The 53,583-nt window shown below is 38.9% G+C and carries 58 protein-coding genes (1 of these 58 running past the window's edge); 34 read left to right on the forward strand and 24 right to left on the reverse strand.

Annotated features, from left to right (window positions below):
• Nucleotides 1-1,032, forward strand: the final stretch of a protein-coding gene (locus F994_RS16630; RefSeq protein WP_004651801.1) for an insulinase family protein. The gene continues 1,908 nt to the left of window position 1, outside the view; the window shows 1,032 of its 2,940 coding nt (coding positions 1,909-2,940); its start codon lies off the left edge, out of view; its stop codon occupies nucleotides 1,030-1,032.
• A 20-nt stretch (nucleotides 1,033-1,052) separates the two neighbouring features.
• Nucleotides 1,053-2,207, forward strand: a complete 1,155-nt coding sequence (locus F994_RS16635; RefSeq protein WP_004651802.1) for a phospholipase A — start codon at nucleotides 1,053-1,055, stop codon at nucleotides 2,205-2,207.
• A 378-nt stretch (nucleotides 2,208-2,585) separates the two neighbouring features.
• Here the strand turns inward: F994_RS16635 and F994_RS16640 are convergent, their stop codons facing one another.
• The gene (locus tag F994_RS16640; protein ID WP_004651803.1) at nucleotides 2,586-3,926 is read right to left on the reverse strand and encodes a TrkH family potassium uptake protein; all 1,341 of its coding nucleotides are present in this window, start codon (nucleotides 3,924-3,926) and stop codon (nucleotides 2,586-2,588) included.
• A gap of 3 nt (nucleotides 3,927-3,929) precedes the next feature.
• A complete protein-coding gene (locus tag F994_RS16645; RefSeq protein ID WP_004651804.1) occupies nucleotides 3,930-4,580 on the reverse strand; it encodes a potassium channel family protein in 651 nt (216 codons plus the stop codon).
• Between the two features lie 257 nt (nucleotides 4,581-4,837).
• Here F994_RS16645 and F994_RS16650 point away from each other — a divergent pair, with 257 nt between their 5' ends.
• Nucleotides 4,838-5,419: a hypothetical protein gene (locus F994_RS16650; RefSeq protein ID WP_228128063.1), complete on the forward strand. Its 582-nt coding sequence runs from the start codon at nucleotides 4,838-4,840 to the stop codon at nucleotides 5,417-5,419.
• Between the two features lie 44 nt (nucleotides 5,420-5,463).
• On the opposite strand, the gene ilvA is transcribed toward F994_RS16650, so the two are convergent.
• Nucleotides 5,464-7,002: a threonine ammonia-lyase, biosynthetic gene (gene ilvA / locus F994_RS16655; protein WP_004651806.1), complete on the reverse strand. Its 1,539-nt coding sequence runs from the start codon at nucleotides 7,000-7,002 to the stop codon at nucleotides 5,464-5,466.
• A gap of 107 nt (nucleotides 7,003-7,109) precedes the next feature.
• Between ilvA and rpiA the strand changes: the two genes are divergently transcribed.
• From rpiA to F994_RS16695, 8 genes are all read left to right on the forward strand, one after another.
• Nucleotides 7,110-7,781, forward strand: a complete 672-nt coding sequence (gene rpiA, locus F994_RS16660; protein WP_004651808.1) for a ribose-5-phosphate isomerase RpiA — start codon at nucleotides 7,110-7,112, stop codon at nucleotides 7,779-7,781.
• Nucleotides 7,782-7,922: 141 nt separating this feature from the next.
• Entirely contained in the window at nucleotides 7,923-8,609 is a 687-nt protein-coding gene (locus F994_RS16665) for a M48 family metallopeptidase (protein WP_004651809.1), read from the forward strand.
• Between the two features lie 178 nt (nucleotides 8,610-8,787).
• Nucleotides 8,788-9,951, forward strand: a complete 1,164-nt coding sequence (locus F994_RS16670) for a GGDEF domain-containing protein (RefSeq protein ID WP_004651810.1) — start codon at nucleotides 8,788-8,790, stop codon at nucleotides 9,949-9,951.
• Between the two features lie 50 nt (nucleotides 9,952-10,001).
• Nucleotides 10,002-11,057, forward strand: coding sequence for an N-acetyl-gamma-glutamyl-phosphate reductase (gene argC, locus F994_RS16675; protein ID WP_171065354.1), 1,056 nt, complete (start codon nucleotides 10,002-10,004; stop codon nucleotides 11,055-11,057).
• Between the two features lie 78 nt (nucleotides 11,058-11,135).
• Nucleotides 11,136-11,888 carry a DUF6776 family protein gene (locus tag F994_RS16680; protein WP_004651812.1) on the forward strand — a complete coding sequence of 251 codons (753 nt, stop codon included), beginning with the start codon at nucleotides 11,136-11,138 and terminating at the stop codon, nucleotides 11,886-11,888.
• 18 nt (nucleotides 11,889-11,906) lie between these two features.
• Entirely contained in the window at nucleotides 11,907-12,320 is a 414-nt protein-coding gene (gene clpS, locus F994_RS16685; protein WP_004651813.1) for an ATP-dependent Clp protease adapter ClpS, read from the forward strand.
• A 9-nt stretch (nucleotides 12,321-12,329) separates the two neighbouring features.
• Complete coding sequence (gene clpA, locus F994_RS16690) at nucleotides 12,330-14,606, forward strand: ATP-dependent Clp protease ATP-binding subunit ClpA (RefSeq protein ID WP_004651814.1); 2,277 nt, start codon at nucleotides 12,330-12,332, stop codon at nucleotides 14,604-14,606.
• A gap of 113 nt (nucleotides 14,607-14,719) precedes the next feature.
• Entirely contained in the window at nucleotides 14,720-15,073 is a 354-nt protein-coding gene (locus tag F994_RS16695) for a YnfA family protein (protein ID WP_004651816.1), read from the forward strand.
• A 25-nt stretch (nucleotides 15,074-15,098) separates the two neighbouring features.
• Here F994_RS16695 and F994_RS16700 read toward each other — a convergent pair whose 3' ends face one another.
• The 3 genes from F994_RS16700 to F994_RS16710 all read right to left on the reverse strand — a co-directional run bounded on the left by F994_RS16700 (nucleotide 15,099) and on the right by F994_RS16710 (nucleotide 17,352).
• Nucleotides 15,099-15,569, reverse strand: a complete 471-nt coding sequence (locus tag F994_RS16700; protein WP_004651817.1) for a hypothetical protein — start codon at nucleotides 15,567-15,569, stop codon at nucleotides 15,099-15,101.
• A gap of 99 nt (nucleotides 15,570-15,668) precedes the next feature.
• On the reverse strand, nucleotides 15,669-16,589 hold the full coding sequence (gene argF, locus F994_RS16705; RefSeq protein WP_004651818.1) for an ornithine carbamoyltransferase: 921 nt from the start codon (nucleotides 16,587-16,589) through the stop codon (nucleotides 15,669-15,671).
• Between the two features lie 112 nt (nucleotides 16,590-16,701).
• The gene (locus F994_RS16710; protein ID WP_004651819.1) at nucleotides 16,702-17,352 is read right to left on the reverse strand and encodes a TetR/AcrR family transcriptional regulator; all 651 of its coding nucleotides are present in this window, start codon (nucleotides 17,350-17,352) and stop codon (nucleotides 16,702-16,704) included.
• Nucleotides 17,353-17,598: 246 nt separating this feature from the next.
• Here F994_RS16710 and prpB point away from each other — a divergent pair, with 246 nt between their 5' ends.
• A complete protein-coding gene (gene prpB, locus F994_RS16715; protein WP_004651820.1) occupies nucleotides 17,599-18,474 on the forward strand; it encodes a methylisocitrate lyase in 876 nt (291 codons plus the stop codon).
• A 26-nt stretch (nucleotides 18,475-18,500) separates the two neighbouring features.
• A complete protein-coding gene (gene prpC, locus F994_RS16720) occupies nucleotides 18,501-19,637 on the forward strand; it encodes a bifunctional 2-methylcitrate synthase/citrate synthase (RefSeq protein WP_004651821.1) in 1,137 nt (378 codons plus the stop codon).
• A gap of 35 nt (nucleotides 19,638-19,672) precedes the next feature.
• Here prpC and F994_RS16725 read toward each other — a convergent pair whose 3' ends face one another.
• From F994_RS16725 to F994_RS16735, 3 genes are all read right to left on the reverse strand, one after another.
• The gene (locus F994_RS16725; protein ID WP_004651822.1) at nucleotides 19,673-20,296 is read right to left on the reverse strand and encodes a hypothetical protein; all 624 of its coding nucleotides are present in this window, start codon (nucleotides 20,294-20,296) and stop codon (nucleotides 19,673-19,675) included.
• Between the two features lie 2 nt (nucleotides 20,297-20,298).
• A complete protein-coding gene (locus F994_RS16730) occupies nucleotides 20,299-20,775 on the reverse strand; it encodes a CinA family protein (protein ID WP_004651823.1) in 477 nt (158 codons plus the stop codon).
• A gap of 596 nt (nucleotides 20,776-21,371) precedes the next feature.
• Nucleotides 21,372-21,791 (reverse strand): hypothetical protein, encoded by a 420-nt coding sequence (locus F994_RS16735; protein WP_004651824.1) that lies wholly within the window; start codon nucleotides 21,789-21,791, stop codon nucleotides 21,372-21,374.
• Nucleotides 21,792-22,017: 226 nt separating this feature from the next.
• Here F994_RS16735 and F994_RS16740 point away from each other — a divergent pair, with 226 nt between their 5' ends.
• The 6 genes from F994_RS16740 to rodA all read left to right on the forward strand — a co-directional run bounded on the left by F994_RS16740 (nucleotide 22,018) and on the right by rodA (nucleotide 28,200).
• Nucleotides 22,018-23,658, forward strand: a complete 1,641-nt coding sequence (locus tag F994_RS16740; RefSeq protein ID WP_004651825.1) for a CTP synthase — start codon at nucleotides 22,018-22,020, stop codon at nucleotides 23,656-23,658.
• Between the two features lie 32 nt (nucleotides 23,659-23,690).
• Nucleotides 23,691-24,548: a 3-deoxy-8-phosphooctulonate synthase gene (gene kdsA, locus F994_RS16745; protein WP_004651826.1), complete on the forward strand. Its 858-nt coding sequence runs from the start codon at nucleotides 23,691-23,693 to the stop codon at nucleotides 24,546-24,548.
• A gap of 47 nt (nucleotides 24,549-24,595) precedes the next feature.
• Nucleotides 24,596-25,885 carry a phosphopyruvate hydratase gene (gene eno, locus F994_RS16750; protein ID WP_004651828.1) on the forward strand — a complete coding sequence of 430 codons (1,290 nt, stop codon included), beginning with the start codon at nucleotides 24,596-24,598 and terminating at the stop codon, nucleotides 25,883-25,885.
• A gap of 17 nt (nucleotides 25,886-25,902) precedes the next feature.
• Entirely contained in the window at nucleotides 25,903-26,298 is a 396-nt protein-coding gene (gene ftsB / locus F994_RS16755; RefSeq protein WP_004651829.1) for a cell division protein FtsB, read from the forward strand.
• The gene (gene ispD, locus F994_RS16760; RefSeq protein WP_004651830.1) at nucleotides 26,264-26,980 is read left to right on the forward strand and encodes a 2-C-methyl-D-erythritol 4-phosphate cytidylyltransferase; all 717 of its coding nucleotides are present in this window, start codon (nucleotides 26,264-26,266) and stop codon (nucleotides 26,978-26,980) included. The genes ftsB and ispD overlap by 35 nt, the downstream gene beginning before the upstream one ends.
• A gap of 83 nt (nucleotides 26,981-27,063) precedes the next feature.
• Entirely contained in the window at nucleotides 27,064-28,200 is a 1,137-nt protein-coding gene (rodA, locus tag F994_RS16765) for a rod shape-determining protein RodA (protein ID WP_004651831.1), read from the forward strand.
• A 55-nt stretch (nucleotides 28,201-28,255) separates the two neighbouring features.
• Here rodA and F994_RS16770 read toward each other — a convergent pair whose 3' ends face one another.
• The 10 genes from F994_RS16770 to F994_RS16815 form a co-directional block, all read right to left on the reverse strand.
• The gene (locus F994_RS16770; protein WP_004651832.1) at nucleotides 28,256-28,552 is read right to left on the reverse strand and encodes a cyd operon YbgE family protein; all 297 of its coding nucleotides are present in this window, start codon (nucleotides 28,550-28,552) and stop codon (nucleotides 28,256-28,258) included.
• Nucleotides 28,553-28,555: 3 nt separating this feature from the next.
• Nucleotides 28,556-28,657: a cytochrome bd-I oxidase subunit CydX gene (gene cydX / locus F994_RS17325; protein WP_004651833.1), complete on the reverse strand. Its 102-nt coding sequence runs from the start codon at nucleotides 28,655-28,657 to the stop codon at nucleotides 28,556-28,558.
• Nucleotides 28,658-28,689: 32 nt separating this feature from the next.
• Nucleotides 28,690-29,835, reverse strand: coding sequence for a cytochrome d ubiquinol oxidase subunit II (cydB, locus tag F994_RS16780; protein ID WP_004651834.1), 1,146 nt, complete (start codon nucleotides 29,833-29,835; stop codon nucleotides 28,690-28,692).
• Complete coding sequence (locus F994_RS16785) at nucleotides 29,832-31,430, reverse strand: cytochrome ubiquinol oxidase subunit I (RefSeq protein WP_004651835.1); 1,599 nt, start codon at nucleotides 31,428-31,430, stop codon at nucleotides 29,832-29,834. Before F994_RS16785 ends, cydB begins: the two co-directional genes overlap by 4 nt.
• Nucleotides 31,430-31,621 (reverse strand): cytochrome oxidase putative small subunit CydP, encoded by a 192-nt coding sequence (gene cydP, locus F994_RS16790; RefSeq protein WP_004651836.1) that lies wholly within the window; start codon nucleotides 31,619-31,621, stop codon nucleotides 31,430-31,432. The genes F994_RS16785 and cydP overlap by 1 nt, the downstream gene beginning before the upstream one ends.
• Nucleotides 31,622-32,064: 443 nt before the next feature.
• Entirely contained in the window at nucleotides 32,065-33,147 is a 1,083-nt protein-coding gene (locus F994_RS16795) for a porin (protein WP_004651837.1), read from the reverse strand.
• Between the two features lie 254 nt (nucleotides 33,148-33,401).
• A complete protein-coding gene (locus F994_RS16800) occupies nucleotides 33,402-33,815 on the reverse strand; it encodes an HIT family protein (RefSeq protein ID WP_004651838.1) in 414 nt (137 codons plus the stop codon).
• Between the two features lie 33 nt (nucleotides 33,816-33,848).
• Nucleotides 33,849-34,118 carry a YARHG domain-containing protein gene (locus tag F994_RS16805; RefSeq protein WP_004651839.1) on the reverse strand — a complete coding sequence of 90 codons (270 nt, stop codon included), beginning with the start codon at nucleotides 34,116-34,118 and terminating at the stop codon, nucleotides 33,849-33,851.
• A gap of 81 nt (nucleotides 34,119-34,199) precedes the next feature.
• Nucleotides 34,200-35,072, reverse strand: coding sequence for an NAD(P)-dependent oxidoreductase (locus F994_RS16810; RefSeq protein WP_004651841.1), 873 nt, complete (start codon nucleotides 35,070-35,072; stop codon nucleotides 34,200-34,202).
• A 10-nt stretch (nucleotides 35,073-35,082) separates the two neighbouring features.
• Nucleotides 35,083-36,174, reverse strand: coding sequence for an alpha/beta fold hydrolase (locus tag F994_RS16815; protein WP_034697327.1), 1,092 nt, complete (start codon nucleotides 36,172-36,174; stop codon nucleotides 35,083-35,085).
• 137 nt (nucleotides 36,175-36,311) lie between these two features.
• Between F994_RS16815 and F994_RS16820 the strand changes: the two genes are divergently transcribed.
• From F994_RS16820 to trpB, 9 genes are all read left to right on the forward strand, one after another.
• On the forward strand, nucleotides 36,312-37,499 hold the full coding sequence (locus tag F994_RS16820; protein ID WP_004651843.1) for an O-succinylhomoserine sulfhydrylase: 1,188 nt from the start codon (nucleotides 36,312-36,314) through the stop codon (nucleotides 37,497-37,499).
• Between the two features lie 42 nt (nucleotides 37,500-37,541).
• On the forward strand, nucleotides 37,542-37,871 hold the full coding sequence (locus F994_RS16825) for a YbaB/EbfC family nucleoid-associated protein (protein WP_004651845.1): 330 nt from the start codon (nucleotides 37,542-37,544) through the stop codon (nucleotides 37,869-37,871).
• Nucleotides 37,872-37,883: 12 nt separating this feature from the next.
• A complete protein-coding gene (gene recR / locus F994_RS16830; RefSeq protein ID WP_004651846.1) occupies nucleotides 37,884-38,480 on the forward strand; it encodes a recombination mediator RecR in 597 nt (198 codons plus the stop codon).
• Nucleotides 38,481-38,703: 223 nt separating this feature from the next.
• Nucleotides 38,704-39,846, forward strand: a complete 1,143-nt coding sequence (locus F994_RS16835; RefSeq protein WP_004651847.1) for a ribonuclease D — start codon at nucleotides 38,704-38,706, stop codon at nucleotides 39,844-39,846.
• A 129-nt stretch (nucleotides 39,847-39,975) separates the two neighbouring features.
• Nucleotides 39,976-40,284 carry a YcgL domain-containing protein gene (locus F994_RS16840; RefSeq protein WP_034697329.1) on the forward strand — a complete coding sequence of 103 codons (309 nt, stop codon included), beginning with the start codon at nucleotides 39,976-39,978 and terminating at the stop codon, nucleotides 40,282-40,284.
• Between the two features lie 26 nt (nucleotides 40,285-40,310).
• Entirely contained in the window at nucleotides 40,311-40,694 is a 384-nt protein-coding gene (locus F994_RS16845) for a hypothetical protein (protein ID WP_004651849.1), read from the forward strand.
• A gap of 21 nt (nucleotides 40,695-40,715) precedes the next feature.
• Nucleotides 40,716-41,567: an AAA family ATPase gene (locus tag F994_RS16850; RefSeq protein ID WP_004651850.1), complete on the forward strand. Its 852-nt coding sequence runs from the start codon at nucleotides 40,716-40,718 to the stop codon at nucleotides 41,565-41,567.
• Between the two features lie 13 nt (nucleotides 41,568-41,580).
• Nucleotides 41,581-42,768, forward strand: coding sequence for a vWA domain-containing protein (locus F994_RS16855; protein ID WP_004651851.1), 1,188 nt, complete (start codon nucleotides 41,581-41,583; stop codon nucleotides 42,766-42,768).
• Nucleotides 42,769-42,812: 44 nt separating this feature from the next.
• Nucleotides 42,813-44,021, forward strand: a complete 1,209-nt coding sequence (gene trpB / locus F994_RS16860; RefSeq protein WP_004651853.1) for a tryptophan synthase subunit beta — start codon at nucleotides 42,813-42,815, stop codon at nucleotides 44,019-44,021.
• 153 nt (nucleotides 44,022-44,174) lie between these two features.
• Here trpB and F994_RS16865 read toward each other — a convergent pair whose 3' ends face one another.
• From F994_RS16865 to F994_RS16875, 3 genes are all read right to left on the reverse strand, one after another.
• Nucleotides 44,175-44,606: a CBS domain-containing protein gene (locus tag F994_RS16865; protein ID WP_004651854.1), complete on the reverse strand. Its 432-nt coding sequence runs from the start codon at nucleotides 44,604-44,606 to the stop codon at nucleotides 44,175-44,177.
• 132 nt (nucleotides 44,607-44,738) lie between these two features.
• Nucleotides 44,739-45,113, reverse strand: coding sequence for a DUF2750 domain-containing protein (locus F994_RS16870; RefSeq protein ID WP_004651855.1), 375 nt, complete (start codon nucleotides 45,111-45,113; stop codon nucleotides 44,739-44,741).
• Between the two features lie 138 nt (nucleotides 45,114-45,251).
• Nucleotides 45,252-45,485, reverse strand: a complete 234-nt coding sequence (locus F994_RS16875) for an SEL1-like repeat protein (RefSeq protein WP_004651856.1) — start codon at nucleotides 45,483-45,485, stop codon at nucleotides 45,252-45,254.
• A 221-nt stretch (nucleotides 45,486-45,706) separates the two neighbouring features.
• On the opposite strand from F994_RS16875, the gene F994_RS16880 reads away from it, so the two are divergent.
• Entirely contained in the window at nucleotides 45,707-46,066 is a 360-nt protein-coding gene (locus F994_RS16880) for a hypothetical protein (RefSeq protein WP_004651858.1), read from the forward strand.
• 106 nt (nucleotides 46,067-46,172) lie between these two features.
• Nucleotides 46,173-46,490, forward strand: coding sequence for a hypothetical protein (locus tag F994_RS16885; protein ID WP_004651859.1), 318 nt, complete (start codon nucleotides 46,173-46,175; stop codon nucleotides 46,488-46,490).
• On the opposite strand, the gene F994_RS16890 is transcribed toward F994_RS16885, so the two are convergent.
• Nucleotides 46,420-48,018 carry a M16 family metallopeptidase gene (locus tag F994_RS16890; protein WP_004651860.1) on the reverse strand — a complete coding sequence of 533 codons (1,599 nt, stop codon included), beginning with the start codon at nucleotides 48,016-48,018 and terminating at the stop codon, nucleotides 46,420-46,422. The two genes, F994_RS16885 and F994_RS16890, sit on opposite strands and share 71 nt — an antisense overlap.
• 11 nt (nucleotides 48,019-48,029) lie before the next feature.
• Complete coding sequence (locus F994_RS16895; protein ID WP_228128069.1) at nucleotides 48,030-49,370, reverse strand: M16 family metallopeptidase; 1,341 nt, start codon at nucleotides 49,368-49,370, stop codon at nucleotides 48,030-48,032.
• 232 nt (nucleotides 49,371-49,602) lie between these two features.
• On the opposite strand from F994_RS16895, the gene ftsY reads away from it, so the two are divergent.
• The 4 genes from ftsY to F994_RS16915 all read left to right on the forward strand — a co-directional run bounded on the left by ftsY (nucleotide 49,603) and on the right by F994_RS16915 (nucleotide 53,224).
• The gene (gene ftsY / locus F994_RS16900) at nucleotides 49,603-50,703 is read left to right on the forward strand and encodes a signal recognition particle-docking protein FtsY (protein WP_004651862.1); all 1,101 of its coding nucleotides are present in this window, start codon (nucleotides 49,603-49,605) and stop codon (nucleotides 50,701-50,703) included.
• A 172-nt stretch (nucleotides 50,704-50,875) separates the two neighbouring features.
• Complete coding sequence (locus tag F994_RS16905) at nucleotides 50,876-51,562, forward strand: nitroreductase family protein (protein WP_004651863.1); 687 nt, start codon at nucleotides 50,876-50,878, stop codon at nucleotides 51,560-51,562.
• 195 nt (nucleotides 51,563-51,757) lie between these two features.
• Nucleotides 51,758-52,351, forward strand: coding sequence for a nitroreductase family protein (locus F994_RS16910; protein WP_004651864.1), 594 nt, complete (start codon nucleotides 51,758-51,760; stop codon nucleotides 52,349-52,351).
• A 207-nt stretch (nucleotides 52,352-52,558) separates the two neighbouring features.
• Nucleotides 52,559-53,224 carry a DUF2057 family protein gene (locus tag F994_RS16915; protein ID WP_004651865.1) on the forward strand — a complete coding sequence of 222 codons (666 nt, stop codon included), beginning with the start codon at nucleotides 52,559-52,561 and terminating at the stop codon, nucleotides 53,222-53,224.
• Nucleotides 53,225-53,583 lie beyond the last annotated feature (359 nt).

Raw genomic sequence — 53,583 nt, forward strand, 5'->3', positions numbered from 1 at the left:
TTGGTGAATAATTTTGAAGCGATTCGTTTGTTGAAGTTGGCATTTGAACAACTACGTTTTGATGAAAAAGACCGCATTATTGAATTACTGCAACAACGTAAAACCCGTTGGCAGTCGCGTTTGTCAGGTTCAGGTCATAGTTATGCAATGCAGATTGCATCACGTAACTGTGGTGCTTTAGCGCAACGTGATTATCAAAATACGGGCTTGGGTGCGCTGAATTGGTTGGGTGACTTGGTTGCTAAAGTTGAAAATGATGAAGTGGCTTATAACGCTTTAATTGTAGAGCTAAAAGCCATTCATCGTCTACTTTTGCAAGCACCAAAACAATTTTTATTGGTGTGTGAAGAACATCAATCTGATGCTCTAGTCGAGGAAGTGCAAAACGTTTGGGATAAGTTGGCAGTAGATAAAACCCCTGTGGAGTTGTCAGTAATTAGCACGGAAAATAGTGCGAAAGATGAGGCTTGGCTGATTCAAGCCAATGTTCAATTCTGTGCTTTAGCTTATCCTGCTGTTGAAGTTTCTCATCCTGATGCAGCACCTTTAATGGTGTTGGCTGCTTATTTACGCAATGGTTTCTTGCATAGTGCGATTCGTGAAAAAGGTGGCGCTTACGGTGGTGGTGCAAGTTATGATGGCAATGCTTGTTCATTCCGTTTTTATAGTTATCGTGATCCGCGTTTAGCAGAAACATTTAAAGACTTCGAAGCAAGTATTGTTTGGTTGTTGAATACCGAACATCAACCGCATCAACTTGAAGAAGCAATTTTAGGCTTAATTGCCAGCATGGATAAACCCGGTTCTCCTGCCGGTGAAGCGATTAGTGCTTGTTATGCTTTATTGCATGCACGTACACCAGCGGTCAGAAAGCAATTGCGTGCACGTTTGCTTGCAGTCAGTTTGGATGATTTGAAACGCGTGGCGCAACACTATCTTGTTGAGCAAACACCGGTGAGAGCAGTTGTTGCACCCGTGGCTAAACGTGATACCTTGTTAGAATTAGGTTTTGATATTAAACAAGTCAATTAAAAATAATAGGGCGGATTAATATGGCGTTCAAAAGAATTGAACGCACTACTTTGCAACTGAGCATGATCATGCTCAGTTCATTGTATGTGGCGAATGTACATGCTGTGAATCCAGATTCTTTGATTGCGCCAGCAAGCCCAGAAGCCTGTGTGGCGTTAGAATCGAATGCTGATCGTTTGGTTTGTTACGACACTTTGTTTAAAGTGCCTGAGGCAGAAAAACCAGCACTTCTTTCTGAACGTCAAGCTGCAAATGAACTGACGCCTGAACCGACTCAACCAGAAACGCTGAAAGAAAAAATTAGTCATGGTGTAAGTAATATCTTCGCTGCTGAAGGTCCAGCAATTAACCCGAATACGTCTTTGTTGGATAAGCGTTGGGAATTATCGACAGCCAGTAAACTTGGAACATGGAATATTCGTGCACATCAGCCCGTTTATCTGATGCCGGGATTTTGGACTTCTGATAAAAATGAACGTCCATTTAGTCCGAACGAAAACAATACTGTGCCAGCTGGTGAGGAACTTAACCTCACTTCTATGGAAGCCAAGTTTCAGTTGTCGTTAAAAACCAAAGCACTGGAAAATTTATTTGGTGATAATGGTGATATTTGGCTGGGCTATACGCAATCATCCCGTTGGCAAGTTTATAATGGTGATGAATCACGTCCTTTTCGTGAAACCAACTATGAACCTGAAGCAAGCTTGGTGTTTCGGACCAATTATGAAATATTGGGTTTAAATGCGCGTTTATTGGGTGTAACCCTCAATCATCAATCGAATGGTCGAGCAGATCCGCTATCACGTAGTTGGAACCGCATCATGTTTAATGTTGGTTTTGAACGTGATAACTTTGCCTTGATGTTGCGTCCTTGGTATCGCATTGAAGAAGATGCGAAAGATGATAACAATCCCGATATTAAAAATTATATTGGCCGCGGTGATTTAACTGCATTTTATCGTTGGAATGATCATGATTTTTCATTGATGCTGCGTCACTCATTAAAAGGTGGTGATGATGCACATGGAGCAGCTCAATTTGATTGGGCATTTCCAATTAGTGGTAAATTGCGTGGCTATGTTCAATTGTTTGATGGTTATGGGGAAAGTCTGATTGATTATAATCATCGTGCAACCTATGTCGGTCTAGGTGTATCGCTGATGAATTGGTTCTAAAATTTATTAATACCTTAAAAAGCACCTTTATTAAAGTAATGCCAGTCAGTTAAGAAATTGACTGGTTTTTTTATTTTAAATTCATGATGTTATTTGATACGCGGAAACGTCATTCGCAACTGTTCGAGGCAAGACTACTGTAAAAAGTAAAGTTTCTGCGATGAATTGATCAATAAAAAGTATTTGACGAGTTTTGCGAATGACAAATGTTTTTGGTTCTTTTGGCAAAACAAAAGAACAAACGAGCTCCAAGGATTTGATTTAAAGAGATAAGACTCCGTCGTGAATAACTAAAAAGTTAAGGAGTTAATTGTAAAACTCCTTAACTGATCAGTATTAACTCCATTGAGTGGTTTTTTTACTTAAAGTAAAAGTGATTTAACCAATTTGAATATCGGTGGGTGGGTGTTTTAAACGGCTCTTTTTAGGCGTGGCAATAAGATAAGCCAAAGTCAGCGGGCCTAAACGACCGGCAAACATGAGTAAGATTAATGCGATTAAACTCGCAGGTTGAAGTTCACTGGTGATGCCACGCGATAAACCCACGGTACAAGCAGCGGAAACGGCTTCAAACAATAAATCTAAGAATTCTTTATTTGGCTCTAAAATAAGGAGGGTAAATAGCCCTAAAAATATGAGTATTCCTGTGATTGAAACAACGGCGAAGGCTTTAAATGAGGTCACTTTTGACACCGAATGGTTAAACACACGAAGTTCTTCAGAGCGACGTAAAAAAGTAATCACACTCAGAATGACAATAATAAAAGTGCCTACTTTAATTCCGCCAGCAGTACTGAGTGAACCACCACCAATAAACATCAATACCATGGTCACTAAGGTTGAAGCATCGCTCATACTCGCCATATCTAAGCTGTTAAAACCAGAGGAGCGCGGAACAGTGGCATGGAACCAAGCATTCACCGCTTGATCGCCCAGACTCAGGCCTGCAAGCGTTAGCGGATTACTCGCTTCTAAAGCCCAAATGACAATAAATGCTACAAGGTTTAATCCAGCAATCGTTGAAAGTATTAATTTACTGTTTGGACTCATCTTTTTCCAACGACGCGCACGCTTAATATCCATGAGGACAACAAAGCCGATTCCACCAATAATGTAGAGCATGCTAATGGTGAACGTAATGAAATAATGCTCTGAAAAGCTCATTAGACTATTGGGAAAAAGGGAAAAACCGCCGTTATTAAATGCTGAAACACTATAAAAAGCGGCATAGAAAACAGCATGAGCAAAATCGTATTCCTGCATCCAAGCAATGGTTAAAATGACAGTCCCAAGTGCTTCAAAGAATAAAGAGTATAAAAGAACACCTTTAATGGTAAAAGATACTTTCGATAGGCTGGTTTGACCAATGGTCTCTTGTGCCATCACTTGCTGTTTTAAGCCAATATTGGATGACAGGCTCAGTGCTGCAAGAATGGCAAAGGTCATAAAGCCCAAACCACCACATTGTAGCAACAGCATAATAATCACCTTACCAAAAGTGGTATAGGCTTCACCGACATTCACCACCGAAAGCCCAGTAATAGTGACAGCAGAGGTGGAGGTAAATAGGGCATTAATCCAAGATAATTCACCATAATGTGCAATCGGTAGTTTGAGTAATAAAGTACCAATCAAAATAAAGCTTAAAAAACCCAGTGCCAGTAAACTGGGAGGGCTGAGGTTAATGGTATTTTGTTTTTTATTGTGTAATCGATTCATATTTTATTTAAACCGTGCATAAAGTTTTCGGAGTGGTTCAAGTTCTCCTTCAACCACCAAAATATCCCCAACTTGTAAAACTAAATTTGGATCTATATTAAATAGAATTTCCTTACCACGTTTATGTAAAAGGGTTTTAATTTCGGGTGCATGCTCCATCAGGTGATGGAAGCGTTCACCTTTGATGCTGTCTTTAATTTCAATTTTGACAATGAAATGATTATCCTCTAAACCCATATATCGACTGACCATGGGGTAGCTGAGGGATTGTGCAACGCGAACGCCCATATCTTCTTCGGGATGAATGATTTTGTTCACTCCAAGGTGAGTCAAAATCATGTGATGGGCTTTGGATTTGGCTTTGACCCAAATTTTTTGAATGCCTAAATTTTTAAGATGCAGTACGCATAATATACTGGCTTCAATGTCTTCACCAATGGCAACGACAACGGCTTCACAATTTTGAATGTTAAGTTCATTGAGTACATGTTCATCGGTTGCATCGGCAATGACGGCATGTGTAATTTGATCTGAAATACTTTCTACAAATTTTTTATTGCTGTCGATCCCAATCACATCATGATTTAAACTGACCAGTTGCGTGGCTATAGTGGCTCCAAAACTTCCTAATCCAATTACTGCAAATTGAGCCATTCAAGCATTCCTTATCCATTTTATGTGATTTTGATTCATAACGTGTATCTGCACATCTGTGTTCATTTTATAAGGTAATGATTTATTCATCTATCAGGCTTACAAAATTATATATAACAAAAGCTTATTTTTAAGATTGAACCTTGTAGAAAAACAAAATGAATAGATAGCATAGAAGTCTTAGTGAGTTGAATGACGTCATAAAACATTCAAAAACTTTCGCTATAATTCTGCATATATAATTTTCTATTTTTATAGTGAATTTAATAAAACTAAGTATAGAAGAATTAAAAATGGATGATAAAAAGATTTTTAAGATATTACAGCAATGGTTTTCGGTGTTGGAACTTCGGGAAATTCCCAAGAAGAAAGATCGATGTAATTTTGAGCAATTTTTAGCATGGATTTCGGCTGAAAAATTAGCTCAGGATTTTCATGCTTATTTAATGTCTGTAGATACTAAAAACCCCTATGAAAATGGGCTGGAAAAATGCGTTACTTTGCAGCACAAAAACATTGATATTGGTTTAATACAGCAGGGGATTCGTAAAAAAACCACGCCTTTATATGCGCACTATGAGCAGCATAAAGAGGTTATTGGCAAATATTACAATGTAAATGATCAGGTTTTTGATCTGATTTTTGAAGAAATTTTTACACTTTTAAAGTCGCAGAATTTGGAATTGTTATTGATTTATGCAGACATAACTTACTGGATGGCTGTTCCGAATGATGATGTTAAAATCCATAAATTTTGTAAATCTTTCACCAAGCAATTTAAGGATGAGGGTGTTTGTATTGAGCACTATACACAGCTAGATTGTTTAAGATCGACTTGAAAATTTGAAAAAGAGCCAGCTGATTACTGGCTCTTTTTTATGTGTTATTTCAGGAAGCGTTGATAACCTAAGTTGTTGGTGATTTCAGCATATGGATAAGTAATCTTTTCCAATGTTTCAATTAAACCATCTGGGTTTTGTTTGGCATCGGTTGCTTCAAGACCCACCAGTACGCGACCTTCAGCAGCACCATGATTACGATAGTGGAATAGAGTGATATTATGCGTTGGTCCAAGACGTTCTAAGAAGGTTAATAACGCACCCGGACGTTCTGGGAATTCTACGCGGAATAAACGCTCATTTTCGATATCCGCATGTCCACCAACCAAGTAACGAATATGCAGTTTGGCTACTTCGTCATCCGATAAATCATCGACATCATAGTGGGCTTGTAACAGTTCATGGATGTCATGACGTTCTTTTTCGCCACCTTTTAGACTAATGCCGACAAAGACTTGAGCGGCACTTGAAGTGCTGGCACGGTAGTTAAACTCAGTGATATTACGACCTTGTAAAGCACGGCAGAAGTTCAGGAAAGAACCTTTTTCTTCAGGAATGGTCACAGCAAAAATGGCTTCTTTACGTTCACCGAGTTCTGTTCGTTCTGCGATATAACGTAGGCGGTCAAAATTCATGTTGGCACCGCATACAATCGAAACCATGTTTTTGTTTTCTAGACCATGTTGTTCAACATATTTTTTAATGCCTGCCAGTGCCATTGCACCAGAAGGCTCAACAATACTACGGCACTCATCATAAGTGTCTTTAATGGCAGCACAGATTTCATCTGTATTGACCAAAACGACATCACGTTCAACAATTGGCCCTGAATTATCCGATTTTTGTAGTTGGATCACTTGAAATGGTTTTTCACCAATTTGTGCTACCGCCGTACCATCGGCAAATAAGCCGACTTGTGGCAGAATCACACGTTCATTGGCTTCAAATGCTGCTTTAAGGCATGCCGATTCATCGTATTCCACAGGAATGACTTTTACATGGGGCGCAACATCGCCCAAATATGCGGCAACGCCCGCAATTAAACCGCCACCGCCCACAGCAACAAAAACATAGTCGACATCACGCCATTGACGCAAAATTTCATTGGCAATGGTGCCTTGACCCGCCATGACCAATTCATCATCGTACGGTGGAATAAAGGTCATACCTTCTTCCGTTGCACGTTGAATGGCATATTTATTGGCAACATCAAATGAATCACCATGTAAAACCACATCACCACCTAAGCGTTTTACCGCTTGTACCTTAATGTCAGGTGTGGTTTTTGGCATCACAATAATGGCACGAATTCCCAGTTTTTGACCAGATAGGGCCACACCTTGCGCATGGTTGCCTGCTGAAGCTGTAATAACGCCACGTTCTAACTGAGATTTCGGCAATTGACTAATACGGTTATAAGCACCGCGTAGTTTGAAAGAAAAGACAGGTTGTAAGTCTTCGCGTTTGAAGCGAATATTATTGTTTAGTTTCTCACTAATTCGTGGCGCTGCTTCGAGTGGAGTTTCGATTGCAACGTCGTACACAGTTGCTTGTAATATTTGTCGAACCAAACGAGACAGCATGTTAATTTTCCATCTAACAGTTTAAAATAGATTTTTATTGTAACAAACCCCTGTACATTTGGGCTGTAAAATCAGCAACAAATGTCAAAAAATAGTTGAGCCAAGTTATGAGTCTGTATGCGACCCAAGATGAAAAGAAACAAGCTGCCGCGAAAGCTGCTTTAAAGCATTTGCCAAAGGGCGGTATTTTGGGTGTAGGTACAGGAAGTACTGTGAACTTCCTCATTGAATTATTACCAGAACTGCAATTAGAAGCAGCTGTTGCAAGTTCTGAAGCGACTGCCGAGCGCCTTAAAAAATTAGGTATTGAAGTGGTTGATATGAATCACGTTGGTGGTTTAGATGCCTATGTCGATGGTGCGGATGAAATTGACCGCCATATGCACATGATTAAAGGTGGTGGTGCTGCACTGACCCGTGAAAAAATTGTCGCGTCGATTGCGAAGAAATTTGTCTGTATTGTCGATGACTCTAAATGGGTTGAACAGTTAGGTCATGATTTCCCACTGCCTGTAGAAGTGATTCCAATGGCACGTTCTGCTGTGGCACGTAAAATCGTGAGTCTAGGTGGTGACCCCGTTTATCGTGAAGGTGTCGTCACCGATAATGGTAATGTGATCTTAGACGTGCATAACTTCAACATCTTAAATGCACTTGAGCTTGAAAAAACCTTGAATAATATTCCGGGTGTTGTGACCAATGGTATTTTTGCAATTCAGAAAGCGGATATTGCCATTGTGGCAACCAATAACGGTATTGAAGAACGTACTGCGGTTTAAGAAATCCTCCCTGACCCTCCTTTTTCAAAGGAGGGGAAAGTCTGTAATTTAATAAGGCTCCTCGAAACTTTTAAAAGTTTGAACTTCCCCCTTTATCAAAGGGGGATCGAGGGGGGATTAAAATAACGATTAAATATAAAAATGAATCTAACAGATCTGCCTGAAATTAAAATTGTCCGTCATGCACGAGCGATACGACTTCGCTTGCGGGTAGAGCCAACACAAATTCGTTTAACTGCACCATTATTTTGTAGCAAAAAACAGATTCAAAATTTCATTGATCAATCAGAAGCGTGGTTAGTCAAAACTTGGCAAGAGCAGCAGCAGAAACAAGAAATACAGCTACAAAATAGGGTATTTCCGACAGAACTTAAACTGTTTAATTTAGAACAAGCTATACAGATTACTTATCAAGCGCAGCAGAGAAATTTTGTGTTTGATCATGACGGTTTGAGACTCAGTGTCAGTGATCGTCAGCCTGAGCAATACTTAAAAGCCTTTGTCATCGCCTATGCAAAACAGCATCTGCCTATTTATTTGGCACAAGTGAGTACTGAAACGGGTTTGAGTTTTGCTGAATGTGCAATTCGACAGCCAAAAACACGCTGGGGAAGTTGTACATCTAAACACGACATTATGTTGAATAGTGCTTTGGTACTGTTTCCTCAAGAGGTCGTTAGATATGTATGTGTACATGAATTAGCACATACCCGCTATTTTGATCATAGCCCACAGTTTTGGAGGCAAGTACAGTTACATGACCCTAACTTTCAGCAGCATCAGAAAATATTAAAAACAAAGCAGTTACATTGTTGGTGGTTTTTTTAGTAACCATTAAGCGGATTGATGTTTTAATTTTTTATTTTTAAGTGTAGATTGAACTGGATAAAAATGATTTAAAATTCATGCGTTGAACCCTTCTCCCATATCGCAATAAAAGAACTCAGATGTGAATTTTACAGATATTCATTATTTCGTATTAATCGTCCCGAGCTGTCTCATCTTGATGGGTAGTCTGTTCTTAATTTGTCATTTTTTCTTCAAAGCACCACATTATTTGTTGTGGTTGGGCATCGGATATATTGTTCCGGCATGTGCTTTGGCAGCACAAAGTTTAATGTCGAATCAACAAATGACGATGTCTTCCCCCATACTGGGGATCATGTATTTGTTTGGTGCTTGGGCCAGTACTTATGCGATGGCTTTAAGGAAAAATGCACAGGCACATTCTAAACTTGCGTGGGCATTGATTGTGATGCTTACCGCCTTGCTTGGCTATTATGCCTTTATAGATGAGCAACTGTGGATACGCATGCTGATTTTGAATTTAGGCGTCGCGACTATTCAGTCTTTGGTTCTCATTTCAATGTTTGTCCATTTTAAACACAGTGATCGGTTAAATAAAATTGTTGATCTTTCCTATCTGTTTATTGTGTTTTATACCTTTGTGCGTAGCTTGATTATTTTCCTGTTCTTAAAAAATATTGATGCCAGCATGCTTTCGACTTCGGTTTGGTGGTTAATGATGTTGGCTGCCAGTGTTTTATTGAGCTTGTGGTTTGCTATGGTGCTATTGGGCACTATGGTGCGAGATATAGTCTTTAAACTTAATGAAGAGCGTTCACGAGACTCATTAACCTATTTGCTCAATCGGCGTGGTTTTTACGACGCTGCAAAAGTAAATTTAGCGCAACGATCGGTAAAAAAATATTTTTTGCTGATGTGTGATATTGATCATTTTAAAAAAATTAATGATAGCTATGGGCATTTAGTTGGCGATCAGATTTTGCAACAAGTAGGACGGATTATTAGCCAAAACGTGCGTGAAAATGATTTGGTTGGACGTTTTGGTGGCGAAGAGTTTATTATTTTATTGCAAATTGAACAGGCTGCTGTTGCATATGAAATTGCTGAGCGTATTCGTATTGCCATTGAAACTGAATTATTTTCAGAGAAGCAAATATCGGTAACGGCAAGTTTTGGTCTTGCGCGTGTGAAAAACAAGAACCTAACCAATACAATTGATATTGCAGATAAATTGTTATATCGCGCAAAACGAGCAGGGCGGAATTGCGTTTTTTTGGAAAGCTATGAAAGTGTGAATAATAAAGCGGTCAGCAATGCTGAGAAAATATCACTAAAACCAAGCAAAATAGTTCAGAAAACTTAAACTTCCTGTCATACTGTCTCGCTAAGAAATAGATACTTTGATTTGAGGTCGTGATCGTGATTAGTGTTGGTATTGTCGGCGGTACAGGTTATACAGGCGTTGAATTGTTGCGTCTTTTACTACGACACCCAAATGTACAGGTTAGTGTACTGACGTCACGTACTGAAAACGGTCGCCGTGTCGATGACATGTTCCCAAGCTTGCGTGGTCATACCGATCTTTGCTATTCAGATTTAAATATCGACGAACTTAAACAATGTGATGTTGTTTTCTTTGCAACCCCGCATGGTGTAGCAATGAAGCATGCAGCGGAACTGGTTGCAGCGAATACTAAAATTGTCGATTTAGCGGCAGATTTTCGCTTGCAAGATTTAGAACAGTTTGAAAAATGGTATGGTCTGGAACATGCTTGTCCAGATCTTTTAAAAGATTCGGTTTATGGTTTGTCAGAGCTGAACCGTGACAAAATTAAACAAGCCAATGTGGTTGGTAATCCGGGTTGTTATCCAACAACCGTGCAACTGGGTTTAGCGCCATTATTTAAACATAGCGACACATTGGTGAAACCTGAAAGTATTATTATTGATGCAAAATCAGGTGTTTCAGGTGCCGGACGTAAAGCAAGCTTAGGCATGATTTATTCGGAAAATGCCGATAACTTCAAAGCTTATGCGGTTGGCGGTCACCGTCACCATCCTGAGATTGTGGAAGCATTGGAAAATATTTCAGGTCAAAAAGGTGTGTTCAATCACATCGTCTTTGTACCCCATTTAGTCCCAATGATCCGTGGCATGCTCAGCACGATTTATATTGATTTAACAGATGCAGGCGATGCTGTAGATTTGCAAAGCTTATATGAACAATTCTATGCGAATGAGCAGTTTGTTGATGTAATGCCGGTAAATAGTTCACCTGAGACACGTTCTGTTCGTGGTGCAAACCAACTTCGTATTGCTTTGTATAAACCACAGCCGAAAAAACTGGTTATTTTATCTGTGCAAGATAATTTGGTGAAAGGTGCTGCTGGGCAAGCGGTACAAAATATGAACCTGATGTTCGGTTTTGCTGAAAATGCAGGTTTAGAAGGAATTGGTTTATTACCATAAAAAACGTTTTTCAACTTCACACACATTTAGATTTGGATTTAAATGTGTGTTTTGAATGAATCAAAATAAGAGATGACGATGCTGGATACTGAATTAAATACTCCATCACAACAGGCTCCATTAAGTAAAAAGCCTTTTTTAAAGGGCAATTTACCTTTGGCGATGGGTGCTGCAATTTTGGTTGTGGGTAGTGGTTTTCTTGGCTATTCAATTGGGCATCGGCAAGGTCTAACAGTTGTAGGTTTTGAAGCTGATGCAGAACAACTGGTTGAAGTTGTACAAAAGCAAAAGAGTAGCTTGGAAACGCTGAATAAAGGCTTGAATTTAGCCGTACAAGAACGTGATGTTGCGGTGAGTAATTCAAATGATTTATTTGCTGCGCTGAATCAAGCACGGGTAGATAAAACTCAGTCTGAAGGTCTGGGTGCAATTTATCGTGAAGTATTGCGTCAACGTGGTGGTCTAAGCCTAACCATACAAAATATTGGGATTAAACCCTTACCTGATAATGCTTATGAATATGAGCTGGATTTGGTACAAGTGAGTCCCAATAAACGCAGTGCATCGGGTAGTGTTGAATTACATTTAATTCAAGGTACGGAAGTTTTAGCCGTGCCTATGGAAGACAAAAATTTCAATTTTCAAGATTCTGAGCGTTTAACTGGACGTTGGACAATGCCTAAAGGCTTTACGCCAGAGTTTATTGAAGTTCGTTTAACTGGAACCAGTACGCCTGTCATTAAGCGGTTCAGTTGGGGCCGTGGAAAACCTATAGAAAGTCAATCAGCATTTATCTCTGATATTCCTCAAGCAGAAGCAAATGCACAATAAATGTGAATTTTAAATCCTATGCGAATGAATAAACGTCAAAATTGTTTAAATGACATCAAAAATTCTTTTCATCAATCTGGATATGTCGATTGGCATATTAGTCCACGCTTAAGCAATGAAACGCATGAGGAAGCAGAGGGTGATATTGCAGTACAAGCCGCGAAACCTGAATTAAAGCGTCCGCCCATGTATTGTGTTGTTTTAATGAACGACGATTACACACCAATGGACTTTGTAATTGAAATTTTACAACAATACTTCGCTTTGAATCTTGACCAAGCCACTCAAGTAATGCTAACTGTACATTATGAAGGGAAAGGTATCGCAGGCGTTTATCCAAGAGACATTGCGGAAACAAAAGCGAACCAAGTAAATAATTATGCTCGGTCACAAGGTTATCCATTGCTTTGTCAGATTGAGCCAAAAGATTAAGGGGATTACATGCTCAGTCGTCAATTGGAAGTATCTTTACGTTTGGCTGTTAGCATGGCTCGTCAAAAGAGACATGAGTTTCTGACGGTTGAACATTTATTGTTGGCGTTACTTGATAATGACTCTGCTGTAAATGCGCTTAAAGCGTGTGGTGCGGACATTATTGTTCTTCGCAAAGAATTAGAAGAATACGTTGAACAACATACCCCTAAATTAAGCGAACATAGCGATCAGGCACCACATCCGACTGAAAGTTTTGATCGTATTTTGCAACGTGCAATTTTCCATGTGCAATCGAGCGGTGGTGATCGTACAGTTGAAGGTGCGGACATTCTGGTTGCGATGTATTCTGAACGTGATTCATTTGCTGTTTATTTACTTAAACGCCATCAAATTAATCGTTTAACTTTAACTCAATATTTATCTCATGGTACGCGCAAAGAAGAAGTGCAAGCCGAAGAGGAAGTTGAAGAGTTGGATGGTGAAACATCTGCTTCTGCAAATGCAGGACCACTCGATTTATATACCACTAATTTGAATGTGGAAGCGCAAAAAGGCAAAACAGATCCTTTAATCGGTCGTGAAAAAGAAATTGAACGTGCAGCACAAATTTTATGCCGCCGCCGTAAAAACAATCCATTGTTGGTGGGTGATCCCGGTGTTGGTAAAACATCGATTGCTGAAGGTTTAGCTTGGCTGATTGTTAATGGTAAAGCACCAAAACCACTTGAAAATGCTGAAGTCTTCAGTTTGGATATTGGGGCATTGGTTGCAGGTACAAAATACCGTGGTGATTTTGAAAAACGTTTAAAACAACTTTTAAATGCTTTGAAAAAGAAACCAGAAGCCATTTTGTTTATTGATGAAATTCACATGATTATTGGTGCAGGCTCAAGTATGGGCAGCACCATGGATGCATCCAATTTAATTAAGCCAGCGCTGTCGAATGGTTCACTACGTTGCATTGGTTCAACGACTTTCCAAGAATATCGTCAGGTCTTTGAAAAAGATCATGCTTTATCACGCCGTTTCCAAAAAATTGATGTCAATGAGCCATCTATTTCTGAAACAGTTGATATTTTACGTGGTTTAAAATCTAAATTTGAAGATTTTCATCATGTTCAATATGACGATAGAGCATTGGTTGCTGCTGTGGAATTGTCTGCGAAATTTATTAATGATCGCTTTTTACCAGACAAAGCCATTGACGTAATTGATGAAGCAGGCGCACAACGTCGTTTGAAAGCAGAGCAAGATGATAGTTTAATTACGGTAGAAAATATCGAAGATATCATTTCTAAAATTGCGCGTATTCCACCAAAAACCGTATCGAAAGATGACAAGACAGTATTAATTAATCTTGAACGTGATTTGAAGCGTGTGGTTTTTGGTCAAGATACAGCAATTGAAGCACTGGGTTCTGCCATTAAATTATCACGTGCAGGTCTAAAATCACCAGATAAACCTGTCGGTAGCTTTGTATTTGCTGGTCCTACTGGTGTGGGTAAAACTGAGGTCACCAAGCAGTTAGCTAAATTGTTAGGTGTGGAATTGGTTCGTTTCGATATGTCTGAATATATGGAGCGTCATGCAGTTTCACGTTTAATTGGTGCGCCTCCGGGTTATGTTGGTTTTGACCAAGGTGGTTTGTTGACCGATGCCATTCATAAAAGCCCACATTGCGTCTTGCTACTGGACGAAATTGAAAAAGCGCATCCAGATGTGTTTAATTTATTACTGCAAATTATGGATCATGGTTCATTGACTGATAACAATGGTCGAAAGTCTGATTTCCGTAATGTGATTCTTGTTTTAACCACCAATATTGGGGCGGACAGTATTTCTCGCGCCAGCATTGGTTTTATGGAGCAAGACAATAGTAATGACAATAAAGATGCAATGAAGAAGGCATTTTCACCAGAATTCCGAAATCGTTTGGATGGCATTATTCAGTTTAATGCATTGCCGACGACGGTCATCGAAAATGTGGTGGATAAATTCTTAACCGAATTACAAGCACAACTTGATGATAAAAAAGTCGTTCTCGATGTCGATCAAAGTGCCCGTGAATGGATGGCTGAAAATGGTTATGACCGTTTAATGGGTGCTCGTCCAATGCAACGTTTGATTCAAGAACATTTGAAAAAACCACTTGCTGAAATGATTTTGTTCGGTGAGCTTGCTGAACATGGTGGTAATGTTGCTGTTTCTGTGAAACAAGAAAATGGTAAGGCGGTAGGATTGAAACTCGAAGTATTTGAAGATCAAACTGCTGAACCTGCATAATCAGATCCATGCTTAAAATAACCCGTGTTCGCACGGGTTATTTTGTTTCTACTCACCCTCATTCCAACCTTCTCCCAAAGGGAGAAAGACAAAACTGGCCTATATAGAAAGTTATGGATATTCAAATTACTAAGGTAATGACGACCTTTTGCCTTTTTTTTGTCACAGCGATTGCGGAAATTTTAGGTTGTTATTTTCCCTATTTAATTTTAAATCAAGGTAAGTCGCATTGGTTTTGGTTGCCGACAGTATTCAGTTTGGCCGTATTTGTGTGGTTATTGACCTTGCATCCTGCTGCATCAGGTAGAATTTATGCCGCTTATGGTGGGATTTATATATTTACCGCTTTAATGTGGTTACGTTATGTCGATCAGGTGGTGTTAACCCGTTGGGATATGTTGGGTGGTCTGGTGGTCATATCGGGTGCGATGATGATTATTCTGCAACCTCAAGGTTTGATACGTTAGATGGCTAACGTATCAAGTTATAATTTTAAAATTGACACTCGCTGTTTTTAATTTTTAGATCATAAGTCTTGTGAGGCGCGCTTAGTTTGACTTTAACATAGTAGGGGTTTACGCGTTGGAATTCATGCTCAAAAAATAAATGGCAACTGTTGATTAAGTTTTGTGTAATGAAGTGTTTTACTTCTTTATCGCCAATATCTTCAGCAAATTGTGTGAAATCTGGAGTGGTAATAATTCCTTGGACCTCAATGTGATCTGCATATAATCGTAATTGTTCAATCACTGTATTTTGATCAGCTTGATAGGGCATAGTGCGTGAGTCTTCATCACTCATGACATTTAAAAGTTCATTGAGTTTTTTGCTATCTTGGATTTTATACGATGAATCTATGATCTTATTTTTGACAAAATATTGATCCAGTTCTGTGCCTTTGGCTTGTGCTGTATTGATTAAAATGAAAGTACTTAAAGATAAAACGATTTTTTTTAAAGACATGGTTAAAATCACTTATAAAAATTATGGATTTAATTATAGCGATTTGAATATAAAAAAAGCACCCGAAGGTGCTCAATTTTTTAAGAATTTATCACTGAATTAGTCTTTCTTTAAATTTTCATTGAGTAAAAATTCAACCAAAGCCTTTTGAGCGTGTAAACGGTTTTCTGCTTCATCCCAAACCACTGCATTTTTGTGGTCGAGTAAATTTTCAGAAATTTCTTCACCACGGTGCGCAGGTAAGCAGTGCATAAATAAACAATTTGAATGTGCTAAATCCATGAGTTTTTCATTGACTTGGAAATCAGCAAATGCTTTCTCGCGAATTTTTTGCTCTTCCTCTTGTCCCATGCTGGCCCAAACATCAGTCACAATTAGGTCTGCATTGACTGCTGCATCTTCTGCTGAATCGACAAGTTCTACACAGTGGGCAAATTCTGACAAGAATTTTGCTTGTGGCTCATAACCTTTAGGTGTGGCAATTTTTAATTTAAAGCCCCACATGTGTGCTGCTTCAATATATGAATTACACATATTGTTGCCATCCCCAATCCATGCCACGGTTTTACCTTCAATAGAACCACGATGTTCAAGGAAAGTTTGCATATCCGCAAGAAGTTGGCAAGGGTGATGATCATCAGTTAAGGCATTGATGATGGGTACTTTTGAATAAGAAGCAAAGCATTCTACGATGTCATGACCAAAAGTACGGATCATAATAATATCAAGCATGCTTGAGATCACACGTGCAGAATCTTCAATCGGTTCGCCGCGACCAAGCTGTGTATCACGAGAAGATAAGAAAATCGCACTACCACCGAATTGACTCATACCTGCTTCAAACGAAACACGTGTTCGGGTACTCGATTTTTCAAAAATCATGCCCATAACTTTACCGACAAAAGGTTGGAACACCTCATTACTATGTTGCTTGCGTTTAAGTTCAATCGCGCGCTGCAAAATTTGGTTAAGTTCTAAAGTCGATAAATCACGTAAGGTCAGAAAATGACGTAGAGCCATGGTTACTCCACAATAATTGCTGAATAAAAAAACAAAACAACAATTAGTTGTTGGTTGGTTGAGTGAAAGAGAATCGATTAATATACTATACGTAGACAGAATTGCAAAAAAACTAGACTTTTTGATGGCCTTCTAAGAAGCGATCTACACAATAATTGATGTATTCGATGGTTTCTTGATCATTTTCTTGAACTGGGATACCCATAAGTACGCGCCATTCAATATCACGGATAATTCCAAAATACAGTTGAGCGGAATAAATAGGCTGCTGACATTTAATTAGGCCTTGTTCATCGGCTTTGGTTAAAGCACAGGCGATTGCCATTTGAATATGTTTTGGGCCTTGTTCATGAATATACAGCGCCAGTTCTGGACTGCGCTGAGTCCGTTCAAGAATTAAACGAAGGAATGCCGCATTTTCTGGAAGCACGAGATGGTGCTTAAAATTCATCAGGGTTTGAACTAAATAGGAGTGTAGATCATCTTTACCTTGTTCAAAAGGGACACAGATATCTTTAAAAAATTGTTCACGGCGATAATCACAAATAGCCGTAAATAAGCCTTCTTTATTGCCAAAAAATTTATAAATTGAGGCTTTAGAACCACCTGCATGGTGAACGATGTCATCTAGAGAGACTGCATCATAACCACGTTCTAGAAATAGCTCATTTGCGCTAAGTAAAAGCGATAGGCATCGTTCATGACCACGTTTGGTTTGTGGTGTGTCGCGGCCTATGGGTTCTGGTTGAGCTAATTCGTGCATATGGCGTATAGAGTCAATAATCAAAAAATGAAAACATTTGCAATTATAGCAAAAATATGCGCACATTTCTTAAAATAAAGATGTTGTCTTGTTCTGGTCACAATCATGCAAAATGGAAATAACACTATAGGTTTGGTGAATATTTGACTAAAGTTTTAGAGTAGATGTTCTAAAAAGTCATAGATATGAATATGTTTATGGATATACTCGAAATTCAATAAATAAAGTGAAACTGTGGAAAGGAATATGACACAACAAATGTCTGCAGGTTTAAGATTTAGACAAGCACTAGAAGTGGAAAAACCATTACAAATCATTGGTACAGTGAATGCCTATGCAGCCATGATGGCTAAAGAAGTGGGTTATAAAGCCATTTATGTATCGGGTGCAGGTGTTGCCAATTATTCTTATGGTTTACCTGATTTGGGCATGACCAGTTTAGACAATGTGCTTGAAGATGTACGTCGTATTACTGAACGGGTCGATACACCACTATTGGTCGATATTGATACAGGCTGGGGCGGTGCTTTTAATATTGCACGTACTGTCAAGCAAATGATTGCTGCGGGCGCTGCTGCGGTTCATATTGAAGACCAAGTGGCACAAAAACGCTGTGGTCACCGTCCAAATAAGGAAATTGTGACGCAACAAGAAATGGTGGATCGTATTAAAGCCGCTGTGGATGCTAAAACCGATTCTAACTTTGTGGTCATGGCACGTACCGATGCCTTACAAAAAGAAGGTTTGCAAGCTGTCATTGATCGCGCTTGTGCATGTGTGGAAGCGGGTGCAGATGCCATTTTTGCAGAAGCCATGACCGACATTACTATGTATAAAACCGTCTGTGATGCAGTGGGTGTGCCAGTTTTGGCCAATATCACTGAATTTGGTGATACACCGTATTACACCACTGAAGAATTGGGTGAGCAAGGTATTTCAATGGTACTTTATCCTTTGTCTGCAACGCGTGCAATGCAAAAAGCAGCATTAGAAGTGATGCGCTCTATTCGTGAAACGGGTACGCAAGTGAATGTATTGGATATCATGCAACAGCGTAAAGAACTGTACGAATTCCTTGATTATCATACTTTTGAAAATACCTTAGATAAATTGTTTAAATAAAATATTCAACATGGAGAATTAAAAAAATGGCTGAAGGAAAAGTACTCACAGGCGCAGGATTGCGCGGACAAGTGGCAGGAAAAACAGCACTTTCAACCGTTGGCAAGAGTGGTGCAGGCTTAACCTATCGTGGTTATGATGTGCAGGATTTGGCAGAAAACTGTCAATTTGAAGAAGTCGCTTACCTGATCTTCTTTGGTGAGTTGCCGACTGCGGAACAGCTTGCAAGCTATAAAGCGAAATTAAAATCGCTGCGTCAATTGCCACAGGCTTTGAAAGAAGTATTAGAACGTATTCCAGCGGATTCGCATCCCATGGATGTGATGCGTACTGGTGTTTCGATGCTGGGTAACTTAGAAACAGAACAATCATTTGCTGAACAGCAAGATGTAGCCGATCGTATTTTGGCAACGCTTCCAGCCATCATTTGCTACTGGTATCGTTTTAGCCATGATGGCGTACGCATTGAAGAAAATACCGATGATGATTCGATTGGCGCTCAATTTCTGCATTTACTGCGCGGCGAAAAACCAAATGAATTGCATGAACAAGTGATGAATGTGTCCCTCATTTTGTATGCAGAGCATGAGTTTAATGCATCAACATTTACAGCACGTGTATGCGCATCAACCTTATCTGATATGCATTCATGTATTACTGGTGCAATTGGTTCACTGCGTGGCCCATTACACGGTGGAGCAAATGAAGCTGCGATGGAAATGATTGAAAACTGGACCTCTGCCGACGAAGCTGAACGTGAAATGTTGGGTAAACTTGAGCGTAAAGAAAAGATCATGGGCTTTGGTCATGCTATTTATAAAGACAATGATCCACGTAATGGCATCATTAAAATCTGGGCTGAACGCTTGGCAAAAGATGTCGGTGATACGGTACTTTATCCAGTGTCAGTCCGCTGTGAAGAAGTGATGTGGCGTGAGAAGAAATTGTTCTGTAACGCAGACTTTTTCCATGCTTCGGCTTATCACTTTATGGATATTGCGACCAAATTATTCACGCCAATCTTCGTGATGAGCCGTGTCACAGGTTGGGCGGCGCATGTGATGGAACAACGTGCAGACAACCGTATTATTCGCCCAAGTGCGGACTATACTGGGCCTGAACTGCGTAAAGTTGTGCCTATTGAAGCACGTTCAGCTGCTTAAATTGAAAAATTTGTAATAAAGCCTCTTCGGAGGCTTTATTTTTTAGGTATCAATAAAACCGGATCCTCTATGGTATAACCCGTTTCAAAAGGAAGACCTAAATATTTTACAGTAGCAATAATTTTCTGTTGATTGGGGATTTTATACGCTTGAGAGATACTCAAGCCTTGGCGATAATCTATCGCCTGATGTATTTGGCTTTTAAAATTTTTGCTTGTTAGCTGATAGGTATACTTATATTTAGGTATAAATTCATTTGGGTCATACCATGACTTTTCTTTCGACGTGGTTTTATTCAATATTTGAACTTTGATTGTGCTTTTAGAAATGGTTATAAGTAGTTGAAGTCGGTTTTTAATTTTACGAATTTCTTGATTAAATAAACGGCTGTCTTGATCATAATCAATTTTTTTGGTTTTGGGATTGATGTAGAGTGAGTTGACTTGAATGAGCTTTTCAGGATGTTGATTGTTCTTAAACTGATAATAATAGAGCTGTGGTAGGCGACCACGACCATCTTCATAATGTTTGAGTAAGTAGACTTTTTGGTCTTGATGATCATAGCCTAATATTTCTATATTTTGTGGTCCACCTACAGTTGCAAAACTGGTGCAGGGTAGGAATATTAAACTGAGCAAACTGGTTTTGAGTTTCAACATGGCTAGATTTCCTCAATCATTTTTATGATTTCTGTTGCAACATATTGGGTTAAGACGGCAAGTTTTTCTGATGGTGTTCCATCAATAAAATAATGAAAATTATGAGTCTTATTTAAATATAAAATTGAGATAAAAAATGTGCCTTCAGGTTTTATTTCTGTTGCACTACCACCGGGTTTGAGTAATCCAGTACAAGCTACAATAATATCTGCTTGTGTAAATAGCTTTTTCCCGTGAACAGCCATTGCTTCGGTTACTTCAGCAGATTCAGCCGTATATTTTTCAATGAAAGTTGGCTCAATTTTGAGAATATTGACTTTTGTGGAAGGGTCATAACTCACTAAACCACCGAGTAATATTTCTGCACCACTATTTTTATAAATTGAAAATTGGCTTGAAAGGTAGCCTGAGCTTGCACTTTCAATAAAGGCAATCTTTAAATGATGAAGCTCTAATAAATCACAACATTTTTTTATCATCTGCTAAACGGCATGAGTGAAAAGAGTACATATTTTAGCGTAAAAGCGATCATCTGATTGTTTTGTAATGATACGGCTCATGTTCAGCATGTGTTGGCTCACAATATTATATAGACAAGTATTTTATTTATTTCGTCTTTAAATATGCTGAGTAGAATTCATCGCAAGATAATGAAAGGCTTGAAATGAATCAGTTTTAATTTATATAAATATATGTAATCATATATTAATAAAATGGCATGTATGACCTTAACAGTAGATTTGGATTGATATAGTGGAAATTGTGAAATTTATTAAAAGCTTTAATACCGTAAATACGTATTTATCGCTATCAATGTTTATTTTGGCTGTTATTGTGGTGTATTTTTATTTTATTAATCCTGTTTAATAAATTAATGTAATTGTTAATTTTTTGATGGTGATGTGAGTTAACATTTTTATCGTATAAATTGACATGTGTTTTTGGCTGTATTTATTCGTGAATGAGTTTAAATTTTATTAAAAAATTCAATCATGATTCACTCGGGTGAAATATAAATCCAGTATTAAATAAAAACCCAGTGATTACACTGGGTTTTTGCATTTTAAAAACTAAATTAGTTTTCAAGTGCAGGCGTAGCAGCAGCAATGGCAGCAGCAACAGCATCATCTTCTGACTGAGGCGTATTACTTGGTTTTTGCTGAGCAACTTGCGTTGGTTTGTCTTCTGCTTTTGGCGCTTCAGCTTTTACAGCAGGCTTGCTTTCAACAGGTTTAGGTTCACTCACTTCACGACGAATCTCTGTCGTTGTATGTGCTGTTTCGTGACGTTCAACTTCTACATGTGTAGGAATTTCTACTTGCTCGCTTTCAACTGGCGTTAACGGCTCTGCTTGTACAGGTTCAGTCACTTGCTCAGTTTGCTGAGTCGTTGCAGCTTGTTCCGATTCATCTTCTTTCGGCGCTTCTTTTTTTACACACGCTGTTAATAATAAACCTGCTGCGATAGCGCCACAAATTAAAAGTTTTTTATTCATAATTGCACAAAATAAAGCATTAATAGGATGTCGGCATTATAACAGCAAATACGAATATAAAAATCCTCTGCAACCCCTCTAATTTTTTATCGGAAATGCTGATAGAATAACCAATTGTTTGTTGTTCTATGAATTGATGCGGATTGACTTTGCTTTATTGGTACAAGGTAAAGTAAAATTGCGCAACATTGTAGGCCGATTTAGGCTCGATTGTACGAGAAACCCAATGACCCATTTTATTTTCGTGACTGGTGGTGTAGTTTCATCACTAGGTAAAGGTATTTCAGCTGCTTCAGTTGCTGCACTTTTAGAAGCCCGTGGTTTAAAAGTAACCATGGTCAAAATGGATCCATACATTAATGTCGATCCAGGGACAATGAGCCCATTCCAGCATGGTGAAGTCTTTGTCACAGAGGATGGTGCTGAAACTGACCTAGATTTGGGTTATTACGAACGTTTCTTACGTCGTGCGAAAATGACCAAATTGAATAACTTTACTTCTGGCCGTGTATACCAAGACGTTTTAAATAAAGAACGTCGTGGTGATTATCTTGGCGGTACAGTTCAAGTTATTCCACATATTACGGATAATATTAAAGAACGTGTTCTTCGCGCAGGTGAAGGCTACGACGTTGCAATTGTAGAAATTGGCGGCACAGTAGGTGATATTGAATCTCTCCCATTCATGGAATCTGTACGTCAATTAATGGTTGAGCTTGGTCATAAACGTACCATGCTCATGCATTTAACGTTGCTTCCATACATTAAATCTGCGGCTGAATTAAAAACCAAACCAACGCAACACTCTGTTAAAGAGCTTTTGTCGATTGGTATTCAGCCAGACATCTTAATCTGTCGTACAGAATATGATGTTGATGCTGATACCACCCGTAAAATTGCGCTATTTACGAACGTAGAAGCACGTGCCGTTGTGGTATGTAAGGATGCGCGTTCTATTTATCAAATCCCACGTACGTTCTATGAACAAAATGTGGATGATTTGATTTGTGAGCGTTTTGGTTATAACGACCTTCCTGAAGCTGATTTAACCGATTGGGATAATGTGGTAGATGCTTTACTGAACCCTGAATACACAGTACGTGTTGCAATGGTGGGTAAATATGTTGAACTTCCAGATGCCTATAAATCTGTAAATGAAGCACTTCTACATGCAGGCATTAAAAACCGCGTTAAAGTTCAAATTGACTATGTCAACGCTGAAGAACTTGAAAGCCAAGATGTAAGCGACGTATTGAAAGATGCTGATGCAATCCTTGTTCCAGGTGGTTTTGGTGAGCGCGGTACTGAAGGCAAAATGAAAGCAATTCAATTTGCCCGTGAAAATGGCGTTCCATTCCTTGGAATCTGTTTGGGTATGCAGCTTGCTGTTATTGAGTATGCGCGTCATGTTGCTGGTATTACGGATGCAACATCTACTGAATTTAATCGTTCAACGAAATCACCACTCATTGGTTTAATTACTGAATGGCTGGATGAGCGCGGTGAAGTTCAGCAGCGTAGTGTTGAATCTGACCTTGGTGGAACCATGCGTCTGGGTGCTCAAAAATCTGAATTGGTTGCAGGTACAAAGACTTGTGAAGTGTATGGTAGTGCGGAAATTATTGAACGCCACCGCCATCGTTACGAAATGAACAACCGTTTCATTCCAGTGCTTGAAGAAGCAGGGATGAAAATTTCAGGTTATTCACCAGTACAACATTTAGTAGAAACTGTTGAAATTCCTCAACATCCTTGGTTTATTGCTGTACAATTCCATCCAGAATTTACAAGTTCACCACGTGATGGACATCCATTATTTGCTAGCTTTATTGACGCTGCTAAAAAACAGTATCAAAAAACCAAGTAACAATGGTCTGGGAATAAACTAGGAAAGTTTAAATGTCACAATTAAAACCACAAGAAATTGTACGTTTAGGCGATATACAAATGGCAAACCACTTGCCATTTGTACTATTCGGCGGCATGAACGTACTTGAATCTAAAGATCTTGCTTTTGAAATTGCTGAAACCTATGTGGATATCTGTACACGTTTAGATATTCCCTATGTGTTTAAAGCAAGCTTTGATAAAGCCAATCGCTCCAGCTTGAACTCTTTCCGTGGCCCAGGTCTGGAAAAAGGTCTTGAGTGGTTAGCAGACATTAAAAAACACTTCAATGTACCGATCATTACTGATGTACATGAGCCATACCAAGCCGCACCTGTGGCTGAAGTTGCTGATATTATTCAGCTTCCTGCTTTTTTAAGTCGTCAGACTGACCTTGTTGAAGCAATGGCAAAAACCGATGCCATTATTAACATTAAAAAAGCACAGTTCCTAGCGCCGCACGAAATGCGTCATATTCTAAATAAATGTTTAGAAGCTGGAAATGACAAGCTCATTCTATGTGAACGTGGTTCAGCATTTGGCTATAACAACCTTGTTGTAGACATGCTGGGCTTCGACCACATGAAAGAAATGAATGTCCCTGTGTTCTTTGATGTGACCCATGCGCTGCAAACGCCTGGTGGTCGTGCTGATTCAGCGGGCGGTCGTCGTGCACAAATCACGACACTTGCACGTGCAGGTATGGCAACAGGTTTGGCTGGTTTGTTCCTAGAGGCACATCCAGATCCAGAACATGCAAAATGTGACGGCCCATGCGCACTTCGTATGTCACAGCTTGAGCCGTTCTTGGCGCAATTAAAAGAATTGGATACCTTGGTTAAAGGTTTCAAAAAGTTAGATACTCATTGATGCTCTAATAAGAGCATCTAGTTATTCAATCAACTGAGGAATTGTTCATGAGTCAAATCGTTGACATTCGTGCACGTGAAATTTTGGACTCTCGTGGTAACCCAACCATCGAAGCAGACGTTATCTTAGCATCTGGCATAGTTGGCCGTGCATGTGCACCATCTGGTGCTTCAACTGGTTCTCGTGAAGCTTTAGAACTTCGTGACGGTGATAAATCACGTTATTTAGGTAAAGGTGTTCGCACTGCAGTAAACAACGTAAATACGTTGATTCGTGATCTTTTAATCGGTACTTCTGTATTTGAACAAAAAGAAATCGACCAAAAGATGATTGATCTTGATGGTACTGAAAACAAAGAAAAATTGGGTGCAAACGCAACTTTAGCCGTATCGCTAGCTGTTGCGCGTGCTGCTGCTGATGAAAAGAAAATTCCTTTGTTCCAATATATCGCAGACTTACGTGGTCAAACGATTTTGACTATGCCTGTGCCAATGATGAACATCATCAATGGTGGTTCGCATGCAGATAATAATGTTGATATTCAAGAGTTTATGATTGAGCCAGTAGGCTTTACTTCATTCTCTGAAGCATTACGTGCGGGTGCTGAAATCTTCCATTCTCTAAAATCAGTTTTAAACAAAAAAGGTTTAAACACTGCTGTAGGTGATGAAGGTGGTTTTGCACCGAACTTACGTTCGAACGAAGAAGCAATCACGGTTATTCTTGAAGCAATTGGTCAAACAGGTTACAAAGCTGGTTCTGACATTATGCTTGCGCTTGACTGTGCATCTTCAGAATTCTACAAAAATGGTCAATACATCCTTGCAGGTGAAGGCAATAAAGCATTCACAAGCAACCAGTTCTCTGACTATTTAGCGGGTCTTGTAAACCAATATCCAATTATCTCAATTGAAGATGGTTTAGATGAGTCAGATTGGGAAGGTTGGTCTTACTTGACGTCGATCCTTGGCGACAAAATCCAGTTGGTTGGTGATGACTTGTTCGTTACAAACCCGAAAATCCTTCAGCGTGGTATTAATGAGAAAGTAGGTAACTCTATCTTAATCAAATACAACCAAATTGGTACGTTGACTGAAACTCTAGATGCGATCTATCTTGCGAAAGAAAATGGTTACTCTACAGTGATTTCACACCGTTCAGGCGAAACAGAAGATTCTACTATTGCGGATCTTGCTGTAGGTACTGCGGCTGGTCAAATCAAGACAGGTTCACTGTGCCGTTCTGACCGTGTTGCAAAATATAACCAATTACTTCGTATTGAAGAATTGACTAAAGCAGCATATCGCGGTAAAGCTGAATTCAAAGGTTTGAACTAAGCGACTGAATGCTATTTATGTTAAGTATATTTAACTCCGCAGCGAGTAAAGTATTATTGGGCCTTGCGATCATTTTGATCGCAGGGTTTCAGTACTTATTCTGGTTTGGCGAAGGTGGTTATCATGACCATCAAAAATTAGCCCAAAAAATTCAACAACAAACAGAAATAAACACAGAATTAAAAGAACGTAATCGTGTTCTTGCTGCTGAAGTTTATGATTTAAAAAATGGCATTGAAGCGATTGAAGAACATGCACGTTTAGATCTAGGTTTGGTTAAGCCGAATGAAACTTTTGTGCAAATGAGCATGATTGGAACGCAGTATAAGCCGATTTATATTGACCCAAATGCGAAAATAGATTTAAGAACCAATGAAGATGGCGAAGAAGAAGTGCCCACAAGTGCACCATAAAATTTGGGCAGTTATTCCTGCTGCGGGTTCTGGAAGTCGTTTTTCTAAAACAGAACTTAAGCAGTATCAAATGATTCAAGGTCAAACTGTATTAGAACATACGGTGAGTTGTTTGAATCAATTGCCCATATTGGGTTATGTCTTGGCGATAAGTGAAGACGATTCGGTGGCTAAAGCATTAAATTTTGCTCAGTTAGATAAAGCTCATTTTTGTGTGGGTGGTACAGAGCGTGTCCATTCTGTGTTGAATGCATTGACTTATTTAAGTCAAATGGCTTCAGCTGATGATTTGGTTTTTGTACATGATGCTGCCCGTCCGTGCGTTACTCAAGATTGTTTGAATCGTTTAGTGCATACCGCTATTCAAGAAAATTGTAGTGCAATTTTAGCCATTCCAGTTCGTGATACTTTAAAATTTGTTGCACAGTACGATAATATTGATACCACTGTGAGTCGTGAGTATTTGTGGCAAGCACAGACGCCACAAATTTCAAAGTTAGGTATATTGAAGTATGCCATTGAGAAAGCATTGCAGGATGGTGTTACGATTACGGATGAAGCCAGTGCTTTAGAGCATATAGGTGAGACTGTGAAAGTGGTACAAGGTCGTTCAGATAATATTAAAATTACTTATGCTGATGATTTAGAACTAGCCAAATTAATTCTAGCTTCACAAAAATAAAATAAAAAATGGCGCCAGATGTATTATCTCTAAGGCTTTAAATTTATACTTTGCCATCTCATCTACACATTCAAATATTTCAAATGATACCATCACCTCAGTATCGTTTTTTACGTCACTCTTTACGTGATGGTAGAAGCATTAAAAATGATTCATCTAAATGGAAAAAATGGCATTTAGACCCTTGGTTATTATGCTTTTTAGTTCTGAATGCCGCATTGGGTTTGATGGTTATCTACAGCGCATCAGCTCAAGATTCACAAATGGTGCTTCGTCAAGCCATTAGTTTTGGCGTTGGTTTTATCGCCATGTTTATTTGCGCGCAAATTCCACCCAAAGTTTATCAAGCGGTTAGTCCTTATTTTTATGTATTTGCCCTTTTTATGCTGGTGATGGTGCTGGTCGTTGGTGAAACTCGTATGGGGGCTAAAAGGTGGATTAGTCTACCGGGTATTGGTAGCATGCAACCCAGTGAATTTATGAAGTTTGCAATGCCTTTGATGATGGCATGGTATTTTTCGCGTCGTCCATTTCCACCTAAATTCTTGGATATTATTATCGCTTTAGTGCTGATGGTCATTCCTTTTGTACTTGTGGCTTTGCAGCCTGACTTGAATATTGGTCTGATCATTCCGGGCATTTTTGTTTTATTTTTAAGTGGTATGTCTTGGAAATTGATTGTGGGTGCGCTTTCGGCATTTGCGGTTGCAGCACCAGCACTTTGGATGTTCGTGTTACAAGAGTATCAAAAAAAGCGTGTGTTGACTTTGTTTGACCCAGAATCTGATGCTTTGGGGGCGGGTTGGAATATTATTCAATCCAAAATTGCAATTGGTTCTGGCGGCTTAACAGGTAAAGGCTACCTTGGGGGAACGCAATCACATTTAGGTTACTTACCTGAACATCATACCGATTTTATTATGTCGACTTATGCCGAAGAGTTCGGTTTTATTGGGGTGTTTCTGTTAATTAGTTTATTTGCTGCCATTATTATTCGTTGTTTAATGATCGGGATGAATAGCTTTCATAACTTTGGGCGTTTATTTGCGGGTGCGATTGGACTGACTTTCTTCTTTTTTGTATTTCTAAGTTCGGGCATGGTGAGTGGCATTCTTCCTGTGACAGGCGATCCATTACCATTGATGAGTTATGGTGGAACCGCTGTAATTTCCATGCTTGCCAGTATGGGAATTGTGATGTCGATTCATAGTCACCGTTAATTAAGCAATAATTGTGTTAAAAAAAAGCCCTTAATCAATTAAGGGCTTTTTGATTTTAAGCGAGGAGCCAAGTGTAGTAGCCCCAAAGCATGAGTGGCCATGCAATGAAAGGGCTAAATAACCATTTCCATAACCAGAACTTTGGAATAAAACCGACACCGTGAATAAAACCACCTGAAATACCAATCATAATAAACATCATGGCACGATGGCTGTATTCACCATTGGCATCCAGCATTGCAGCAGGATGAATAAGTAAAATAGCAGCAAGAGGCAATGCCAACAAAAATGAGATGGCCATTGCAAATCTATTCGGCTTTTTTTCTGTTGTTGTCACTGCCACTTCAGTCATTTTCTATTCCTCATCTAAATCTTGATTGTGTTCAATGTAAAGAGCACTGAGTACACCTGCAAAACACGCCATCAAGATGCCAAGAATCCAAGCGAAATACCACATAACTATTCTCCTTATTTCTTGTAGACACAACCTTAATAAAGGCTGTGTGAGTTATCTTGAACGTGTTTGTTGGTAATCACACCCCACATCTTATAGTAGCACCAAGTGGTGTAACCTATAATGATTGGAACAAAAATACCCGCGACAACGGTCATCACAGTAAGTGTATTTTGACTTGAAACAGCATCCCACATGGTCAAGCTTACTGTTGGGTTAATGCTTGACGGCATAAGGAATGGGAATAGTGCAAAACCAGCAGTTAAGATTGAGCCTGTTACCGCTAAAGTGGAACCTGTAAAACTAAGGCCCGCTTTATTTTTACCAGCAGCAAAGACAATCAGTAATCCACCCAAAATTGCAGCAATTGGAGCAAGCATGGTAATAGGATAGGTTGAATAGTTGTTCATCCAACCATGGTTACCATTGGTGAGTACTTCTTTTGCCAATGGGTTGGCTACACCATTGGTGTCAAATGGTTGTACTAATGTATAACCTTCAATACCGCCGAAGTATAACCATGCACCTGCGCCTAAAAAGCAAACTAAGTACACCATACCCATAATTTGAGTTGCTTTTGCAGAGCGTTGACGTAAAACACCATCGGTACGAAGCATTAACCATGCACCACCATGCGCACACAGCATAGATAAGCTGACTAAACCACAAACTAGAGCAAATGGGTTAAGTAGGGCAAAGAAGCTTCCTGTGTAGGTTGAGCGTACAGTTTCATCTAAAGTGAAGGGTACACCTAGAAACATATTGCCAAACGCGACACCAAACACTAATGCAGGAACTGCACCACCAACGGCTAAACCCCAATCCCAAGACGTACGCCATTGTGTATTTTGCAGTTTAGAGCGGTAATCAAAGCCTACAGGTCTTAAAAATAAGGCAAATAAGACCAGTAATAGTGCCCAGTACATGCCCGAGAAGGCAGTGGCATAGACCATTGGCCAAGCAGCAAATAGCGCTCCGCCAGCGGTCACAAACCAAACTTGGTTGCCTTCCCAGTGTGGTGCAATCGTATTAATTGCAGCACGACGTTCATCATCTGTTTTTCCTACAAATGGCATGAGTGCCATTGAGCCCATATCAAAACCATCTGTGAGTGCAAAACCAATCAGTAAGACACCAACCAACACCCACCAGATGATTTTGAGAAGTTCATATTCGATCATGATTGAGGCTCCTCAACTTTAGAGTGATTTGCATTATCTTTTGCTGCTAATTTCTCGAAATGATATTTACCTGTGTGTAAAGAGCTTGGACCCAAACGAGAGAATTTGATCATCAAGTACATCTCAATAACAAGAAGTACTGTATAGAATGCTGCAAGTGCAATGATTGAACCCCAAACATCGCCAGTACTTAATGAAGAAGTAGAGAGATGTGTAGGTAAAACTTCACCAATCGTCCAAGGTTGACGACCTACTTCCGCAACATACCAACCAGTTTGCGCTGCAACCCATGGTAAAGGTAGGGCAAATAGAGCGAATTTGAGTAACCACGGTTTGCTTTCTGCATTGCGTTTTGCGACAGCAAAAGTTGCAAGTGCAAATAACAACAACATTAAGAAACCAGATGCCACCATTGCACGGAAAGCCCAGAATAAGCTTGGTACATGTGGAATGGTATCTAAAGCAGCCGCTTTAATATTGGCTTCTGTCGCATCAACCACATTTGGCGTGTATTTTTTAAGAAGTAAGCCATAGCCTAAGTCTTTTTGAGATTGTTCAAAAGCTGTTTTTAGCTCAGCTGATTGATCGCCGGCACGAAGTTTTTCTAGTTGTGCATAAGCAACCATACCATTACGGATACGCGCTTCATGTTGAACAACTAAGTCTTTGATGCCCGTTACTTCTTTGGTTGTAGAACGAGTTGCGATAATTCCCATAAGATATGGAATTTTGACTGCATAATCCGTGGTCATCGTTTCTTTATTTGGAATACCAAATAAAGTAAATGGTGCTGGTGCAGGATGGGTATCCCATTCCGCTTCAATCGCTGCAAGTTTAGTTTTTTGCACATCACCGATTTCATAACCAGACTCGTCACCCAGTAGAATCACGGATAGGGTAGATGCTAAACCAAAGATTGCCGCAATTGCGAATGAACGACGGGCAAAAGGTAAATCACGTTTTTTCAATAAGTAGAAACTTGAAATCGCAAGTACAAAAATAGCACCCGTTACATAACCCGCTGAAACGGTATGTACAAACTTAACTTGAGCGACTGGGTTAAAAATCAAGGCACCAAAGTCAACTAACTCCATACGCATGGTTTGATAGTTAAATGCTGAACCGACTGGGTTCTGCATCCAGCCATTGGCGACTAAAATCCACAGTGCAGATAAATTGGAGCCAATAGCAACCAGCCACGTGACAGCTAAATGTTGCGCTTTAGTAAGTCGATCCCATCCGAAGAAGAATAAACCAATAAAAGTGGACTCTAAGAAGAATGCCATGAGGCCTTCAATTGCCAGTGGAGCACCAAAAATATCACCCACATAATGTGAATAATATGCCCAGTTTGTACCAAACTGGAATTCCATAGTTAAGCCAGTTGTAACCCCTAAAGCGAAGTTAATACCGAAGAGCTTGCCCCAAAATTTAGTCATGTCTCTATAAATTTCTTTACCAGAAATCACATACGTGGTTTCCATAATGGCAAGAATAAAAGCCAGACCTAAAGTCAGTGGAACAAAAATAAAATGATACATCGCGGTCATCGCAAATTGGAACCGCGAAAGATCGACCACGCTTTCAGAAATCATCAACGTGTCTCCTTGATTTGGGAAGGGCTGCCAGCAATATGCTCGGCAACTTGATTGTCAAAATTTTTAGGAATGGTCGGAGCATCGAACCAGATATGTTTGATTGTCAGTAAGAGAACGATCTTAATTATTAATATGATCGTGATTTCTCGCACTAATTTTTGATTGAAATCTTTGGGGATTAAGCTCATCTACATAAGCCTATTTTGAAACATAATATCTATTATTAACAAAACAATAATAAAAATAAATAGCTTGAACAGTTAAAATAAAAATATATTATTTAATTGAATAAAAACAGTAATTTAAAATATGGTTTAAACAAAAAATAAACTAATATTTTCCGATTTTAAAGTTGAGTAAAATGCTTTGTATTGCTTTTTTGTAAAACCAACTAAAATGCTTTAGTATTATTTAAAAGCCGACTAAAACAGTTGTGTATTATTAAAAATGAGCATTAAAGATAATGTTTATTAAATGAGATTAATTTGTATTTAAGTTGGAATTCTTTCATTTAAGTATAAAAGTAATGATGGAAGTATTTTTAAAAAGTCTGTTTGCCAGCAATGTGTTTTGTGATTGGATGAAATAAAAAAGACCACCCATGGGCAGTCTTTTGTTAATTCATTTGAGTTTAGAATTTGATTTCCATACCTAAACCATAAACATTTTCATCAGCATTTGGAATTGCAGCCGCAGCTCCAGCGCTTGTACGTTTGTTGTCCCACTCGCGTTGTACGGCACTCGCGAATAATTTGGTTTGGCTGTTTAATTTATAATCTGCCCCAATACCCCATTGTTTTGCAGAGGTATCGCCCGTTACTGTAGCTGTAGTCCAGTCAGTGTCAGCTTCTTGATATTGAGCTTTAAAAGACCAAGGTGTATTTCCAAGCTTGTAGGTTGCTGAAAGTAACCATGCATTTTCTTCTACATTACGGTAGGTTTCAGTACCTAAATAATCAGAGATTTCTGCAGTTTGCCACATTGCGCCTAGAAATAAGCCTGTCGCACCAATTTTACCTAGGTCGAAAGAAGCGCCTACACGGATTGCATCAGCAGGAGCATTTGAAATACCGACAGCAGCGAAGTCACCTATAGATTTGAAGTTGCCTGAGATAACACCTTCTAAGCCGAGGTCTTTATTGGCATATGAAAGTGAAGTGGAAATGCCATCGCCAACGCTGTCACGAGCGCCGTCAGTATAAGTTACTGTGCTGCTGGTAGATTCGCCTTGTTGAGCTTGAAGAGCAAAGACTAATCCACCCATCAGTTTAGGATCGGTCTCAATCCCAATGACATTTTCTACACGTTCTTCACCGTACATCATTTCTTTGATGTCGGCATGTGCGTAGTCATTAAATACGTCACGGTATCCACTCGCCGCATCTTTAAATGGCGTATCCATGATACCTGCTTTTAGCGTACCTAGATTAGCCCACTTTAACCCAGCGAAAATATTACGTTTTTTAAATACGTCATCACCGCCATCTACATCAATTTCCCATTCAGCTTGGTAAACTGCCGAGAGTTTCTCAGTTAGTTTCTCTTCCCCTTTAACACCAAGGCGTGAAGCATTTGAATTGACTTCTACTTTATCATCTTTACCATCATCGTAGCTGTCGACACTTACATTCACTTTACCGTACAAAGTTGGTGCTGCTTGCGCTGCACTTAAGCTTAAAGTTGTAACTGCTGCAGCGAGAAGCAATTTTTTCATTGAGATTTCTCCAAAACACTGTTCTTAATGGCGATAGCCTTGCTTGACTCTTTTTTTAGTTTGCTTAAGTACAAAAAGTTACAGAAGCTAACCAACTTGCTAAGCAGTATCTGTAATGGATATGACAGTGAGGTGAAGAAAAAATGACAGTTTGGTGACGTATTAAGATTTTTTTATTGGGATTTAATATTTTTTATTATTATGGACTTATAAAAAATGGAGCCTAAACTCCATTTTATTTCAGGTGATTCAAATTAAAGTGCGGCTTTAATTTTTTCAGCCAAGGCTTTAATTTTTTCTTGATCACCCATGTGTAAAGCATGTTTACCTAATTCATGTACTGACGTTGGAATTAAGTGAAAATGCACATGCGGTACGGTTTGACCCGCTGCTGCACCTGAAAGTTGCATCAGTACAACACCCTTAATATCCAATGCTTTTTCCATAGCTTGTGCAATTTTTTGCACAATTTGGATGGTGTAAGCTGCGGCTTCTGGTGCGAGGTCAAGCAGTGTTACAGCTGGCGTTTTAGGGATAACTAAAGTATGACCTTCAGCTTGTGGCATGATATCCATAAACGCAACAACTTGATCGTCTTCATAAACCCTAATTGCAGGAAGTTCATTGCGGATAATTCGTGCAAAAATATTTTGATCATCGTAAAGCATGTTTAATCCTTAAAAAGTAATTGTCTGCTGTAATTATTTACAGTTCAATTCTTTCTGACGATCTTTGATGGCGTCAAGTCGTTGTTGCTCTTTTTCTGAAAATTTTGGTTTAGTTGTATAGCAATTATCATTGCCAAACTTCGCCTTAGCTTCAGGATCTTTAAAGCAGAAACCTTTAGATGCATAAATGACATCATGGTCATTTTTCAATTGTTGACACTCTTGCTCGGCACTTGCTGCAAAGGTATTTGCCCCGATCAAGGTTGCAAGGCTTGCAAACATTGCAACTGTAAACTTAGTCATGAGAGTTTCCTCAGGTTTAACATTGTGTAAAGCACATCATCACAATATTAGGTTTAGTTATCATTATTCAATGGCGAGTTATTACTCAAGTGTAATTTTACTCCATGATTCATACATTTTTACAGCGCTGGAAAAGTCACTGTCTTTTTCTGATAAATCGCTAGAGGCTTGAATTAAACTTTGAGTTAAAGCAATGACAGGCGCAGAGAGTTTTGCTTCGCGAACCAAGTCTAATGCAATACCTGTATCTTTGGCTAATAATGGTAGTGCAAAGGTTAGTGGAAAACTACGGTTTAAAATGCGCTGTGGTAAAACTGTTTCGGTCACGCCGCTTTTTCCGCTTGAGGCATTAATACAATCAAGGGCTTCATGCAGGTTGACACCGTGGGCTTTAAGGGCGGTAAAACCTTCTGCAACAGAACACAAATTTACGGCCAAAAGCATGTTATTTACAGCTTTGACTGAAAACCCTGCACCAGAACCACCGACATGTTTAATCAGTTTGCCAAAAGCTTGCATTGCAGGTAGCGCTTTTTCAAAACCCGCTGCTTCGCCGCCAACCATGACTGTCAAAGTTGCGGTTTCTGCACCAATGGTTTGACCACTGACAGGCGCATCAAGGAAATCGATATTGTGTAGTTTTAATTGTGTTGCTAGGGTTTTGGCAGATTCAGGTACACCGCTGGTGCAGTCTACCCAGATGGAACCCGATTTGATTTTTACAGAGGCAATCAGTTCTTCAACGTCTTTGCTGGTCGGTAAGCAAGAAAAAATAACATCGGCTTGAACCGCTTGCGCAAGTTCTACTGCTTGGGTGCCATATTCAGTTGCATGTTGCTTGGCTTTTTCAAAATTACGATTCCATACATATACTGTATCAAAATGTTGAGGTAAATGTGCTGCCATGCGGTAACCCATAGCACCTAGGCCGATAAATGCAACTGACTGAATCATGGTATATCCTTTATATTTTGCTTGATCTCTGTTTTAGCCAAGTGGTCATCAATGGCCAGAACTCATTTGCACTTGATTGGCTCGACATTAGGCCCAAATGCCCACCGGGGATAAGAGTAAACGTGACATCTTGGCTATTTGTCAATTCAATTAAAGGCTTAACAGCCGCTGCCGATACGATCTGATCGCTACGACCTGCGCCAATCAATAAAGAGCATTGAATATTTTTTAATTCGATATTCTTATCTTGTAATTGTATAACGCCATTTTTCAGCGGATTTTGTAGCCAAACATTAAAAATCATGTCCTGATTGATGCCACCGGGGTAATCAATCATTTTGTTGAGGAAATTCCCCATGGTGGCATGTTCATACAACTTTTGAGTGTTATCTAAATTCAATAAAAGCCGCTTTTGGCTGTGAAACCAGCCTTTTGGATCAATGATTTTAAAACCAATGGCATTAAGTAAGCCTGAGGTGTGAATAAAGCTTTTTGGCACCGTTTCAGAATAAATTTTGTCTTGTAGTGTTTTATTCTTAGCAATAAGTTGATTCACCTTTTGAAAAATTTTACCAGTACGACCAGAGGCATAACTGTCTACAGGGCTACCCAGTACGATCAAATTTTTGACAAAATTGGGTTGTCGCAAAGCACAATACAGCACCACAAAAATACCGGCCATGCTCCAACCATGTAGTGAAATTTCTTCACTTTTTGAGTGTTTGCGAATCTGTTCGATACAATGGGGAATGGCATCATCAATAAAAGACATAAAATTTAAAAAACGATCTTTAAAGTTATATTGTCCCCATTGCACTAAATAGACATCAAAACCACTATGCTGAAAATGTTTGACCAATGAGCGATAAGGGTAGAGGTCGTAAATGGCCATATTGATTGCAAGCGGGGCAACAAAGACCAATGGTTCTTTATATTGTTTATTGGGTGATGCGTAATAACGAATACGCGTTTGTTTATATTCGGCAATAACGTCATACGCCGTCGTTTGCGATAAAACCAGCGAGTTTGAATTAAACAAACGGGTTGATAAGTTTTTTAGTTTATTTTTATGTTTCGCAATTTTATTTTTAACGTGAAGCATGGTTGCTCGTACTCGCCCATGAGTGGATTGATCGAAGTGTAGGCGATATTTATGCATTATACCTTGACCTTAAATACCATAGACGCTCAAAATGTTGGCAATTATTCGCAACGGCAACTCAGGACTGGGCAATAAAGATGAGCCAACAAGACGACATTGAATACCAATTAGACACTTTAGCCATTCGTACAGGTCATACACGTAGTTTTGAAGGTGAGCATGGTGAGCCAATTTTCCTCACTTCATCCTTTGTTTATGAAAATGCAGCAGAGGCGGCAGCTAAATTTTCAGGTCAAGAACCGGGAAATATTTATTCACGTTTTACCAATCCGACTGTGGCCATGTTTGAAAAGCGTTTAGCTGCTTTAGAAGGGGCTGAACGAGCTGTTGCAACAAGTACGGGTATGGCTGCAATTATGGCTGTTGCAATGTCGTATCTAAAATTGGGTGATCATGTTATTTGTTCACGTGCCGTATTTGGTTCAACCGTATCTTTATTTGAAAAATACGTGGCAAAATTTGGTGTAAGTGTTGATTTTGTTGACTTGACAGATTTGGCGGCATGGAAAAATGCCATTAAGCCTGAAACCAAGTTACTGTTTGTTGAATCTCCATCTAATCCACTTTCTGAAATTGCAGATATTCAGGCTTTGGCTGATATTGCGCATGTCAATGGTGCATTACTGGCGATAGATAACAGTTTCTGTACACCCGTTCTGCAACAACCGATTAAATTTGGTGCCGATTTAGTGGTTTATTCAGCAACCAAATATCTAGACGGTCAAGGTCGTGCTTTAGGTGGGGCTGTAGTGGGGAATCACCAACTACTTGAAGATGTATTTGGTTATGTACGTACCACTGGTCCTTCAATGAGCCCATTTAATGCTTGGGTGTTCTTAAAAGGTCTGGAAACTTTACGTTTACGTATGAAAGCACACTCTGAAAGCGCGAAAAAACTTGCTGAATTCTTAGATGCACATGCAAACGTTGAAAAAGTTTACTATGCAGGTTTGTCAGCACATATTGGACACGCGCTTGCTGCGAAACAACAAACAGGTTTTGGCGGTATTGTATCATTTGAAGTCAAAGGTGGTCGTGAAGGGGCTTGGAAAGTCATCGACAATACCCAATTTATTTCAATTACCGGTAATTTAGGTGATGCAAAATCAACAATTACTCACCCAGCAACCACAACTCACGGTAAACTCTCAGCCGATGCCAAAGAAGCAGCAGGTATTCGTGAAGGTTTAATTCGCGTCTCTGTTGGTTTAGAAGATATTGATGATATTATTCGCGATATTAGTCGTGGTTTAGACTTAATCTAATGTATAGATATTGATTTAGAAATTGTTTGTTCGGAGATTTTTATGAACATTAATATGTTAATGCAACAAGCTCAGCGTATGCAAAAAGACGTTGAAGTCAACATGAAAAAGGCAAAAGAAGAACTTGCTCAAACTGAAGTGCATGCGGAAGCAGGCGGTGGTTTGGTTAAAGTTACGATGACATGCCGTAATGTGGTAAAGCGTATCGAAATTAGTCCTGAACTTCTTCAGGATGATGCCGATATGATTGAAGACTTAATTGCAGCTGCAATGAATGATGCTGCGCGTCAAGCGGAAGCGGTTTCTGAAGAAAGAATGAAAGCGGCTAACTCTGGTATGGGCTTACCACCAGGTCTTGCAGGTTTATTTTAAGGAATACGTTTAGTGTTTAGTGATCGATTTGATCAACTGGTGCAAGCTTTACGTATATTGCCAAGCGTTGGGCCGAAATCGGCTCAGCGTATGGCATTACACCTGATCATGAAAAATAGAGAAGGTGCGATAGGGTTGGCACATGCTTTAAATGAAGCAACGACCTATATTCATGAATGTAGCGTTTGTCATTCGCTGACTGAAAATGAAATTTGTGATATTTGTCTTTCACATGAACGTGATGATCAGATTTTATGCGTCGTTGAATCACCTGCGGACGTGATGGCGATTGAACAAAGTGGTAGTTTTCGTGGTAAATATCATGTATTAGGTGGACATTTGTCACCGCTTGATGGCATTGGCCCTGAAGAGATTGGTATTCCATATTTGGTGCAGCGACTCAGCGCAGGCACAATTGCAGAAGTCATTTTAGCAACCAATGCGACCGTAGAAGGTCAGGCAACAGCACATTACTTGGTGGAAGCCACTAAGCATTTACCTGTGCAAATGACGCGAATTGCTCAAGGGGTTCCTCAAGGGGGAGAACTTGAATATGTGGATAGTCATACTTTAAGCCAAGCGGTACATAATCGAATGCGAATGAAATAAGTGCAATCTACTTATTTCATTCATTATGCAACAGTGAAAGATAAGTAAAAGGTGTATAATTCACGTTTAAACTTATATAAAAAAGATATAAAAACTCATTGCCTTTTCATTTAAATGCTAAAAATACAGTGAATAGACATTATGCGAGTAAAATTTGTTATATCTAAATGTTATATATCGGTTAATATGCTTTTAAAGAGAATCTGATTTTAGACTCGGTAATATGTTTCAATTCATTCAGCAACAACCAGACTTAGAAAATATTTTACATTTGATGAGTCAAACATCCATTTATGGATTAGACACAGAATTCATCAAAGTAGATACCCTATGGCCTAAATTGGGTGTATTTCAAATTAATGTTGCAGATCAAGTTTTTTTGCTTGATGGGGCAAGTTTAGATTTGTCTCTATTCTGGGAAAAATTATTTCAAGCACAGCAAAATATATTTCATGCCTGTAGTGAAGACATCGATTTAATTTATCATTATGCACAGCAAAAAACCTTAAATAATGTTTTTGATACTCAAGTCGGAATGTCTTTTTTGGGACATGGATTGCAAGTTAGTTATCAAAATGCATTAAAACAAATGCTGGATGTTGATATTGATAAAGACCAGACTAGATCTGATTGGTTAGCACGTCCGCTTAGCCCAGAACAACTGACTTATGCAGCCAATGATGTGCTGTATTTGATGAATTTGTCCGATAAGATTCAAAATGAATTAACTGATAAAGATTTACTTGATTTTGCACTCGAAGATTGTCGTCATTTGACTTATGAAATTGGGCAAGAAACGCCGTTAGAACGGCTTTACCATGATATTGGCAATTATCGTCATTCACGCCGTCAATTGATGCAGTTACAACAATTAGCTGCGTGGCGTGAGCAGATTGTAAAAGCGTTGAATTATCCACGTAGTTTTATTTTGAAAAGTTCAACCATGATTGACTTGGTCGAAAAAAATCCATGCAATCACTTCCAGTTATCAGGCATTCGAGATATTCGTCAAAATATTGTGCGTGATCATGGTAAAACCATTCTAGATTTGCTGAAGTTTTTGCCAGAACAGGCAGAGTGGCCACTGCGTCTGGCACGTCCAATTCGTCATTCATCAAAAGATATTGGTGAAAAGGTCGATGCTGTTATTCAAGCTGTGGTGAATGAAACCACCATACCTAAAGAAGTGTTGATGCGTAAAAAATGGCTCAATGCATTGTATCAGCATGTGGTCTTTCATAATGATGAACAAAATTTACCGGCTTATCTCTTAGGTTGGCGCTATGATTTGTTAACGAAACCATTGATTGATGTTTTGCATGCCGATGAAAATTATCTATCCACCCAGATGAAGGTGATGGAATAATTCTTTAGGCAGATTGCTTAAAGAATTATCATTTATACAAAATCAAGACCGATGCGTTAATAATCACTAATGTATCCGTCTTTTTTTTGTTGTATGCTTGAGCCAAGTTTAATGAGTACTGTTTCAACTATGCATTGTTCAATTTTCAAATCTAGCAAAAAAGCTGAAATGTATCTTTACATTGCCCGTCCTGAGCCAACTGAAAATGAAGCTGAAGCAGCGAACCCGCTTGAAATTCTACCTGAAGCGATGCGTGCAGCATTTGGTCGTGTAACTTTTGTTATGGATTTAGAGTTATCTGAAGAGCGCAAATTAGCCCGTGTGAATGTTTTGCATGTGATGGATTCAATTCAAAGTAAAGGCTTCTTTATTCAGATTCCGCCAGAAGGATTGATCAATCCGAATGCAGTTGCACCAGAAGGTTTGCGCGGTGCTTAAAATCGATTCAGGAGTTGGAGTTCACGATGAATAGTTTTCTTGCACTACTAGATTCAATTCCTGAAGATAGCATTGCCATAACGGTTTATTTGTTAGGAAGTGTCATTATGCTTTGGTCATGGTATGCGATTGCAAAACGCTTGCCTAAACCTTTTGGTGGTATAACGTGGATGATTGGATTCGCGATTTTACTCACCCCGACGGTTTCTGAAGGGAATAACGCTTCCATCGCCCCAGCATTTTTTGGTTTGTTATTTGGTATTTTGACCAAAGAAAATGCTTTGGTGTGGTCAAATGCCTCACTCATTTTATTTGTTGTTGGGCTTGGTTTGGTGGTTGGCTATTTATGGTCCCAATACACAGCCAAAAAAGCAAAATTTGTCGTAAACAAAAATAGTTCACCACTTTAAGTAAAACAATAAGGTTAAATCATGTCTGTTGATACTCAACAATTTGTCGGTACAGATCAGTACATCGCCACTGAAAGTTTAAAATTAGCAGTCAAAGCTGCACGTACATTGCAAAAACCTCTTTTGGTGAAGGGTGAGCCGGGTACAGGTAAAACATTGCTTGCAGAGCAAGTGGCACAAAGTCTAGGTTTGAAACTCATGACTTGGCACATTAAATCCACCACCAAAGCGCAGCAAGGTTTGTACGAATATGATGCGGTTTCGCGTCTACGTGATAGCCAGTTGGGTGATGACCGTGTGTATGATATTAAAAACTATATTAAACCCGGTAAATTGTGGGAAGCTTTTACCAGTGAAGAACGCTGTGTGTTGCTGATTGATGAAATTGATAAAGCGGATATTGAATTCCCAAATGACCTTTTACACGAACTCGATAAAATGTCGTTCTTTGTGTATGAGACTGGGGAAACCATTACGGCGACGCAACGTCCGATTGTCATTATTACCTCGAATAATGAAAAAGAATTACCCGATGCTTTCTTGCGCCGTTGTTTCTTTCACTATATTGAATTTCCAGATGAAAGCACAATGCGTGAAATTATTGATGTGCATTTTCCTAAAATTTCGGCAACTTTGGTGAATCAGGCTTTACAAGTTTTCTTTAAACTTCGTCAGGTTTCGGGATTGAAAAAACCGCCATCGACTTCTGAGTTGATTGATTGGTTAAGCTTGCTGATGGCAGATGATATGCCTGAAGATGTATTGCGTAATCATGATAAATCGAAAGCCATTCCACCCTTATATGGTGCATTAATCAAAAATGAGCAAGATGTACAATTACTAGAGCGCCTTGCTTTCATGTCACGACGTTAATAGGTGATCACCTATGTTCGTACGATTGTTTTATACATTAAGAAAATACGGTGTGCCTGTATCGACGCGTGAACTCATTGATTTAAATCATGCAGTCAGCGAAGGTTTGGTTTTTGCAGATCAAGATGAATTCTATCAATTAGCAAAAACGGTTATGGTTAAAGATGAGCGCTTCTTTGACAAATTTGACCGTGCCATGAAAGATTATTTTGATGGTATTTCAACTTTTGATTTGGATGATTTGCTCAAGCAAGTTGATAAATTGCCGAAAGATTGGTTCGATCTGGAACTACTTGAAAAACATCTCACACCTGAACAGCGCGAAGAACTGAAAAAAGCCGGCTCGCTTGAAGAACTCATGAAGATGTTAGAAGAACGTCTGCGTGAGCAACACAAAAAGCATCAAGGTGGTAATAAGATGATCGGCACGGGTGGTACATCACCATTCGGTGCTTTTGGCGATCATCCTGAAGGTGTGCGTATTGGTGGACCGGGTCGTAAGCGTTCAGCGGTTAAAGTTTGGGAACAGCGTAAATATCAAAATTTAGATGATGGGCAGATTTTAGGCACACGTCAAATGCAAATGGCATTGCGTCGTTTACGTAAATTTGCGCGTCAGGGGGCAGCTGAAGAACTGGATATTAATGGCACTATTCGCGAAACAGCGAAGCAGGGCATTTTGGATGTTCAGCTTGTTCCTGAGCGTCGTAACCGAGTGAAAGTTTTAATGTTGTTTGATGTGGGCGGATCGATGGATTCGCACATTGCTCAATGTGAAAAGCTATTTGGTGCGGCAAAAACTGAATTTAAAACCTTAGAATATTTTTATTTCCATAACTGTCTATATGACTATGTGTGGAAGGACAACATTCGCCGCTCTAGTACGCGTATGAACACATGGGATTTGTTGAATACCTATGGTCGCGACTATCGTGTAATTGTTGTAGGGGATGCCAGTATGGCACCCTATGAGCTGACCTCGATCGGTGGTTCGGTTGAATATATGAATGATGAAGCCGGCAATGTTTGGTTACAGCGTTTACGTCAACATTTTGAAAAAACAGCATGGCTCAACCCTGAACAAGACAGTTATTGGCATTACACACATACCATTGGCTTAATTAAGCAAATTTTTGAAGATCATATGTATCCGATGACCTTAAAGGGTGTAGAGGATATGACAAAATATTTAGCTCGCTAAACATACTAAAATCAACACGTTCTTTTTAAATATAGGGGGTGACAATGAATCATCAAATTAATGGTATTGCATTACCAAACGAAGAAGGTTTCTTTGGGCAATATGGTGGTCAATTTATTCCGCCCCATTTAAAAGAAGCAATGGATGAAATTAATCTTGCGTATGAAAAAATTCGTCATACGGCTGAATTTAAAAATGAATTAGCTGATTTATTTGCAAATTATGTGGGTCGTCCAAGTCCATTGTTTCATGCAAAACGGTTGTCTGATCAATTGGGTGGGGCGCAAATTTATCTCAAACGTGAAGATTTAAACCACACGGGTGCACACAAAATTAATCACTGTTTAGGTGAAGCTTTACTTGCGAAATATATGGGTAAAAGCAAAGTAATTGCAGAAACAGGTGCAGGTCAACATGGCGTTGCTTTAGCAACAGCATGTGCACTGGTTGGTATTCCATGTGAAATTCATATGGGGCAAGTGGATATTGAAAAAGAACATCCAAATGTCGTTAAAATGAAAATTTTGGGTGCAAAGCTGATTGCTGTAACACGTGGAACCGCAACATTAAAAGATGCTGTAGACAGTGCGTTTGATGAATATCTAAAAGATCCGAAAAATTTTATCTATGCGATTGGTTCAGTGGTTGGCCCACACCCATTTCCAAAAATGGTTCGTGATTTTCAGTCTATTATTGGTGACGAAATTAAAGTTCAAACCAAGGATCGTTTTGGTTCAAACCCAGATTACATTGTTGCATGTGTGGGTGGTGGTTCAAATGCGATGGGGGCATTCACTGCATTTTTGAATGAACCTGATGTGAAGCTAGTAGGGGTTGAGCCTGCTGGTCATGGTTTGGACACCAATATGCATTCAGCAACATTGACTTTGGGTAAACCGAGTCAACTGCATGGTATGGCTTGTTATGTACTTGAGGATGAGCAGGGTGAACCTTTACCTGTACATTCAATTGCATCTGGTTTGGATTATCCTGGTGTTGGGCCACAACATAGTTTCCTTAAAGATTTAGGTCGAGTGGAATATTCAACGGCAACCGATCAAGAATGTTTAGATGCATTTATGACCTTGTCGCGAGTGGAAGGAATTGTTCCGGCGCTAGAAAGTTCACATGCAGTGGCTTGGGCTATTCGTGAAGCACCTAAAATGCCGAAAGATATAAAAATCGTGGTTAACTTATCTGGTCGTGGTGATAAAGACGCTGACTATGTGGCCGAAAAATTAGGCTTAAATTAGTATAAAATTTCCCTAAATCAGCCTTTTGAAAAGAGGGGGCTTTCTCTTTCATTTCTATAAAGAGAAGAGTAAAAGTCTCCTTTTATTGAGGAATGATTTAGAAGGATTAAAGAAACCTCTCAATAGAGAGGTTTTTTTATCGGTTTTGAAAACTCAACTTGCGATATATTGTTGTAATTGATCAATTAATTTACGTTGGTCTTCCATCACAACTTTGACTAAGTCACCAATTGAGATTAAGCCAATCAGTTTATCATTTTCAACAACGGGTAGATGGCGTAGATGGCGATCTGTCATAAGGTTTAAACAATCTTCAACACTATTCGATTTGGTGACGGTAAGCACTTTCGCAGTCATAATTTCACTGACTGTGGTCTCTTTAGAGGTGCGTTCCATGAGTATAATTTTACGTGTGTAATCACGCTCAGAAAAAATACCCACAACTTTATCTTGATCAGTGACCACGAGTGCACCAATGCCTTTATCCGCCATAAGTGAAATTGCTTCAAGTACAGTCGATTCAGGGCTAATCGTAAAGATGTTTTGTTCAATTTTGTTCTGAATAACTTGTGCTACATTGGTCATTTATAGTCACCCTTTGTTGTTTATTGTTTGACATTAAACTTAGCGCGAAATAAGGAAAATGCAAAGACTTTTCAAGTCAGAAATTTCATTTTACATTTCTCTTTATTTTACTTTAACGATTTCGATACAAAATTAAGCAGGTTTTAAAGACTCAGAGAAAAAGAAATGACGCATCTGCTGAGTAGTTAATTTAAATTTTTGGCTTGAAGAATTACATAGTGCAGGGGTAACACGTAAACGAGTCAATGTCGGCAGTAGATATTCTTGGAAATCATTTGGGGTGATTTTGCGAGGGGTGTAATTGGGCCAATGTAGTTGGGCATATTTATGTGCTTGGACACTGTTCAGCCAAAATGGAAAAATGAAATCTTGATGATCAGACATCATTGCCCAACCTTGTTCATGATATAAGCCCCAAAGTACACCACAGTACATCATCGATTTTAAAATGGTAATTTTAAAGAATAAATCTTTAGGAATGAGTTGTAATGAATTAATTTGTTTCATGTTAAAAACGTCTATTGAATTCAGACTCTATTGTAAGAAATTTAGATGAAAGTTCAGTGTAAGCTTTAAGAAACAATGTAAATAAATATGTATTTAAAAAGAATAGGGTTAAAAAAACGCCACCTTAGTGACGTTTTATTAAGCTTGCATAGTGGCTAAATTCTGCCAATATTGTGCTTTGAGTGAGTCTCGTTCTACACGAAAACCTTGATAATAAAGTTCTGCTAAGAACAATGCTGCTTTACCATGTCCAGCACGCGCGACTTCTTCCAATTGTTGAACCGCATCTGAAAAATTCATTTGTGATTGAATGGTGTTTACTGCGTCTGCATACACATGTTCTAAGTCTTGGTGAGAGAGTTGATGAATCATATAAAACTCCTTATTGTAATTATGATTGCTAAAAGACAGTTCAATTTGTCTTTATATTAATTTAACTTACCTTTGTTAAAGTAATATTACAATAAACTTGAATTGTCAAACAATATATGTGGGTTGTACTTATAAAAACAAGTTTACATGATTAAACAATCTACAAAATGAATTTTTATTAATATACATATACTGGAAGTCGTAAATATAAGGAGAAGAACATGACAAAAACATTTGATGGTTTGACTTTTGATTTGCCTCCAACAAGTTCTCAAATTGTTGAGCTGGCTCATCAGCATCGAAAAAATTTAGATGAAGCTATTTTTCATGAAGAAATTCACTTAGGGGACTATTGTTTAGCACAACGTAAAAGAGTTTACGATTTTACCCGCCAATTAGATCCACAACAACGTGAAGAATTTTATCAAGTTTATAATGGCGAGTTAAGGCGCATAGCAGATGATGATGAGCTACATTCAGTAGATTCAGAACAAGGTCTGAGTGCGTTTGCAATTATGCTTGTGTTAGGGATTATTGCATTGGTCCTTTATTTTGCAGTGATTAGAAATCTTGTTGGATAGGCTGATGAGGATTGCTCAATTTCTGTTACAAATGCATTGAAATTGAGCAAATCCGCTTGTACTTCTGAATACGGCATCCTAAACTACCTTCAGTTCGAGGTAGGCTATGCATATTGCTATACAAAAAATTGTTCAATTTAAATCTAATATAAAGCTTGAATATGTTTATAACATGCTCATCGTGACCATTGTTGCCGTTATATTGATGCTTGCTTTAATTGCCCTTCATCGCCCCATTTCACTCACGCAATTTGAAAATGTTGTCAAACTTTCATATCAAGCCAGTTACCCAGACACTCAGCAAATGGCATTGTCACTGATGCAGCAGCAACAGGTTCCTTATGGACAATATTTTAAATTGATGCAGGCGCATCATTTGGAAATGACGCAGGCACATCAATTACCTCCTTTGCAGGTGGAGTAATAATCGTTTTGGGGATTTGCTCTATTGATGGTGGTTTAAGTGTCGGTGCTTGAGGGACTAGGTTTTGATTAAGTGTCATTTCCAAAGCTTTTTTATCTAATTTGTCATTCACCACGATGATTGTAAGTCGTTCAGGGTGAATGTGTTTTTGAATCGCATTTTGTACATCTTGCGCAGTCATTTTTTCTAATAAGCGTGGGTATTCATTTAAATAGTCCGCAGTTTGATTGTAAAACCCCATTGAGCCTAACTGAGCATTAATATTGGCATTGCTACTATAATTGTTGGGAAAAGCACGCAACATCCCTGCTTTGGTTTCTTCTAATTGTTTTTGATCAATCGGTTGCTTGACAAAATCGACCAAAGCTCGATGAGCCACCTGTATGCTGTCGAGGAGTTGGTCTTGTTTTGTGGAGTAACTAAGACTAAAGGTTCCGGGAGCTTGGCTAAATGAAAATGAACTATAAGCGCCATAGGTATAACCACGTTTGACACGTAGTTCTTTCATTAACACCGAATTAAAGCCAGTTCCTCCGAACATTTGATTCGCAACTTCTAAGGCTAAACGGTCTGAGTCAAATCGTGTCGTACCTAAATGACCCATAATGACATGAGCTTGGCTGGAATTAAAAGCCATATGACGGATGTCAAAACTAGACTTATCTATGGGTTGAGTGAGCGGTTTTGCTTTTTCCCCTTGCTTTAAATTTTTTGCAATACGTTCAGAAAGTTTGAGTGCTTCTTTGGGATTGAGTTGACCTGTAATGGCAATATTCATATTTTGTGCCACTAAAAATTGGTCACTAAATTGTTTGAGTTCAACTGGTGTGATTTTACTAATACTGCGCTGCGTTCCCGTAATCGGTTCAGCATAGGGGTGTTTGCCATATAATGCGCGGTAAAATTGAATATTCATCATTCGGCTTGGGTTTTCTTGAACTTGCTTTTGACCCACTTGGGTGTTGGTGAGCATTAAATGAATACTGGATTTTTTGAAGGTGGAATGATTTAAAACTTCCAGCATCATATTCAATGCAGGCTCAAGTTTTTTCGGATCGGATAATACCCGCAGTTTTACAATGAACATATCACGATAAGCTTTCACACTAAACTGAGCACCAACCGCTTCAAAAGCACTGGCAATTTCGTTAGCGGTATATTTCTCGGTCCCTTCATCAAGCAGTTGCGCAGCCATATTGGCAACACCATATAAGCCAGCGGCGATTTCTTCATCCCGCGCTGAGCCTGCATTGAAGGTCAATTGAATGTCAATAATGGGTAAATTTTGCGATTCGACAAACAATGTTCGAACTTTGTAACGATTTTTCAGTTCATGTACATCAGGCGCGCGAAATTGAAGTTGCTTATTGTCGTTTTTCAAACTTTGTAAAAGAGGAATTGATTTTAAATCTGTCGGCTGATTATCGCCTAGATTATTTAAATTTACGTTATTTAAATCCACATTCGCAATGACAGATTGAGTACAAATAATGGAACTGAGTAAGATAAAAGGTCGTAGCTTAAACATATAAAATTCCATTATTGTGCTTTATTTTCAGGTGAAACAGGCGAAAGATATAAAGTGCTGAGGTTGTCACGGACAAAATAACTATTTGCAACGCGTTGAATATCTTGTGGCGTTACTGTTTCAAAATGTTTAGGCAGTTCATCCATTAAACGGAAACTTAAACCGTTGATTTCTAAGTTGCCGATCATCTTGGTTTGACCTGCAATATCATCTTGGCTATAAACTAAATTAGAGACGAATTTAGCCGTCACACGTTCAACCTCTTCGGCTTGAATGAGTTCGGTTTTTAATAAATCAATTTCACTTTGAATGGCTTTTTCTGCATTTTGTAAGCTCACGCCATCGGTGGGTAATGCAGAAATACTCAATAAGCTATCTCCTCGATTATAAGGATCGTAAGAAACACTAATTGCAGTCAGAACTTTCTTGTCCCTGACCAGACGGTCTTGTAGCCGTGAAGAAATACCACTATCTAATACATTTTTAATAATGGTGAGTGCATACGCATCTTGTGGGTTTTTTGCTGTGACCAATGAGCGGACATTCCATGCCATATATAAATTAGGCACTTGTACAGGTAAATTGAGTTCCATATGGCGGTAACCAACACGATCAAATTCCAATACATCATTGCGTGGAGGGGTTTTTCTAGCCGGAATATCGCCGAAATACTTTTGTACTTGCAGTAGGGTGCTTTCGGAATCAACATCACCGACAATAATCAAAATGGCGTTGTTGGGTGTATACCAATCGCGATACCATTTTTTGACATCTTCAAGCTGAATATTCTGAAGATTTTTCATATAGCCAATCACGGGTTGTCTATAGTGACTGGTTGGATAGCTGATCCATTTGAATCGTTCAAAAGCCAGCGATCTTGGGTTGTCATCGGTGCGTAAACGACGTTCCTCCATCACTACTTTAATTTCAGGCTCAAAATCTTGCTGACGTAATAGCAAATTACTCATGCGGTCAGATTCAAGTTCTAAAGCCATGGGTAAATAGGTTTTAGGATAAAGCTGGTAATAATTGGTGTAGTTGGTAAAGGTTGAAGCATTGACACTGCCACCATAAAGACGGCTTAAACGGGTAAATTCATCATTTGGAACTTTATTGGTGCCTTTAAACATCATGTGTTCCAGCACATGAGATATTCCTAATAAGTTACCCGATTCATCACTGTTACCAACGCCATACCAAATTTGAGTCATCACCATAGGAGAGCGATGGTCTTCACGAATAATCACCTTTAAACCATTGCTAAGGGTTGTTTCAAATGTGGTGCGTGCTAAGGTGCTACGTGTTTCAGCATGTCCCAAACTGCTTTGTATGGTAAGTAATGCCAAGCCAATGGTTAAAAAATGCTTTTTTAAAAAAGACAGCTTTGGAAAAGGTGGTACGTAACTTTTGAGCACAATATTTACCAAAGTGATTCATTGTATTTAGGATTATTTTTAAGAAATTCCGATTTCAAAGCAAGGCGAAGTTGTTCGTTTTTGGTGTGCTCAATGTCTACTGGGGATTGCAGAGGAAATCTATGCTAGAATCCTTGTTTTTTAACGCAATGCTTTTCAAGGATTCGGCATGCAACAGCAATCTAATGGACAAAATAAATTTTTGATTGATGCTGATATCGGGGATGACGATGTCACTTTACCGAATTTACCTGCGGTAAATGTCTCTATTGTTGAAACTCAAAAAGAAGAGACAACTATTTCTGCGCCTGTAGCCACAGAAACAGTGCAAGAAGATACTTCTGGTGGTGGCTTTTTTAGTCGTATGAAAGTGGGTTTAACCAAAACCCGTAAAAATCTTGCTGATGGGATGGTCAATATTCTTATCGGTGGTAAAGAAATCGATGATGAACTGCTGGAAGAAGTTGAAGAGCAATTATTGGTTGCAGATATTGGTGTAGATGCGACCAAAACCATTATTGCTAATTTAACCGAACGTACTGCACGTGGTGATTTAATCTATTCACATTCATTGTATAAAGCTTTACAAGAAGAATTAGTGGCTTTGCTTGCACCACGGGTAAAACCTTTACACATTGATCCAAATAAAAGCCCATTTGTAATTTTGGTGGTGGGTGTTAATGGTGTAGGGAAAACCACAACCATTGGTAAACTCGCAAAACGCTTACAAGGTGAAGGTAAGAAGGTCATGTTAGCGGCAGGTGATACATTCCGTGCTGCTGCAACAGAGCAACTTCAAATTTGGGGCGAGCGTAATAATATTGCAGTAGTTTCACAAGGTCATGGTGCAGACAGTGCTTCAGTGATTTTTGATGCTTTTGAAAGTGCGCGTGCAAAAGGTGTTGATGTCCTAATTGCTGATACAGCGGGACGTTTACATAATAAAGGTCATTTGATGCAAGAGCTCACCAAAGTAAAACGAGTGATGCAAAAAATTGACGCAACAGCACCACATGAAATTATGTTGGTGGTTGATGCGGGCACAGGTCAAAATGCGATTAATCAAGTCGAAATGTTTGATGAAGCAGTGGGGTTAACAGGGCTGACCATTACTAAACTTGATGGTACTGCCAAAGGTGGTGTGCTCTTTAATATTGCTAGCCGTACCCATGTTCCAATTCGTTTTATTGGTGTGGGTGAAAAAATTGATGATTTACGCCCATTCTCAGCAAAATCATTTGTTGCCGCACTATTCGAAACAGAAAAGTAAAAATGCTTAATGTTTCACACAAACTCCGCTAAATGCGGAGTTTGTTGTTTTTGAGTTTTATTGTTTGAGTTAAAAAGCAACATATAAAAATAACTTATGTAAAGAAGCACCATATATGTGATTAGAATATAAGGAATCAGAAGCTTTAGTATCTGTATTGGGGAGTACTACTGTGGCATTATTAGAAAAAATTGGGCATGTTCTCACCGCTGATATCACCAAAGATTTTAAACTGAAAAAGAAAGTGGCTGAAGAAATACATGAACTCACTTTTGTTGATCATTTGAAGAAACGTCGTAGTATTCATGTATTGGGGAAAAAAGTTCATTTTAGCCAAGCATACTTGGCAGAATTAATTCAAGAGGCAGTACGAAGTTGCCCATCTGCTTTAAATTCTCAAAGTTCAAGAATTGTGGTGCTCTTTGGTGATTCTCATGCAAAGTTTTGGGAAATTGTTAAAGAGGTGCAACGCAAAATAATTGCTGTACATGTTTTTGCAGGTACAGAAATGAAAATTGATCAATATGCGGCAGGTTTTGGTACGGTTCTTTTTTATGAGGATCAGCGCACCATTCAACAGCTACAAAAGCAAATTCCTTTTAATTCAGCGGATTTTCCCATTTGGTCAGAACAGACTTCAGGCATGGCACAATATGCAGTATGGACTGCTTTGGCTGACTCTGGTGTTGGAGCTTGCTTGCAACACTATAATCCCAGTATAGATTCGGCCGTGGCACAATACTTGAGTATTGAGTCGTCATGGTTACTTCGAGCGCAATTGGTTTTTGGTTCAATTGAGCGAGAGGCTGACGAAAAACTTGATCCTCAAGATGGTGATCGTTTTAAAATATTTGTTTAATTGGCGGCTAAAAGAGCACCTCTCTGTTAGGTGCTTTTTTATGTCTTTAAATCGACCGGAAATGAGAAAATAGTGCATAAGATTGTTCTATAAATAAAACACAATGTCACTTTTTTAGTCATGTATTCATTCTAGAATTAACATAAGATAAAAACATGCTAATAATTCTTATCAAAATTCCAAGAGGGTTATCCAATGTCATTTTTAGATCAAATGAAGCAACGCCGTACTATTTATGCAATTGGTAATAATGTTGCATTAGCACAAGATCAAATAGAACAAATTATTAAAGATACAGTTCGTCATAGTCCTTCTGCTTTTAACTCACAAACTTCACGTATAGTCACTTTATATGGCAAATCACATACAAAATTTTGGGATATCGTGCGTGGAACATTACGTAAAATGGTGCCAGAAGCGGCTTTTGAAAATACCAATGCAAAAATTAATAGTTTTGCCGCAGGTTATGGCACAGCATTATTTTTTGAAGATCAAGACACGGTAAAATCACTGCAAGAACAATTTCCATTGTATGCAGATCATTTTCCAGCATGGTCAGAGCACTCAACAGGCATTGCACAGTTTACTGTGTGGACAGCATTGGCTGAGCATCATATTGGAGCGTCATTACAGCATTACAATCCAGTGATTGATCATGAAGTTGCAGAGGCTTTTAGTCTTCCTGAGAATTGGAAACTACGTGCTCAATTGGTATTTGGCTCTATCGAAGCCGCTGCTGGAGAAAAAACATTTATTGATGATGCAGTACGTTTTAAAAAATTCGACTAAATTATTCATCATTTAAGTTACACGGAGCGCTTAGATAGCGCTCTTTTTTATGATTTAGGAAAAGCAGATTGATATCTATTAAGATGAAAAGCTTATCTGAACAAATACTTGAGAATACTGGGTATTAAAAACAGCTTTGTCATAAAATCGTCATTTATACATTGCATAGTGCAATTAAATTTTAATGATGAATAAAGAGAAAGTAGAATGGCTTTAAGATTAACTTTTGCTGTGGCTGCATTGCTAATGAGCGGTACTGTATTTTCAGCGGTAACGCTTACAGCGCCCGAAGAAATCAAAATCCTTGCGGTGAATGATCAAGAAGTTAATACAGGGCTGTTTCGTTCAGCGGATAATCATTATAAAGTCGATGCAGGTGAAATTAGTCTTAGCGTGCGCTACAGCCAATATTTTGAACATCTAAATGGTGAGCATGATATTGTTAAGTCAGGCGTGGTTACCTTGAAGACACCACCGTTAAAAGATGGTGAAAAGTACCAATTAAAATTAGTGAATACACCAGCAAATTTTGAAGCAGCAAAGAAATATGCTGAACAGCCTATAGTGGCGTTATTTGATAACAACAATCAAATGCTGATTCAACAAACAGGTGCAAATACAGAATCAAAACCTTGGTTGGCACAGGGTATTTTTGCAAAAGCCACAGATTTAACTCAGAAGAAACGAATACCCGTTAATCAACCTGCACCAGTTTATTCACAAGCTGGAACTTCTGTGGCAACAACTTTAAATTCTAATATATTGACTAACGCTACAAATACAGCCGATCAGCAACTTATTCAGCTTTGGCAAAAGTCGAGTAAAGCCGAACGTCAAAAATTTATGGGTTGGTTGGCTGAACAAGCAAACTAATTTATTCATCATTGAAAAGAAAGAGCCAGCGAAAGCTGGTTTTTTCTTTTTTGTTGCAATTAATCAATGAAAAAAAGCTGGAAAAAGATTTAAAAAGTGCTAAAAATAGTATTTTGGTTTAAAAAATAAACAACCGATTGTGTTTTTACTGTTTTTTGATAAATAGGGGTTGCGCAGGATAAGAAACTGTATAGAATACGCAGCATCCCGACGAGATAGACGGAAACAAGCGAAGCATGAAGTGCTGAGATGTTAAGTTTATTGAGTTGAGCTACTTAATTACTGACGAAGTATTAAGAAGATCATTAAGAGATTATGAAGAACAACTTGTGTGGATTTTTACTGGTTGATTGATCGAA

Origin of the sequence: Acinetobacter bohemicus ANC 3994 (genome assembly GCF_000367925.1) — a bacterium.
Taxonomy (GTDB): Bacteria; Pseudomonadota; Gammaproteobacteria; order Pseudomonadales; family Moraxellaceae; genus Acinetobacter; species Acinetobacter bohemicus.

Coding starts and splice junctions, on each gene's coding strand:
- prpC (WP_004651821.1), top strand. CDS start 18,501: ATGGCTGAAGGAAAAGTACTCACAGGCGCAGGATTGCGCGGACAAGTG.
- F994_RS16890 (WP_004651860.1), bottom strand. CDS start 48,018: ATGTTTAAGCTACGACCTTTTATCTTACTCAGTTCCATTATTTGTACT.
- F994_RS16915 (WP_004651865.1), top strand. CDS start 52,559: ATGGCTTTAAGATTAACTTTTGCTGTGGCTGCATTGCTAATGAGCGGT.
- eno (WP_004651828.1), top strand. CDS start 24,596: ATGAGTCAAATCGTTGACATTCGTGCACGTGAAATTTTGGACTCTCGT.
- F994_RS16730 (WP_004651823.1), bottom strand. CDS start 20,775: ATGATAAAAAAATGTTGTGATTTATTAGAGCTTCATCATTTAAAGATT.
- F994_RS16740 (WP_004651825.1), top strand. CDS start 22,018: ATGACCCATTTTATTTTCGTGACTGGTGGTGTAGTTTCATCACTAGGT.
- ftsB (WP_004651829.1), top strand. CDS start 25,903: ATGTTAAGTATATTTAACTCCGCAGCGAGTAAAGTATTATTGGGCCTT.
- F994_RS16725 (WP_004651822.1), bottom strand. CDS start 20,296: ATGTTGAAACTCAAAACCAGTTTGCTCAGTTTAATATTCCTACCCTGC.
- ilvA (WP_004651806.1), bottom strand. CDS start 7,002: ATGCTGTCTCGTTTGGTTCGACAAATATTACAAGCAACTGTGTACGAC.
- F994_RS16710 (WP_004651819.1), bottom strand. CDS start 17,352: ATGCACGAATTAGCTCAACCAGAACCCATAGGCCGCGACACACCACAA.
- F994_RS16670 (WP_004651810.1), top strand. CDS start 8,788: ATGGGTAGTCTGTTCTTAATTTGTCATTTTTTCTTCAAAGCACCACAT.
- F994_RS16855 (WP_004651851.1), top strand. CDS start 41,581: ATGTTCGTACGATTGTTTTATACATTAAGAAAATACGGTGTGCCTGTA.
- ftsY (WP_004651862.1), top strand. CDS start 49,603: ATGCAACAGCAATCTAATGGACAAAATAAATTTTTGATTGATGCTGAT.
- F994_RS16870 (WP_004651855.1), bottom strand. CDS start 45,113: ATGAAACAAATTAATTCATTACAACTCATTCCTAAAGATTTATTCTTT.
- F994_RS16825 (WP_004651845.1), top strand. CDS start 37,542: ATGAACATTAATATGTTAATGCAACAAGCTCAGCGTATGCAAAAAGAC.
- F994_RS16865 (WP_004651854.1), bottom strand. CDS start 44,606: ATGACCAATGTAGCACAAGTTATTCAGAACAAAATTGAACAAAACATC.
- F994_RS16785 (WP_004651835.1), bottom strand. CDS start 31,430: ATGATTTCTGAAAGCGTGGTCGATCTTTCGCGGTTCCAATTTGCGATG.
- trpB (WP_004651853.1), top strand. CDS start 42,813: ATGAATCATCAAATTAATGGTATTGCATTACCAAACGAAGAAGGTTTC.
- F994_RS16640 (WP_004651803.1), bottom strand. CDS start 3,926: ATGAATCGATTACACAATAAAAAACAAAATACCATTAACCTCAGCCCT.
- F994_RS16910 (WP_004651864.1), top strand. CDS start 51,758: ATGTCATTTTTAGATCAAATGAAGCAACGCCGTACTATTTATGCAATT.
- prpB (WP_004651820.1), top strand. CDS start 17,599: ATGACACAACAAATGTCTGCAGGTTTAAGATTTAGACAAGCACTAGAA.
- F994_RS16695 (WP_004651816.1), top strand. CDS start 14,720: ATGGATATTCAAATTACTAAGGTAATGACGACCTTTTGCCTTTTTTTT.
- clpA (WP_004651814.1), top strand. CDS start 12,330: ATGCTCAGTCGTCAATTGGAAGTATCTTTACGTTTGGCTGTTAGCATG.
- F994_RS16800 (WP_004651838.1), bottom strand. CDS start 33,815: ATGCTTTACGATGATCAAAATATTTTTGCACGAATTATCCGCAATGAA.
- rodA (WP_004651831.1), top strand. CDS start 27,064: ATGATACCATCACCTCAGTATCGTTTTTTACGTCACTCTTTACGTGAT.
- F994_RS16645 (WP_004651804.1), bottom strand. CDS start 4,580: ATGGCTCAATTTGCAGTAATTGGATTAGGAAGTTTTGGAGCCACTATA.
- F994_RS16700 (WP_004651817.1), bottom strand. CDS start 15,569: ATGTCTTTAAAAAAAATCGTTTTATCTTTAAGTACTTTCATTTTAATC.
- F994_RS16875 (WP_004651856.1), bottom strand. CDS start 45,485: ATGATTCATCAACTCTCTCACCAAGACTTAGAACATGTGTATGCAGAC.
- F994_RS16885 (WP_004651859.1), top strand. CDS start 46,173: ATGCATATTGCTATACAAAAAATTGTTCAATTTAAATCTAATATAAAG.
- cydB (WP_004651834.1), bottom strand. CDS start 29,835: ATGATCGAATATGAACTTCTCAAAATCATCTGGTGGGTGTTGGTTGGT.
- clpS (WP_004651813.1), top strand. CDS start 11,907: ATGCGAATGAATAAACGTCAAAATTGTTTAAATGACATCAAAAATTCT.
- cydX (WP_004651833.1), bottom strand. CDS start 28,657: ATGTGGTATTTCGCTTGGATTCTTGGCATCTTGATGGCGTGTTTTGCA.
- rpiA (WP_004651808.1), top strand. CDS start 7,110: ATGAGTCTGTATGCGACCCAAGATGAAAAGAAACAAGCTGCCGCGAAA.
- F994_RS16845 (WP_004651849.1), top strand. CDS start 40,311: ATGAATAGTTTTCTTGCACTACTAGATTCAATTCCTGAAGATAGCATT.
- argF (WP_004651818.1), bottom strand. CDS start 16,589: ATGGCTCTACGTCATTTTCTGACCTTACGTGATTTATCGACTTTAGAA.
- F994_RS16770 (WP_004651832.1), bottom strand. CDS start 28,552: ATGACTGAAGTGGCAGTGACAACAACAGAAAAAAAGCCGAATAGATTT.
- F994_RS16680 (WP_004651812.1), top strand. CDS start 11,136: ATGCTGGATACTGAATTAAATACTCCATCACAACAGGCTCCATTAAGT.
- F994_RS16850 (WP_004651850.1), top strand. CDS start 40,716: ATGTCTGTTGATACTCAACAATTTGTCGGTACAGATCAGTACATCGCC.
- kdsA (WP_004651826.1), top strand. CDS start 23,691: ATGTCACAATTAAAACCACAAGAAATTGTACGTTTAGGCGATATACAA.
- ispD (WP_004651830.1), top strand. CDS start 26,264: ATGGCGAAGAAGAAGTGCCCACAAGTGCACCATAAAATTTGGGCAGTT.
- F994_RS16665 (WP_004651809.1), top strand. CDS start 7,923: ATGAATCTAACAGATCTGCCTGAAATTAAAATTGTCCGTCATGCACGA.
- F994_RS16795 (WP_004651837.1), bottom strand. CDS start 33,147: ATGAAAAAATTGCTTCTCGCTGCAGCAGTTACAACTTTAAGCTTAAGT.
- F994_RS16840 (WP_034697329.1), top strand. CDS start 39,976: ATGCATTGTTCAATTTTCAAATCTAGCAAAAAAGCTGAAATGTATCTT.
- F994_RS16635 (WP_004651802.1), top strand. CDS start 1,053: ATGGCGTTCAAAAGAATTGAACGCACTACTTTGCAACTGAGCATGATC.
- F994_RS16835 (WP_004651847.1), top strand. CDS start 38,704: ATGTTTCAATTCATTCAGCAACAACCAGACTTAGAAAATATTTTACAT.
- F994_RS16735 (WP_004651824.1), bottom strand. CDS start 21,791: ATGAATAAAAAACTTTTAATTTGTGGCGCTATCGCAGCAGGTTTATTA.
- F994_RS16805 (WP_004651839.1), bottom strand. CDS start 34,118: ATGACTAAGTTTACAGTTGCAATGTTTGCAAGCCTTGCAACCTTGATC.
- F994_RS16810 (WP_004651841.1), bottom strand. CDS start 35,072: ATGATTCAGTCAGTTGCATTTATCGGCCTAGGTGCTATGGGTTACCGC.
- F994_RS16820 (WP_004651843.1), top strand. CDS start 36,312: ATGAGCCAACAAGACGACATTGAATACCAATTAGACACTTTAGCCATT.
- F994_RS16880 (WP_004651858.1), top strand. CDS start 45,707: ATGACAAAAACATTTGATGGTTTGACTTTTGATTTGCCTCCAACAAGT.
- cydP (WP_004651836.1), bottom strand. CDS start 31,621: ATGAGCTTAATCCCCAAAGATTTCAATCAAAAATTAGTGCGAGAAATC.
- F994_RS16815 (WP_034697327.1), bottom strand. CDS start 36,174: ATGCTTCACGTTAAAAATAAAATTGCGAAACATAAAAATAAACTAAAA.